This window comes from Nocardia sp. CA-129566 (assembly GCF_050956075.1).
In the GTDB taxonomy this organism is placed as follows: domain Bacteria; phylum Actinomycetota; class Actinomycetes; order Mycobacteriales; family Mycobacteriaceae; genus Nocardia.
Genome location: NZ_CP192085.1, coordinates 8,716,109 through 8,773,779, shown reverse-complemented (window position 1 = coordinate 8,773,779; position 57,671 = coordinate 8,716,109). Strand labels below are relative to the sequence as shown.

The following is a 57,671-nucleotide window of genomic DNA, read 5'->3' as shown; positions in this document are numbered from 1 at the left end:
CGCCAGCTGCGTCGCCGCGCCAACGCGCACGCGCTGCGGATCGACACCCCGAACGGCATCGCCGAATCCGGCTTCGTCACCATCGGCGGCATCGAGCAGTGGATCGAAATCCGCGGCGAGGACCTGGCCGACCCGGTGCTGCTGGAACTGCGCGGCGGCCCCGGCGCGACGAACACCTACTTCGCCAACCGAACCCGGACCTGGGAGCGGCATTTCACGATTGCGCGCTGGATATGCGCGGCGCGGGAAAGACTTTCGGACGCGATGCCCAGGGGGAGGTGAGCTCCGACCGGCTCTTCGCCGATGCGCTCGAGGTCACCCGGTGTGTGCGCGAGCGCCTGCACCAGGGCAGCCCGGCAATTCCTCGAGCTGCTGCTGCCCGGGTGCGGCCGGTGGTGACCCGAATGACCGTATCGGCCCAGGACCTTCGCGTCGGCAGGTCAGGCGACGTAGTGCGACAGAATGCTCTGCACCTCGTAGATGTCGACCTGGCGGTTGAACCGCTTCTGCACCGGTTCGTGCGTACCGGAGATCCAGATGCAGAGTTCGGCATCGAGGTCGAAGGTGCCAGCGGTTTCCACCGAGAAGTGCGTGATCGCCCGGTAGGGAATGCTGTGGTAGCTGACCTTGCGGCCGGTGACACCCTGCTTGTCGACCAGGATGAGACGGCGGTTGGTGAACAGAATCGCGTCGCGGACAAGCAGATACGCGGCATAGACCTGTTCGGCGTTGCCCATCAGCCTCGCATATTCCTCTTGCGCCCTGCCGGGATCGATCCGCCCGGCATTGCCCATCAGTCCATCGATCAGACCCATCGTCAGCACGTCCTTTGCGCGGTGGAGTCGGCTGGTGCGCCCCCTCTCATCAATGATCCACCCGACACCCACTGATACCCGTTAACGTGACGACTGATTTCGTGAACACCTCGGTAACTGCCCGGGCACTCCCGAGAATGAGCCGGGACGCGCGGCCGAAGTTACGACGTATCCAACGACCGGCAAAAGTTCCGGGGAGGCGGGAAAGCCATGGTTGGCGACAACCTAAGCTATTGCCCGTGCGCGTACTCGTCATCGGTTCCGGAGCCCGTGAACATGCCCTCGTCCTGGCCCTGCGCCGGGACCCTGCGGTGACCGCGCTGTTCGCCGCGCCGGGCAATGCCGGGATCGCCCAGCACGCGCAGGTCAGGCCGGTCGATCCCTGCTCGGCCGAGGCGGTGGTCGCCCTGGCCACCGAGCTGGACGCGGAGCTGGTGGTGATCGGACCCGAGGTGCCGCTGGTCCTCGGCGTCGCCGACGCGGTGCGGGCCGCGGGCATCGCCTGTTTCGGCCCGTCGGCCGCGGCCGCCCGCATCGAGGGTTCGAAGGCCTTCGCCAAGGACGTGATGACCGCCGCCGGGGTCCGCACCGCGCACAGTGAGATCGTGGACAATCCGGCCGAACTCGACGCCGCACTCGACCGCTTCGGTCCCACCTGGGTGGTCAAGGACGACGGGCTCGCCGCGGGCAAGGGTGTGGTGGTCACCGCCGACCGGCACGCGGCCCGCGATCACGGTGCCGAACTGCTCGAGCAGGGCCATCCGGTGCTGTTGGAATCCTTCCTGGACGGTCCGGAGGTGTCGCTGTTCTGCCTGGTGGACGGCGAAACGGTGGTGCCGCTGCTGCCCGCCCAGGATCACAAGCGCGTCGGTGACGGCGATACCGGGCCGAATACCGGCGGTATGGGCGCGTACACGCCGCTGCCGTGGTTGCCCGAGGCGACGGTCACCGCCATCGTCGAGGATGTCGTCAAGCCGGTCGCCGCGGAATTGGTGCGGCGGGGCTGTGGCTTCTCCGGTCTGCTCTATGCGGGTCTGGCGATCGGTGCGGCCGGACCCGCCGTCGTCGAATTCAATTGCCGCTTCGGCGATCCGGAGACCCAGGCCGTGCTCGCACTGCTGGAAAGTCCGCTCGGCGCATTGCTGAACGCCACTGCCACCGGCACCCTGGCCGAGGTCGCCGCACCGCGTTGGCGCGACGGTGCGGCCGTCACGGTTGTGATCGCCGCCGAGAACTACCCGGGTCGGCCCCGCGTCGGCGATGTGATCACCGGAGCGGGCGAGGGCACCGCCGACGACACGTCCGCGGTGCTGCACGCGGGCACCGCACTGCGCGAGGACGGCGCCCTGGTCTCGGCGGGCGGTCGAGTGCTCAGCATCGTCGGCACCGGCGCGGATCTGGCCGAGGCCCGCGCCAATGCCTACGACCGGATCGCCTCGATCAAACTGCCGGGCAGCCACTTCCGCACCGACATCGGCCTGGCCGCCGTCGAGGACCGGATCAGTGTTTGATTTGCCGCGCCTACGGCGCATGCGCTTCGACCACTCGGATGCGAGACGGGCCGCGAACGGTCGCTCGTAGGACTCGCTCCGTAGTCGTCGCATCGCGCTGTCTCTCTTGATCCAGTCGACGCTTTTCGGGCTCAGCTGAAGCTGAGACCGTGTGCTGCCAACCACTGCTGCGGGTCCACATGCTGCTCGTTGACGATGACCTCGAAATGCAGATGCGGACCCGTGGAATCGCCGCGGTTGCCCATGCGGGCGATCTGCATACCCGCAGGCACGCGTTCGCCGACGGATACGAAGAAGTCGTACATATGTCCGTAGACGGTGATGCTGCCGTCATCGTGGCGGATGCGCACCCAGAGCCCGAAGCCCTGCGCGGGGCCCGCATCGATGACGGTGCCACTGGCGACGGCGTAGATCGGGGTGCCGATCGGGCCCGCGATATCGATGCCGTTGTGGAAGGTGCCCCAGCGTGAACCGAAACCCGAGGTGAAGACGCCGCGCGTCGGCAGCACCATGCCGGTGAGACCGGGCAGCACCGAGCCCGCGGTGGCCGGCGCGCTGCCCGCCATCCACGGCTGGTACTCCCCGGAGACCGCCGCCGCGGCCTCGGCCTTGGCGCGGTCCAGGGTGGCGCGGGCCGCGGCCGCGACCACCTCCTGCTCGCGGATGCGTTCGCCATTGGCGATGGCGTTCAGATAGCGCTTCACCGACGGCGGCGTGGACTGCATCTGCTGCGGATAGGCGAAGGCGACGCGCTGCGCCTCATCCGGGCCTGGTGTGCGATCGGTGACGACCCGGGCGAACGAGGAATCGGCCGCGGCGAAGATGGCGGTGGCGGTGACCCCGGCGATCAGGATCCGATGTTTGCGCAGGAGTGCGCGATAGTCCGGCTCGGGCCGTGCCGCCCATAGCGCGCGCAGGTCCGGTGCCGGTTGTCGGCGTAGCCAGCGCAGACCTTCTTTGCATTCACCGAGGACCTCGCGTGCCCGTCCCGGCAGCGCGCGCAGTTCGCAATCGCGCCGTTCCCGCAGAGGGGCACGCCAATCGGGCGGTATGACACCGATGCCACCCACCCCTGGTATTCGATCCAGCCGCGCACGGCGCGCCTTGTCGAGCATTAGCGCTGACCATAACCCGCGCGACGCGGTCGGCACCTGCCGAACCGCGCGGCCGGTCGCATTTCTCCGCAATAGCACAAAACCCGAGGATCGGCGAACCGGCGAGATACGGGACCGTCTACCGTACGTCGGGTGTCCAGAGAATCTCGCCGGTCGACCATTCCACCTTTCTACGTGATGGATGTCTGGAAGGCTGCCGCGGAACGTGCCAGGACCCATGGCGACGTGCTGGTGCTGGCGGCCGGGCAGCCGTCCACGCCGGCGCCCGCCCCGGTGCTGCGCGCGACGAAGCTGGCGATCGAATCCGAATTGCTCGGTTACACAGAGACTTTCGGCATTCTCCCGCTGCGCGAGGCAATCGCCGAACACCACCGCGATACCTACGGATACGACGTCGAACCCGACGATGTCGTGGTGACGACCGGATCCTCCGGCGCGTTCACGCTGATCTTCCTGGCCGCATTCGACGCCGGGGATACCGTCGTGGTGGCCCGTCCGGGATATCCGGCCTACCGCAACACCTTGGCCGCGCTCGGCTGCCGCGTCATCGAACTCGATTGCGGTGCCGAAACCCGATTCCAGCCCACCGTGGCCATGCTCGAGGCGTTGCCGGAGCCGCCGGCGGGGCTGATCGTGGCCAGCCCGGCCAATCCGACCGGCACCATGATCGATCCGGATGAACTCGCCGCGCTGGCCCGCTGGTGCGATGCGCACAACACCCTGCTGATCTCCGATGAGATCTATCACGGCATCACCTACCAGGGCGTCAGCGTGGGGCGGACCTCATCGGCCTGGGAGACCTCGCGTACTTCGGTGGTCATCGGATCGGTCTCCAAATACTTCTCGATGACCGGCTGGCGCCTCGGCTGGATGCTGGCGCCGAGCGGATTGCGGCCCGCGCTGCAACGGCTCGCGTCCAATATGACCGTATGTCCGCCCGCGGTCTCGCAGTACGCGGCGCTGTACGCGTTCGGCGCCGAGGCCAAGGAAGAACTCGACGGCCATGTCCGCCGCTATGCCGTCAATCGGCAACTGCTGCTCGATGGCCTGCCGAGACTGGGCATCACCGACCTGGCTCCGGCCGACGGCGCCTTCTACGCCTACGCCGATATCGGCCATCTCACCGACGATTCGCGCACATGGTGTGCCGAGGTGCTCGACCACACCGGCGTCGCGCTGGCGCCCGGCGTCGACTTCGACACCGTGGCCGGACACCGGACCGTGCGCTTCTCCTTCGCCGGTGCCACCGCGGATATCGAGGCCGCACTCGTTCGGCTCGGTCACTATCTGCGTGGTTGATCACGCTGTCCGCCAACGAGTTTGCATAGTTGCTCACCTAGCAGGCGCAGATACGGTAGAACAACGATGCTGGGTTTTCACTCTCTGGTTTCCTCTCTCTGATTTCGCACGGATGAACTGATGACGACTGGCACGATGGCACGGTGATAACCGCGACGACCCCGAAGGGCGAACGGCGTCGCCAGGCTTTGGTAGCGGCCGCCGCAGAGTTGCTACTCGAAGGCGGATTCGATGCGGTGCGGCATCGCTCGGTCGCGACGCGCGCCGACCTTCCGCTGGCGTCGACGACGTACTACTTCGAATCGCTCGATGATCTGATCGCACGCGCGGTCGAGTTCAGCGGCAATGCGGAACTGGACGCGATGCGCCGCCGGGTCGGCGAGGTGAGTCATCGCCGCCGCGGTGCCGAGGCGACCGTCGATCTGGTGCTGGACCTACTGGTGGGGCCGGACGGCCACGACGAGGGCGTGCGCGGACAGCTGATCGCGCGCTACGAGCGTTCGGTGGCCTCGGCGCGGCACCCGGAACTGCGGGAAGTCCAGCTACGACTGAGGGCGCAACTCGACGAATTGCTCGCCGATGTGCTGCGCCGCTCCGATCGGGCGGTCCGCTCGGAGCAGTTGCGCAGGATGGTCGCGGTGGTCGACGGGGCCGTGGTCGCGGCGCTGAGCGAAATGGACCCGGAGCCAAGGCGAATGGCGCGCGGTGCGTTGCTGGAGGTCATCGATATCGTCGCGCCCGCGACGCCGCAGCAGGTCGACAGGTTCAGGTCACTAGACTAGCCAGACGTGAGACAGCGTAGCGAGCGAACCAAAGGCACAGCGCCCAGGCGCACGACGGAGCCGAGCGCCAGCGAGGCGCAGTCGTGAGCCTCGTCCCGAATGTTCTTGCTACCCGATACGCCAGCCCCGAGTTGGTGCATCTCTGGTCGCCCGAGCACAAGATCGTGCTCGAGCGGCGGCTGTGGCTGGAGGTGCTGCGGGCGCAGTCCGAACTCGGCATCGAGGTGCCCGCTGGCGTCATCGATGACTACGAGCGGGTCATCGACCAGGTGGATCTCGCCTCGATCGCCGAGCGCGAGCGGGTCACCCGCCACGATGTGAAGGCGCGCATCGAGGAATTCAACGCACTCGCCGGACATGAGCATGTGCACAAGGGCATGACCAGCCGCGACCTCACCGAGAATGTGGAGCAGCTGCAGATCCGGCTCTCACTCGACCATGTGCACGCGCACGGTGTCGCGGTCGCGGCCCGGTTGGCGCAGCGGGCCGCCGAATACCAGACGCTGGTGATGGCGGGCCGTTCGCACAATGTCGCCGCGCAGGCCACCACGCTCGGCAAGCGGTTCGCCTCCGCCGCCGACGAACTGCTGATCGCATTGACCCGGCTGCGCGAACTCATCGACCGCTACCCGCTGCGTGGCATCAAGGGCCCGATGGGCACCGCACAGGACATGCTCGACCTGCTCGGCGGCGATCCGGCCAAATTGGCGACGTTGGAGCAGCAGGTCGCGCGGCATCTCGGTTTCGCCAATGTGCTGACCAGCGTCGGCCAGGTGTATCCGCGCTCGCTCGACCACGACGTCCTCTCGGCGCTGGTGCAGGTCGGTGCGGGTCCGTCGTCGTTCGCGCACACCATCCGCCTGATGGCGGGCCATGAGCTGGTCACCGAGGGCTTCCAGCCCGGCCAGGTCGGCAGTTCGGCCATGCCGCACAAGATGAACACCCGCTCCTGCGAGCGTGTCAACGGTCTGCAGGTGGTGCTGCGCGGTTACGCGTCGATGGCCGCCGAATTGGCTGGCGCGCAATGGAATGAGGGCGATGTCTTCTGTTCGGTCGTGCGCCGCGTCGCGCTCCCGGACGCCTTCTTCGCCATCGACGGCATGATGGAAACCTTCCTCACCGTGCTCGCCGAATTCGGCGCCTACCCCGCCGTCGTCTCCCGCGAACTCGACCGCTACCTGCCGTTCCTGGCCACCACCCGGATGCTGATGGCCGCGGTCCGTGCTGGCGTCGGCCGCGAAACCGCCCATGAAGTCATCAAGGAACACGCGGTGGCCGTCGCGCTCGCCATGCGCGAACAGGGCCGCGAACCGGATCTGCTGGACCGTCTCGCCGCCGACTCCCGCTTCCCCCTGGACCGCGCGCAATTGGATGCCGCCCTGGCCGATAAGTCCGCCTTCATCGGCGCCGCCGAAGCGCAGGTCTCCGACGTGGTGGCGGCGGTGCACAAGCTGGTCGACCAGTACCCCGAAGCCGCCCGCTACACCCCGTCCCCGATCCTGTAGCCCCGAGAACGCTCGGCTGTTCGCAATTCAGGTTCACGCGGAATCCGGATTGTAGACGTCCCCCAAGGCTCCAGGCCTCGGCGCTGCCACCCGAGCGGTCCTGAGTGCTGGACCGCGGCTATCGGGCTGGCTGGGCGACCCTGGCGGGCGGTCCATCTGGAGAGCACGGGTGCCGAGCGGCGAGTGCCCGGGGCTGAGGTCTCGGCGCGGGATGGACGGCCCTTTTCTGGTCCGAGTGAGGGTGCTGGGGAGGGTTAGGGTTTCGGGCGTGAATCCGTACACGATCTTTGCCGACATCATTGCTGGGCGGGCGGAGGCCAGCAGGGTGTTCGAGGACGATGATGTGGTGGCGTTTATGGATATTCGGCCGATGACGCCCGGGCATTTGCTGGTGGTGCCGAAGGTGGCGGCGCGGAGTCTGGCGGAATTGGATCCGGCGGTCGGCGGGAAGCTGTTCCAAGTCGGGCAGAAATTGGCGGGGGCGCTGCGGGCCAGCGAGGTGGGCTGTGATGGAGTCAACTTCTTTCTGGCCGACGGGGTGAGCGCCGGTCAGGAAATATTCCATGTGCACCTGCATGTCATTCCGCGCACGTCCGGTGACGGGTTCGGGTTACGCGGGCGGCCGACCAGTCCGCGCCGTGCCGACCTGGATTATCTGGCGAGTTCGATCCGCGGCGCGCTCGATCGCTGAGCCGTCGCGCGGGCCTGCTGTGGCTGCCGGTGTTGGCGTGAAAGTTGTTACGTACCGGATAGTTTGCCGTGGAAACGCGGGGATTTCGAATGTCTTCCCCAACGTCGCGGCGTGAGTTACTTTGGTGGCCATTGTCATGCGGTGAGAGAGGTGGGGACATGCGGCTGACGAAGATAGCCGTTGCGGTGCTGGCCTTGGCGATTGCATCAGTGGGCCCCATGGTCGTCGATCCCGCGACGGCATCGGCGGCACGGGTCGATCGGATCGATGAGCTGAGCCCGACGCGCTCGGCGATCTCCATCGAATCGCCATCGATGGGACGGATCGTCCAGGTTCAGGTCCTGCACCCGGCGAACGGCGGCGCGCATCCGACTTTCTACCTGCTGGACGGTCTCGATCCGGGCATCAACCAGAGCACCTGGACCAATGCCACCGACGCCGAGGCATTCTTCGCGCGTAAGAACGTGAATGTCGTGCTGCCCGTCGGCGGCCAGGCCAGCTACTACACCGATTGGCAGCAGGACGATCCCAAATTCGGCCGCTACAAATGGGAGACGTTCCTGACCGAGGAACTCCCGCCGATCATCGATGCGCGCTACGGCAATGGCGTCAATGCCATCGGCGGACTTTCCATGGGCGGCAATGCCGCCTTCATCCTCGCCGTTCGCCATCCCGAAATGTACCGGGCGGTCGCGGGTTACAGCTCGTGCCCGGACACCACCCTCGCCACGGGGGCGGTGATGTTCTCCATCGCCAACCGCGGCGGCGATCCGTTGAATATGTGGGGCGCTCCCGGCAGCCCCGCCTGGGCCGAACACGATGCCGCGGCGCTCGCGGATCGCCTGCGCGGCAAGACGATCTACCTCTCCACCGGCACCGGCATCCCCGGCCCGCACGAGGCCGAGGTCAAACCCCAACTGGCCGAGAACATTTTCCTCGGCGGCCCCGTCGAGGTAGGCGTCAACACCTGCGTCATCGAATTCGAACAGCGCCTGCGCGCCCTGAACATCCCCGCCCAAATCGAATACAGCCCCACCGGAACCCACTCCTGGTCCTACTGGCAGGACACCCTCCACACCTCCTGGCCCACCATCGCCCCCGCCATCGGCGCCTGACCCCTCCCCGGATGTTCCGGGATGCGATGGTGGTGTCTCGGTTCAGGTTGGTTGCCGGATGCTCCTGGGGCGTGATGGTGGTGGCCCAGCTCATGCGATGGCCACCGGATGCTCCCGGGAAGCCATGGTGACAGCCCCAGCTCATGCGATGGCCACGGCAGGAGCCCCGGCCCCGGCGCACCAAAGCTAGCGTCCGCCCCGCCCCAGATGCCGCCTCCCCTGCCTCTTGGACGAGCGATCACCATGCGCTCATGCAGGTAAACGTCGAGTGAGTGCCTGCACCAGCGCATTCTCGTCTGATATGGGGGTTGGTGGGTGGGTTGTTCAGGTGCGGAGGGTGCGGATGATGGCGAATATGACGGCTAGTGCGGCCAGGGAGGCTGTGCCGAGGATGACGAGGCCTGCGGGGAGGCCGAAGAGTTCGATGTTTTCGGATCGGTGGATGGTTTGGTAGACCTGCGCGTCGGTGGTGTCGGGCTCGAAGGTGAAGTCGGAGTGGATGTCTGCGGGGCGGTCGATCGAAACTCGCAGTTCGGTCAGGTAGTCGTGGCCGTTGGCCGCCAGTTGGGTGAGTTGGGGATCGGTGGCGGTGACTCGGCCCGCGAAATCGACGGATAGCGTCTGGGTGGTGGCATCTGGGTCGGTGCGTCGCAGGCGGTGCTCGCCCAGTGCGTAAAGATGGACGTACTGTGCCTGTTTCGCGGCGCTCGACATGCGCATCGGGTAGACGAATCGGTCCGAATCGAAGGTCAGGCGGACCGGATCTATTGCGCCGTCCAGTGGTTTGGCGCTGGTGAGGCGCATCGCGACGAATGACCAACCCTCGCGCAGATATGGATCGAGGGTGCCGATCACTTCCGGACGCATTTCGTAGCCGTTGTTGCTCAGCCACTTTCGAATGCCGTCCAGATTGCCGCCGGACAGGGTCGTCGCCTCCAGCGGACCGAGCTGAACACGATCGAGGACGGTGAGGCCGCCGCCCGCGGCGCTCATCGCCCCCTCGCTGGCGCTGCCCCGGGACGACCGGGAGAACCACCCACGCTCCGTGACGATTCTGGGCGCGGTCAGATTCCGCAGTTCGGTGAAGGTCGCCGCATCGCCGCCCGCGACGGTGGCCGGTTTCGGTGTCGGCACGATCAGCGCCGCCTGGTCGGTGCCGGATTTCAGGGCAAGTCGCATGAGCACGGTCTCGCGGTGTCCGTCCCAGCCCACCAGCGCCGTCTCCTCGCCCACCGAGGCCGGGCGACCGGGCGGATTGGCCACCCCACCGCAGGCACAGGCGGAAGCCGGTGCGAGCGTACCGATTCCGGCCGTGGCGAAAAGAATCGCCGCCACGGCCAGCAGACGAACTGCGATTGCGGCAGGCATGGCCGCGAGCCTACTGGGGTTCGCGGCCGTGCAACCGCATTCTCGAGCGCGCGCCGATTCTCAGGCGGGCCCCGATTGTCGAGCGCGCCGCGATTCTTGGGCGCGCCGATTGTCGAGCACGGCCTGATTCTTGAGCACGGCCCGATTCTTGGGCGGGTGCCGATTGTCGAGGGGCCCCGTTTCTTGGGCGCGGGCCGATTGTCGAGCGGGCCCCGTTTCTTGGGCGGGTCCCGATTGTGAGCGGACCCGATTGTGAGCGGACCCGATTGTCGAGCGCGCCCGATTGTCGAGCGCGCCCGATTCTTGATCGCGCCCCGACTTATCCGGCGCGCCGCGCCGAGCTCGGTTCCCAACGGGGATAGTCGCTGTACCCCGCCGCATCGCGTCCGTACAGTAGTTCCTCGCGGATCGGAGCCAAGGGCAGATCGTGGGTAATCCGCTCGACCAGATCGGGATTGGAGATGAACGCCCGTCCGAACGACACCAGATCGGCGCGGCCGTCCCGCAGCACGGCCTCGGCGTCGACCGCGTTGGTCGGCTCGCGGTTCTCGCCGATATTCGCGATGAGCGTGCCGTGCCAGCGCTGCCGTAGATCGGCGATGGCCGGATAGTCGTCGTTATCGGTCAGATGCAGATAGGCCAGATCGCGGCGGTCCAATTCGGTCACCAGTGCGCGATACAGCGGTGCCGGATCGGCCTCGCGCATATTGAACTGTGGATTGCCCGGCGACAGGCGGATCCCGGTACGACGCGAGCCGACGGCAGCGACGACCGCGTCGGTGATGGCCAGCGGCACCCGCATGCGGTTCTCGATGGATCCGCCGAATTCATCGGTGCGCAGGTTGGTGTTATCGGCGAGGAATTGGTGCGGCAGATAGCTATTGGCGCCGTGGATCTCGACTCCGTCGAAGCCCGCCGCGATCGCATTGGCGGCAGCCGACGCGTAATGCCCTATGAGGGCGCCGATTTCGGCGCGGTCGAACGCACCGGGCGTGATCGGATCGGCCTTGGTGCCGTCGAGTAGATGCGGCCGATCGTCATCTACGACCGAGGACGGTCCGGCGGGCCAGGATCCGTCGACCCGCGCCAGCGGATGTCCCTTGCGTCCACCGTGCATGAGCTGGGCGATTATGCGCCCGCCCGCCGCGTGCACCGCCTCGGTGACCCGCCGCCAGGCGTCGACGTGCCGACCGGTCTGCAGCCCCGGCACCCAGGCCTCGCTCTGGCCGGTCGAATGCGGCCAGATGCCCTCGGTCACGATCAGTCCGGCGCTGGCCCGCTGCGCGTAGTAGTCGGCGACATCGGCGGTCGGCGAGCCGTCCGGATGTGAGCGCAACCGCGTCATCGGTGACATGACGATCCGATTGGGCAGGGTGAGAAAGTCATTGCGGTATTCGCTCAACAGCTGCATGGCCGTACGATAAAACCTGACATTGATGTGAGGTCAAGTAAGATCAAGACCGCAACTGCTGATTTCGGGAGCACACGGGTAACTCGTCGGGTACGTCCAGCAGCAGCTTCGTACTCGACCGCCGGCCCGCGTCGGAACTTTCGTTGCACTTACTTATCGGCAAAAGGTTCGGGGAGGCGGGACAGCAATGCGTATCGGTGAGCTGGCCGACCGGACCGGGGTGAGCGTCCGGTCGCTGCGGTACTACGAGACCAAGGGCATGCTCGGATCCGAGCGCACCGCCGGTGGCCAGCGTGAATATCCGGAATCGGCGATCGACCGCGTCATCCGGATCCAGCAGATGTTCGCCGCTGGCCTGGCCAGTGACACCATCGCCCAACTGCTGCCGTGCACCAATGACACCGACGGCACCCCGAACGCCACGGCCACCCCGTTCCTCGTCGACAAACTCATGCAAGAGCGCAGGCGGATCGGCCGGGCACTCGAAGATATGCACCGAGCCTGTGCGGTACTCGACGAGATCATCAGCTCGGCGGGCGGGGAGGTATCGGAACAGTAGGGTGGAGCGCATGGCTCTCGACAGTGGAACGATTACCAGCTCCGGCAATGGATCGGCGGTGGTGGCGGCCCCGATCGCCAAGACGGTGCCCACCGAGCGGGTGCATCACGGCGACGTCTTCATCGACGAGTACGAATGGCTCCGCGATAAGGAAAGTCCAGAGGTCATCGCCTACCTGGAGGCCGAGAACGCCTACACCGACGCACAGACCAGCCATCTCGGCGGGCTACGGGACAAGATCTTCGACGAGATCAAGGCGCGCACCCAGGAGACCGACCTGTCGGTGCCGACCCGGATGGGTGAGTTCTGGTACTACTCGCGCAGCTTCGAGGGCAAGCAATACGGTGTGCATTGCCGCTGTCCCATCGACGCCGCGGCCGAGGGGATCGACGCCTGGACTCCACCGCAACTCGAGGTCGATTCCGAGATCCCCGGGGAGCAGGTGCTGCTCGACAGCAATGAGCTCGCCGACGGCCACGACTTCTTCGCACTCGGCGCCTTCTCGGTCAGCCACAACGGCAATCTGCTCGCCTACTCCGTCGATACCAGCGGTGACGAGCGCTACCTGCTGCGATTCAAGGATCTGCGCACCGGCGAGGTGCTCGCAGACCAGATCGCCGGCACCGCGCCCGGCGCGACCTGGTCGCTGGACGGTACGCACGTCTTCTACCAGACGGTCGACGAATCCTGGCGGCCCGATACCGTGTGGCGGCACCGGTTGGGCTCCCCGGAGGCCGATGACGTCAAGGTCTTCCACGAGCCCGATGAGCGCTACTGGGTGAGTATCGGCGCGACCCGCTCGGAGAAGTACCTGATGATCTGGGTCGGCTCCAAGATCACCACCGAGGGTCGGGTGCTCGAATCCGATAATCCGGAGGGGGAATTCCGGGTCATCCTGCCGCGGCGCGAGGGTGTCGAATACTCCGCCGAACATGCCGTGGTCGGCGGCGAGGACCGATTTCTGATCCTGCACAACGATGTGGTGGACGGGGTGAAGGCGGAGAACTTCGTGCTCGCCGAGGCCCCGGTATCGGATCCGTCGAATATGACGCTGCTGATCGGACACCGCGACGATGTGCGGCTCGAGGATATCGACCCGTTCGCCAGCCATCTGGTGCTGAGCTACCGGCGCGAAGCCCTGACCCGCGTCGCCATTTGGCCGCTGACCGAATCCGGCTATGGCGAGCGGCGCGAACTCGAATTCGATCTGGAACTCTTCGCGGTCGGTTCCGGCTCCAACCCGGAGTGGGAGCAGCCGACCCTGCGCATCGGGCTCACCTCGTTCATCACGCCCATGCAGGTCTTCGACTATGTGCCGGCGACCGGTGAACTGCTGCTGCGCAAGGAGCAGCCGGTGCTCGGCGACTTCGATGCGAACGACTATGAGCAGCACCGGGTTTGGGCGATCGCGGCGGACGGCACCCGGATCCCGATCTCGCTGGTGCGCAGGAAGAACCTCCCCGAGGGGCCGAAACCGCTACTGCTGTACGGATATGGCTCCTACGAAGCCAGCATGGATCCGTCCTTCTCGGTATCGCGGCTGTCGCTGCTCGATCGCGGCATGGTCTTCGCGGTCGCGCATGTGCGCGGTGGCGGGGAAATGGGGCGGCTCTGGTACGAGCACGGCAAGACGCTCACCAAGAAGAACACCTTCACCGATTTCGTCTCCTGTGCAAGGCATCTCATCGAAACCGGCGCCACGTCGCCGGACCGGCTGGTCGCCGATGGTGGCAGTGCGGGCGGTCTGCTGATGGGTGCGGTGGCGAATCTGGCGCCCGAACTGTTCAAGGGCATTCTGGCCAATGTGCCCTTCGTCGACCCGCTCACCTCGATCCTGGACCCATCGCTGCCGCTGACTGTCATCGAATGGGACGAGTGGGGTAACCCATTGGCGGACAAGGACGTCTACGACTACATGAAGTCCTATGCCCCCTACGAGAACGTCGAGGCCAAGGACTATCCGGCGATTCTGGCCATTACCAGCATCAACGACACCCGCGTCCTCTACGTCGAACCCGCCAAGTGGGTCGCCAAACTGCGCGCGACCAAGACCGGCGACGCACCACTGCTGCTCAAGACCGAAATGAGTGCGGGCCACGGCGGCGTCAGCGGCCGCTATGAGAAGTGGAAGGAAGTCGCGTTCGAATACGCCTGGGTCCTCGACACCCTCGGCCTCGCGGACGCCTAGCGCAGATGCGCGGTCGGTACGCCCGGCCGCGCTACCCTGCGGTCTCGGGTGCCAATAGCTTGCCGAGCAGCGCCGTGAGCTGGCGCCGCTCGGCGGCGGTCAGCGCGGCGAACGTCTCATCGAGATAGGCCGGAATCGCCGCCTCCGCTCGGCGCAGCCGGTCGCGGCCCGCATCGGTGATGGTCACCGCGTAGGAGCGCCGGTCATGCGGATTGCGTTCGCGCTGTACATAACCCGACTTCTCCAGGTCATCGCAGACGCCGACCATGACACTGCGATCGATCCGCAGTTCCGCGCTGAGCGTCTGCTGTGAGCAGGCGCCGACGGCATCGAGCATCTTCAACACCAATTGCTGACCGACGCCCAGCCCCTGCGTCCCGGCATGGATTTCGGCGGCTCGGGACACGGCGGTCGAGGCGCGGCACAGTGCGATATCCGGCCGCTCGGCGGCGAGCTGGGGAAAGTAGGTCGGCTTGGTCTCGGTCGTCATGGTCCCTCGCTGTCGGTGGCGCCAGCCTAGCATCAATCGTCTGCTGCCCAATCGTTTGACAGCAGATGATTTGTGGCCATACGGTCTGATCGTCTGCTCACAGATGATTTCGGCCCGAGGAGTGCTCGATGACAACGCTGGATCTGACCCCGGATGAATTGCTGTCCACCACCCGTGCTGTGCGCAAACGCCTCGATTTCGACCGTCCGGTACCGCGCGAGCTGATCGAGGAGTGCATCGATCTCGCCACCCAGGCGCCGACCGGGCGCAATCGGCAGCGCTGGCATTTCATCGTTGTCACGGATGCGACCAAGCGTCGAGTGCTCGGCGATATCTTCCGTCGTGCCCTGACCGTCGGGATCGGGCAGCCGCTGACCGATGACGATGTGTGGCGCATGAACTATGCCCCGCGTTCGACCGAGCGGGTCTTCGACGGTTTGCGCCATCTCGCCGAGAACATCCATCGCGTACCGGTCATGGTGATTCCGGCCATCGAGGGCCGGACCGATCGCGCCTCGGTCGAGATCCAGTCGGGCGCTTGGGGTTCCATTCTGCCCGCGGTATGGAGCTTCATGCTCGCGGCCCGTGCCCGCGGACTCGGCACCACGTGGACGAGCGCGCAGGGGCCGCTGGAGCGCGAACTCGCCGCGGCATTGGGGATTCCTTACGACGAGGTGATGCTCGCGGCGTTCATCCCGCTGGGCTACACCCTCGGCACCGACTTCAAACCCGCTGTCCGGGTGCCGAGGGAGCGGGTATTGCACTGGGATCGCTGGTAGGTGACTCCGGCGATCCCAGTGCTGTGATCAGAGGCCGCGGGCGCGCATGTTGTCCAGGAACAGCTCGCGATCGCTGTCGCGGTATTGCTCGGTGCCCCGGTATGCGCCGTTCGCATCCATGATCGCCAGATAGGCGTCGGCGAGCTGGTCCGGCGTCGCGAGCGCGCACTTGGTTCACGAAACCCTGTGCTGCCGTGCACTTCTCGTCTTGGGTGAAGATCTGGGGGTCCCTCGGGTCGGGTAGCGCCGTGGCCGGTGCGATCAGGAGCAGTGGCACGGTCAGGGCGCTGAGCAGGGCTGCTGGCACGTCGGAGATCCTGGTGTGACGAGCGATGCTGGTTGTTGTCCGATGTGGCGGGGGTCACGCGACGCTGGTGTGACGGAGTGTTCGTCGGCGGGTCATCCGCCCTGCACGCCGAGTACATCTGCGGCTGGCACCGTAGGTGCATGAACGCTGAGCTGATCGTGTCGATCTCCGGGATCCGGGACACCACGCGGGACGCGGCAATCGAATTCGCGGCCGAGATGGATCGCCGCGACGTGCGCCTCTCGCTGCTGGTGGCGCCCCGGCTCAAGAACGGGTACCGGTTGGTCGAGGATGCGGCGACGCAGTCCTGGCTGCGCGGACGCCGGGCCCGCGGCGATGCGATCGTGCTGCACGGCTACGACCAGGCGGCCACCAAACGCCGCAGAGCCGAATTCGCCGCGCTGCCGCGGCACGAGGCGCGGCTGCGGCTCACCGCCGCGGACCGGGTGCTGGAACAGGTGGAACTGCGCACCCGGCTCTTCGCGGCCCCGCGCTGGGATGCCTCCGCCGGCGCGATCGAGGCACTGCCGGAGGTCGGCTTCCGGCTCGCGCTCGGCCTGACCTCGATCCTGGATCTCGAACGAAATGTCGCGCAGAAGGCGCGCGTCTACGGCATCGGCGAGGGTTTCCGCGCCGAGCCGTGGTGGTGTCGCGCCCTGGTGCTGGGTGCGGCCAGGACCGCGCGCCGCGGTGGTGTGCTGCGGCTGGCCGTTTCCGCCGCGCAACTGGGCCGCTCCGGTCCGCGTCAGGCCATGATCGACGCGGTCGATCTCGCGCTGTTCCACGGCGCGACCAGCGAGGTGTACCGCTGGGAGCCGTTCACCGCCGCCAGGGCGGCTTGATCGGCACAAGCCGTGTGGGGGTGCGGTCGGCACCGCCGCACGAGGGTCGCCGCCGCCCGTAATGGCGTGACCGGGCGGCGGCGCGCGGCCCCGCAGGTGCCGGGTCAGCGGCGCCCGAGTTCGGTCGTCGTGGTCACGACTTCGACTGTGTCGCAGTGGCTTCGGTGGTTCGTTCGGTCGGTACGGCCGGGGTGGCGTTGTGGGTGAATCCGCCTGCCTCGGCGCGGGTGAGCGAGGGCGTCAGCGGATGCTTCACCAATTGTTCGAGGCAGCGCACGATATCTGCGAGCAGCAGATCCGCCATGTCGTGGCTGAATCCGTGCCGGATCACCGCACGCATGACGGTCTCGTCCTCGCGGTCGGGGGACAGCGGGTACGCGGCGATCAGCCAGCCGCGGGTGCGGAGCCGATCGGAGAGGTCGTAGAGGTTGAAATCGGATTCGTTGCGCAGCTGCCACGACACCGCGGTGATGCCATGGTGCGGATTGCCGCCGTGGATGATCTCGAACGGCCCCAGCCGCGTCAGACCGTCGGACAGATACTGGGCGACGTGGTAGATCGCCGACTGCAGCCGGGTGTAGCCGGTGCGGCCGAGGCGGATGAAGAGGTAGTACTGCGTGACCACCTGCCCGCCGGGGCGGGAGAAGTTGAGGTTGAAGGTGGGCATGCTGCCGCCGAGGTAGTCCACATCGAAGATCAGTTCCCTGGGCAGATCGGTGGCCTCGCGCCAGATCGCCCAGCCGGAGCCGAGTGGGGCCAGGCCGGTCTTGTGGCCGGAGGCGTTGATCGACTTGACCCGCGGCAGGCGGAAATCCCAGATCAGCTCGGGTGCGGTGAACGGTGCGAGGAACCCGCCGCTGGCGGCGTCGACATGGATCGGAATGTCCAGGCCGCTGACCGCCTGTACCTGGTCGAGGGCCTTGCTGATCCCCGCGACATCCTCGAACAGTCCGGTGAAGGTCTGGCCGAAGGTCGGCACCACCATGATGGTCCGGTGGTCACAGTGCGCGGCCACATCGTCGGGATGCATGGTGAGCCGATCGTCGCGCAGCGGGATCTGGCGGATCTCCACATCGAAGTAGCGCGCGAATTTCTCCCAGCACACCTGCACCGGGCCGCAGACGAAATTCGGCGTGCCGGTGCCGCCGCGCTTGCGCCAGCGGAATTTCGCGGCCAGACCGCCGAGTATCGCGGCCTCACTGGATCCGGTGGTGGAGGTGCCGAGCGTGGTCGATGGATCGGGGGAGTGCCACAGATCGGCCACCATCCGCACGCAGCGCCGCTCCAGCTCCGCCGTCTGCGGGTACTCGTCCTTGTCGACGATGTTCTTGTCGAAGGATTCGGCCAACAACATGAGCGCCTTGGGATCGACCCAGGTGGTGCAGAACGTCGCCAGGTTCATCCGGGATACGCCGTCGAGCATGAGTTCGTCGTGCACGATCTCATAGGCGACGTCGGGATTTAGCTCGGGAGCCGGGAATCCGCTTTTGGGCGCGGTCCGGTCCAATGCTGGCATCGCGAATAGGTCTTCGGATTCCGGGTTAGCCGCCATCTCGCCTCCAGCGCACTCGCAGCAATTGTCGTAAAATAGCTGGCTTCAGTTCCGTGGCGTTCGAAACTGGCTGTGTCACTTACATGTTCATCGAGACCCTATTAATGCTGGCTATTTGAACGTCAGCATGTGGACTATCAGCATGTCACATAGCAAGTGCTGTCCGCTACGGAATCCCACATCGACGACCGGGGCGCCGAGACGCCGTTCGTCATCCAGGGAAATCCAACGTTTCTGCTCGGGCTCGGGCGCGGGGACACCGAGATCAGGAGCCGGTTTCGGGCAATATGCGCAATCCACCGGAGTTGACGCTCGACCATTGCGTCCGGCAGCGCTCGATTGCCATCTCCGGTGAGCAGTTGGTGGCGGCTGGTCTGCCCGTCACGCGGCCCGTCCGCGCGCGCGATTCCCAATTGCTGGCAATATTCGCGCACACCATCGCGTTGATGACGGCGCGCGGCACCCACGACGCGGCGCGGGAATGCGCGGATCCGATCGGGTCGGCGTGTAAGAGTGGTGTCGGCGGTGGCATTTCGGCCGACGTCCCGGATCGGTGCGGTGTTGCCCGGGGGCTGGCTCGCGGCCGCGGGCAATTCGGTTTCCGGTGCGGTTGCATGGAGAAATTCGCGCACACGAGCGGATTCTCGGTGTTCTGAACGGTTTTCGAGGACGACACGATCAGTGAGGCTGGCATGATTTCCGACGATCCCGGTACCGCCGACCTGCGCGCGCGGGTGGCCGCTCTGATGCCGCAGGCGAAAATAGATCTCACCCAACTGGTTTCGTTCAAATCGGTGGCCGATTCGCGGCAGTTCCCTGCCGAGGAATGTGACCGGACCGCGCAGTGGGTGGCCGACGTGTTCGCCGCGGCCGGACTGACAAAGGTGGGCCTGCACGAAACATCCGACGGTAGCAAGGCGGTCATCGCCTCACGTCCCGCGCCCGAAGGCGCGCCGACGGTATTGCTCTACTGCCACTACGACGTTCAGCCGCCGTTGGATGACGGTGCCTGGCGCACCCCGCCGTGGGAGCTGACCGAGAAGGACGGTCGCTGGTACGGGCGCGGCAGCGCGGACTGCAAGGGCAATATCGTGATGCACCTGACCGCACTGCGCGCGCTCGGTGCGGATCTGCCGCTCGGGGTGACGCTGGTCGCCGAGGGCTCGGAGGAACAGGGCACCGGCGGACTGGAACGATTCGTCGAGGCCAATCCGGATCTATTGCGTGCCGATGCGATCCTGGTCTGCGACAGTGGGAATTTCGCCGTCGGCGTGCCGACCTTCACCGAGACATTGCGCGGCAACGTCAATGTCATCGTCACCGTCGAAACGCTCGCAGGGCCGATGCACTCCGGCATGTTCGGCGGTCCCGCTCCCGATGCGCTCGCCGCCCTCGTCCACCTGCTCGCATCGCTGCACGACGAACACGGCAACACCACCGTTGCCGGTCTGCCCAATGATCAGCGCTGGCCGGGCGTGCAGTACCCGGAGCACCAATTCCGCACCGACGCCGGCGTACTCGGCGGCGTCGAACTCACCGGAGACGGCACCGTCGCCGATATGCTCTGGGCGCGTCCGTCGCTGACGGTCCTCGGCATCGATGCGCCGAAGGTGGTCGGCTCATCAGCGGCCGTTCAGGCCTGCGCACGTGCCCGCCTCAGCCTGCGCATTCCCCCGGGCACCGATCCGGACCAGGCGCTGAAGCTGCTGACCGCGCATCTGCGCGCACATACCCCGTGGCGGGCCCAGCTCACCGTGGAGACCGAAGCGACCGGCGCACCGTTCCGATCCGCGAGCGGCGGCCCCGCGCGCACCGCAATGGACGCCGCACTCACCGCCTCCTACCGCAGGGCGACAACCACCCAGGGCCAGGGCGGCTCGATCCCCCTGTGCAACGTCTTCGCCGACACCTACCCCAACGCGGAGATCATGCTCCTCGGCGTCGAAGAACCGAAATGCCTCATCCACGCCCCCAACGAAAGCGTCGACCCCACCGAAATCGAACACATGGCCCTGGCCGAGGCCCTCTTCCTCACCACCTACGCCGAACAGCGCCCCTGACCCCCGGGGACTGGTCACTCGATCACCATGCACTCGCGCAGGCACCTTCTCGACGTCTACCTGCGTGAGCGCATGGTGACCGGAGTCCGAATCGGGGGCTAGAAGTATTGGTGGGTTTCGGGGGAGATGACGGTGAAGTCTGTTCCGGCGGGGCGCATTTCGGATAGGCGGGTGAAGTAGATGCCCTGGGCGTCGGGGTGGATGATGCCGAAGTGGATGGGGAAGGCGGTGCGGGGGCTTACGGCGCGTAGGTAGTCGACGGCCTCGCTGATGCGCATCCATGGGGCGGAAGCCGGGATCGCGAGTACGCCGACCGGGACGGGTGGCACCCATAGGGAATCGCCGGGGTGGACGAGTTGTGCTGGATCGTCCGGGGTGCCGAGTTGGAAGACAGTGTTATCGATGACCGGGATTTCCGGGTGGATCACCGCATGCCTGCCACCGCCTCCGGTGATCTGGAGGTCACCGAGGGTGATCACATTGCCCGCGTGCACCGCCTCCCACGGTTCGTCGCGAAGCTGTGCGGTCTGTGGATCGCTGAACAGGCGCGCGTTCGGATTGTTGTCGAGCAACGCTCGGATCCGGTTCGGATCGATATGGTCGGGGTGCTGATGGGTCACCGCGATGGCATCGAGGCCGGTAATGCCCTCGAAGCCGTGCGAGAAGGTACCCGGATCGAACAGCACCTTCTTGCCGTGCAACTCGACGAGGACGCAGGAGTGGCCGAAGTGGGCTATGCGCATGGGGCCATGCTATTTGACGCGACCCCGACCGTAGCTCGGACAAGCTGGACAACTACGCTGCTCAGGTAACCCCAACACCACCTGAGGAGCAACGCGTGGCACGAGTCGTGGTCGAGGTGATGCCGAAGGCCGAGATCCTGGATCCGCAGGGGCAGGCCATCGCCGGTGCACTCCCGCGCCTGGGATTCGCCGGAGTGTCGGATGTGCGGCAGGGCAAGCGATTCGAACTCGATGTCGACGACAGTGTCAGCGACGCGGAGCTCGAACAGATCGCCGAGGCGCTGCTCGCCAACACGGTGATCGAGGACTGGAAGGTCGTGCGGGTTTCGGCATGAGCGAGCGTAGCGAGCGAATCATCAACACAGCCGCCCGTGCGGGCATGATGGAGCCGAGCGTCAGCGAGGCGCAGTCATGACCGCTCGCATCGGGGTCATTACTTTCCCTGGCACGCTCGATGATGTCGATGCCGCCAGGGCGGTCAAGCTGGCGGGCGCGGAGGCGGTCAGCCTCTGGCATGCCGATGCCGATCTGAAGCAGGTCGACGCGGTGGTCGTGCCCGGCGGCTTCTCCTATGGCGACTACCTGCGCGCCGGTGCCATCGCCCGGTTCGCGCCGGTGATGGGCGAGGTCGTCAAGGCCGCGGGCAAGGGCCTGCCGGTGCTGGGCATCTGCAATGGATTCCAGGTGCTGTGCGAAGCCGGTCTGCTGCCCGGCGCGCTGACTCGCAACGAGGGCCTGCACTTCGTCTGCCGCGATGAATGGCTGCGCGTCGAATCCGCGAATACCGTGTGGACCTCGCGTTTCGAGCCCGGCGCCCAGATCCTCATCCCGATCAAGAACGCCGAGGGGCGCTACCAGGCCTCCGAGCGGGTGCTCGACGAACTCGAGGGCGAGGGCCGGGTGGTATTCCGCTACGCCGGTGACAATCCGAACGGCTCGCAGCGCGCTATCGCGGGCATCGCCTCGGCCGACGGCCGGATCGTCGGTCTGATGCCGCATCCGGAGCACGCCACCGAGCCGCTCACCGGTCCGAGCGATGACGGCCTCGGTCTGTTCCTTTCGGTGCTCGATACCCTGGTCGCCGCCTCGTAGATCCGACGCGAGCCGCATGCCGGTGCGGCTTGTTCGCGTGGTGGTCCCCGTGTCAGGTGATCTGGGCGATGATGTCGAAATCGACGCCATCGGCCACCGCGATATAGCCGTGCTGCTGGGCCTGGTTCCCGAGGAATCTCCTGGTGCCACCGGGTGTTTCGAGCAGCACGCCCGCATCGAGCGCCGCGTGCACCGCTGGCACATGTAGTGATCCGACCGTCTCGCCGATCGCGCGCAGCGTGTGGATCGCCTCGTAGCTCATATTGCTGAAGCTGGTCAGCGCGGGCGCGAAGTCACCGTGCAGTCGGCGGTAGCGGGCCAGCCGGTCGCGTCCGTCGCTGGTGTGTGGGTCCACGAAGAAGCTCGACGCCACATAGAAGTTGTGATTGGCGTCGGGGCCGCCCGCCAGCAGCACGTTCTCGTCGGCGGCCGGGCTGATGCGCAGCAGCGTATCGGCGCGCCGGGTCGCGGCGAACTGCCTATTGAAGCGGGAGACGTCCGCGCCGACCATCAGAATGATGACGGCGTCGGTCTCGTCCAGCGCGGGATGGCGCAGGAAGTCGCCGAAATCCGGTGCGCCGAGCGGGACGAACCGCTCCAGCACGATGGCACTGGGATCGGGCAGACTGCGGCGCACCGCCTTTGCCGATTCGCGCGGCCAGATGTAGTCGTTGCCGATGATCGCCCAGCGGCGCACGCCGTATTCGCGCGCCAGCCAGTGCACCGCGGGCAGGGTCTGGCCCGCCGGATGTTCTCCGAGCATCAGCACCCCGGGGCGCTCATTGGTGAGGCCCTCGTGTCCGGTCGCGAAGAGATATGGCACCCGGCCGGCATTGGCGCGTGCCACCGCCAACCGCACCGCGGAGGTATGCCAGCCGGTGATCGCATGCACCATTCCGGTGGCGAGCAGCGCCGAAACCTCGTCGGCGACGGCACGCGGATTCCGTCCGCCGTCGATTTTCGTAGTACGAATTTCGCGGCCGAGAAATCCTGCGCCAGCGTTGATTTCATCGACGGCCAGGGAAACCGCGGCATCGCACGACGCGGCGACGATACCGCCCGGTCCCTGCATCGGAACTATGTTCAGTATCTCGACCGTGCCGTCTGGGCTCTCGCCGAACGCTGACATTCGGTACTCTTCTTCTGGTTCGAGCGAAATTCATGGCAGGCAGGAAATCAGGAAATAATGACGACCATTGTAAGCGGATATTCCACGCTGCATGGTGCGCTGCGTGCCGCGGAACGGCGTTGGCTGGGCCACCTCGACGCCGCCCTGTGTGCCAGGCAACTCACGGCCGATCAGTGGTCGATGCTGTCGAATCTGTCCACCGAGTTCGGGATCACCATGAGTGAGCTCGCGGCCAGGTCACAGCTACCGCCGTCCTCGGCGACCAGGCACGCCGATGCCCTCGCCGAACGCGGTCTGATCTTCCGGGTCGCGGCCGAGGACGACCGCCGCCGCATCCTGATCGGCCTCAGTCGGCTCGGTTCGGATCTGGTCGATTCGGTGCGGGCCGAAGAGGTGCGCGCCGAGCAGCAGTTGCGCTCGCGTATCGGTGCGCGCCGTTATGCCGAGCTGATGCGTTTACTCGAACTCGTTTCCGCCGAGTAGTTCTCGGACCAAGGCCAGCCTTAATCATCGGATGAATTAATCCGCCGAAACGTCCCGAGCGCTCGGTTCCGTATGTATGAACGAGCGGAATGGCGTTGCTTCGGTTGAGTTCCGGAATTATTCCGATGCGATCGACGACCCACCGGATGTAGGCCACATCGCGCTGCCCGATATTCGACCATGGAGTGATCTACGACGAGATCGCGTTGTCCTACACCGCGACAGTGATTCCCGGTGTGCAGACCGCGATCTTCGTCGGAGCGCACCGCCGCGGTGATCAAAGATCGTGCAGCGTTACGGGGTCCTTCCCGATGTCTGCTTAGGATCGCAGGCATGCCCGTTTCCGCTACCGCTGCCACGGCCGCCGGTTTGTGTGCCTTCATCGATGACTCGCCCTCGCCGTTCCATGTCTGTCGGACGGTCGCGCGGGAGTTGGAGGCGCATGGCTTCACCCCGCTCGCGGAATCGGAGCCGTGGCCATCGGACGGGCCGAGCCGGCACTACGTCGTGCGCGGCGGTTCGCTGGTCGCCTGGGCGACGGCTGATGCGTCGGGCGCGACGCCGTTCCGGGTGGTCGGCGCGCATACCGACAGCCCGAATCTGCGGGTGAAGCAGCATCCGGATCTGGTATCGGTCGGCTGGCAGCTGGTCGGGCTGGAACCGTATGGCGGCGCCTGGCTCAACTCGTGGCTGGACCGCGAACTCGGCATCTCGGGGCGGCTCAGCGTGCGCGACGGAAATGCGGTGCGCGACAGCCTGGTTCGCATCGATGAACCGATTCTGCGGGTGCCGCAGCTGGCGATCCACCTCTCCGAGGACCGTCGCGGCGTCACCCTGGACCCGCAGCGCCACGTCAACGCGATCTGGGGTATCGGCGCGCAGCCGCGCTCGTTCCTCGATTTCGTCGCCGAACGCGCGCAGGTCGATCCCGCCGACGTGCTCGGCTGGGAGCTGATGACCCATGACCTGGCGCCGAGCCGTTCGGTCGGTCGTGACGGCGATCTGGTGAGCGCACCGCGCCTGGACAATCAGGGCACCTGCTACGCGGGACTGCGCGCCTTCCTCGCCGCGATCGCCGAACCCGGTGCGGCCATTCCGGTGCTGGCGATGTTCGACCACGAGGAGGTCGGCAGCCAATCCGATCGGGGCGCGCAGTCCGATCTGCTGCCGACGGTGCTGGAGCGCATTGTGCTCTCGCGTGGCGGCGGCCGCGCCGAATATCTGGCCGCCCTGGCCGGATCCGTCTGTGCCTCCGGCGATATGGCGCATGCCACGCACCCCAACTACCCGGACCGGCACGAGCCCGCGCACCGCATCGAGGTCAATGGCGGCCCGGTGCTCAAGGTCAACCAGAACCTGCGCTACGCCACCGACGCGATCGGCGCCGGCGCATTCGCCTTGGCCTGCGCACAGGCGAATGTGCCGCTGCAGCGCTACGTGCACCGCGCCGATCTGCCGTGCGGTTCGACGATCGGTCCGATGACCGCGGCCCGCACCGGCATGCCGACCGTCGATGTCGGCGCACCCCAGTTGGCGATGCATTCGGCGCGGGAAATGATGGGCGCGGCCGATGTCGCGGCCTATGCCGCGGCGCTGGCCGCCTTCCTGACCCCCGCGCCGCTCGGCCGGTAGGTCATTCGGCTTGCCAGCTGCCGGAAGTCGTTCGGTGCGAGCACGGGCGAAACCGACAACGGCTGCTGACAGTGTTCGATGACCCGCGCCGATTGTTCGTACGGCGCGGGTGCCGCCGCTAGGCGTTGACCGTCTCCCGGCTGTCCGCGGTGCTCGGGTGGTATTTCGCGACCGCGATGACGAACACCACGAACGTCGCCCATACATAACTGCTGCCGATGATCTGCTGCCACCAGGCCCAGCCGAGTTCGAGGTCCTTCGAATGCGGCAGCAGCCATTGCGGGCCGATCAGGAACAGCAGAGTGAAGGCGGTGACGGTGCCGATGAACCAGCGATTGCGGGTGCCGCGGGCGATGGCGTCGGCGGCGACGAGCAGGGTGGGGGCGATCCAGACCCAGTGATGCGACCAGGAGACCGGCGAGACCAGCAGCACCGCGGCCGCGTTGACCATCAGCGCGGCCACCTGCTGGCCGGCGCGGATCAGCCGGTGCATCCACACCGCCGCGAGGGCAATCGCGATCAGCGACACCGTGATCCAGATCAGCGTTGCCAGCGAATCGGAGACGCCCAGGCGGAAGGCCATACCCTTGATGGACTGATTGCCCGCGAAGTAGGGCGGGCCGATGCGGCCGGTATCGAACAGCGTGTGGAACCAGTATTCGGCCGAATCACTGGGGAACAGCAGAAATCCGAGTCCGATCGCCGCGACCGCGGAGACGATCAGCGTGCCGGCCGCCTTCCAATCCCGGCGCAGCAGGAAGTAGAGCAGATATCCGGCCGGGATCAATTTCACCGACACCGCGATCCCGATCAGCATGCCGCGCGGCCAGATCGGTTTGCGGACAAGGCAATCCATGGTGATCGCGGCCATCAGCACCAGATTGATCTGACCGAAGCCGAAGGTCTGGCGCGTCGGTTCGAACATCTGCGCCACCGCGACCGCGCCGATGACCAGCGCCAGCACGGTGCGCCGCTCGAGCGTCGGGCGCAGGCGGGTGAGCGCCAGCCACAGCGTGATGCCGAGGCTGAGCACGGAGGTCGCGGTCACCAGCACCTCGGCCGGCACCAGCGGCATCAGCGCGAGCGGTGCGAAGAACAGGGCGGCCAGCGGGGGATAGGTGAACGGCAGTCCGATCCCTTCGACCGGGGGCATCGGACCGTACAACTCGCCGTCGTCGAGCCAGACGCGCGCGCCGTTGCGATAGACCTGCAGATCGATATAGCCGTTCCACCAGTGCACCAGCAGTGAGACGGTGGCCGAGATGACGAACAGGCCCACGGCGATCAGCAGCCAGCGCACCTGCGGGTTCGACATCGATAGACGCGGCGAGCCGGATTCGAGTCGGATGTTCGGCGTGGTGACGGGCTGCTCCGCCGGATCCGCAACCCCCGATCGATCGTTCACGGCCAAAGCGTAGCGGTCGCGACGTCGCGCAATGTGTGCCGACCCTAGGCATTCGCCCCGATCTACACCATGTTCCGCATCACATTCGGTGCCCGCGAATTCGGTTCGGGCGCGCGCAAAACCCGGCGTTCCGGGCAACGCGTCGATGCGACCGGCCGCCCACCGAGGGCCACAGCTAAACTTCAGGGCGAATCCCCAGCTTCGCGCTCCGGCCCGAAAGGACCCTGGTACTCCGTGACTCCGCAGGTCGACACCGTCAGCGCAGCCGCAGCGACTCCCGATGCCCCGCAGCCGTACAAGGAGCTCGGTCTCAAGGACGACGAGTACGCGCGGATCAAGGAAATCCTCGGCCGCCGGCCCACCGACGCCGAACTCGCCATGTACTCGGTGATGTGGAGCGAGCACTGCTCCTACAAGTCCTCGAAGGTGCATCTGCGCTACTTCGGCGAGACCACCACCGAGCAGATGAAATCCTCGATGCTGGCGGGCATCGGTGAGAACGCGGGCGTCGTCGACGTCGGCGACGGCTGGGCGGTCACCTTCAAGGTGGAAAGCCACAATCACCCCTCCTATGTGGAGCCGTATCAGGGCGCGGCCACCGGCGTCGGCGGCATCGTGCGCGACATCATGGCCATGGGCGCGCGGCCCATCGCGGTCATGGACCAGCTGCGCTTCGGTGCGGCGGACGCATCCGATACCCGGCGCGTCGTGGACGGCGTGGTGCGTGGTGTCGGCGGCTACGGGAACTCGCTCGGGCTGCCGAATGTGGGCGGCGAGACCGTTTTCGACGCCTCATATCAGGGCAACCCATTGGTTAACGCGCTGTGCGCGGGCGTGATGCGGGTCGAGGATCTGCATCTGGCCTTCGCCTCCGGCACGGGTAACAAGATCATCCTGTTCGGCGCGCGCACCGGTCTCGACGGCATCGGCGGTGTTTCGGTGCTGGCCTCGGACACCTTCTCCGGTGACGAATCCGGGACCGGCCGCAAGAAGCTGCCGAGTGTGCAGGTCGGCGACCCGTTCGCCGAGAAGGTGCTCATCGAGTGCTGTCTCGAGCTGTACGCGGCCAAGCTGGTGGTCGGCATCCAGGACCTCGGCGGTGCCGGATTGTCCTGCGCCACTTCCGAACTCGCCGCCGCCGGCGACGGCGGCATGCATATCGATCTGACCAAGGTGCCGCTGCGCGCCAAGGGGATGACCCCGGCCGAGGTGCTCTCCAGCGAATCGCAGGAGCGCATGTGCGCGGTCGTCACGCCGGAGAACGTGGACGCGTTCATGGCCGTCTGCCACAAGTGGGATGTGCTGGCCACGGTCATCGGTGAGGTCACCGATGGCGACCGGCTGGTGATCAGCTGGCACGGCGAGACCGTCGTCGATGTGCCGCCGCGCACCGTCGCGCACCAGGGCCCGGTCTACGAGCGCCCGGTACAGCGGCCGGACTTCCAGGACGCGCTGATCGCCGACACCCCGGACACCCTGCCCCGGCCGAAGACGGCGGAGGAATTGCGCGCCACCGTGCTGCAGATGATCGCCAGCCCGCAGCTGTGCAGCCGCAGGTGGATCACCGAGCAGTACGACCGCTATGTCCGCGGCAACACCGTGCTCGCCGAACACGCCGATGCCGGTGTCATCCGGATCGATGAGGAGACCGGCCGCGGTATCGCGCTGGCCACCGACGCGTCGGGCCGCTACACCAAGCTGGACCCGTACACCGGCGCACAGCTCGCGCTGGCCGAGGCCTACCGCAACGTGGCCACCACCGGTGCGACGCCGAAGGCCGTCACCAACTGCCTCAACTTCGGCTCCCCCGAGGATCCGGGCGTGATGTGGCAGTTCCAGCAGGCCGTGCGCGGTCTCGCGGACGGCTGTGTGGCCCTTGGCATTCCGGTCACCGGCGGCAATGTCAGCTTCTACAACCAGACCGGTCAGGACGCCATCCTGCCGACCCCGGTGGTCGGTGTGCTCGGCGTCATCGACGATGTGCACCGGCGCATTCCGACCGGCCTCGGCCTCGAGCCGGGCGAGACGCTGATCCTGCTCGGCGAGACCGCCGACGAATTCGGCGGCTCGATCTGGTCGCAGGTCGCCCACGACCACCTCGGCGGCGTGCCGCCCAAGGTCGACTTCGCCCGAGAACAGCTGCTGGCCGAGGTGCTGACCGCCGGATCGCGCGACGGCATGATCAGTGCGGCGCACGACCTTTCGGAGGGCGGCCTGATCCAGACCGTCGTCGAGGCCGCGCTCGCGGGTGAAACCGGCTGCCGCGTCCTGCTGCCCGAGGGTTCGGATCCGTTCGTGCAGCTGTTCTCCGAATCGGCGGGCCGGGTGCTCGTCGCGGTGCCGCGCTCGGAGGAGACTCGCTTCACCAAGATGTGCACCGCGCGCGAATTGCCGTGGGTGCGCATCGGTGTGGTCGATCAGGGTTCGGATTCCGTTGAGGTGCAGGGTCAGTTCTCGATCACCCTGGACGAATTGCGCGAGGCGCACGAGGGCACGCTGCCGAAGCTGTTCGGAGCCAGTGCCGTTTGAGCGCGCCGGAGGCTGGTGAGGTCTCGGTAGCCCTACGCGACGGCGTCGGCAGGATTGTCGGCGCCGTCGAGCGCTTTTTCCATCCGAATTATGTCGGGATCATCGTGGCAACGGTGTTCTTCGGCTGGTCGCTGACACCCTCGCTGCTGCCGCGCGATTGGCTATTCGAGGGGCTGGTCAGCGGTATCAACGCGGCCATCGGCTATGGCGTCGGCTCTCTGTTCGAGTGGGTGTACCGCAAGTGGATACGCAAGCCGTTGCGTCGCAAGCTCGCTCAGCTGCCCGCATCGGTGACGCGACAGTGGGCGCGTCGGCCGAAGTGGCTCTCGGGTGCGGTCAAGACCACGATCGTGCTGGCCTGTCTCGGCGTCGGGGTGTTTCTGCTGGTCGAGTCGGCCCGGTGGCAGCGCGAAATCACCGCGCTCATGGCCATGGAACCGATCACGACCTCCAGCTTTTTGCGCACCGGCGCGTTGAGCGCAGTGGTCGGTGCGATAGCCATCGGCGTGTTTCGCGCCCTGCGCAGGATCGTTCGTTCGATCGCGTTCGAGTTGATCCGGCGCGCCCACTTTCCGCGCCCGCTGGCCGTGCCGACCGGCGTGCTCATCGTGGTCGTCGCGGCGGTGCTGCTGTTCAACGGCGTACTCACCAAGGTCTTTTTCGATGTGGCGAATTCGGCGTTCAGCGTGCGCAACGGGAACACCTCGCCGAATGCCGTACAGCCGCAACTGCCCGAGCGTTCCGGCAGTCCGAACTCGTTGGCGGCCTGGGACACCCTCGGCTCCGAGGGCCGCTGGTTCGTCTCGTTCGTGCCGACCGCCGCGGCGATCAGCCAGGTCACCGGGAAGCCGGCGCGCGAACCGATTCGGGTCTACGCCGGTCTGGAGTCGGCCGACGGCCCGCAGGCGCAGGCCGAGTTGGTGGCGGCGGAATTGGAGCGCACCGGCGCATTCGAGCGCAAGGTGCTGGTGGTGGTGACGACGACGGGCACCGGCTGGGTCGATTCGACCAGTGCCGAATCCATCGAGCTGATGTACGGCGGCGATACCGCGATCGCCGCGACCCAGTATTCGTATCTGCCCAGTGTGCTGTCGTTCCTGTCGGATAAGGACAAGGCCACCCGGATGGGAAAGCTGGTCTTCGACAAGGTCTATGAGCACTGGTCGGCGCGGCCGGAAGGGGCGCGGCCCACATTGCTCGTCTACGGCGAGAGCCTGGGCTCACAGGGCTCCGAGGGCGCGTTCACCGGCCTGGCCGATATTCGCTCGCGCACCGATGGCGTGCTGTGGGTGGGACCGCCGAATTCCAACCGGCTGTGGAGCGAAGTCACCGCCCGCCGCGATCCCGGCACACCGGAGATCCTGCCGACCTATGCCGACGGACTGGTGGTGCGCTTCGCCGACGGTCGCGGGGACCTGTGGAAGCCTGGGGATACCTGGCTGCCGCCCCGGATCGCCTATCTGCAGCACGCCTCCGATCCGGTGATCTGGTGGTCGCCGGATCTGCTTTTCTCCGAACCGGATTGGCTGCGCGAGCCGCGCGGTCCCGATGTGTCCTCGCGGATGGCGTGGTATCCGATCGTCACGTTCTGGCAGGTCGCCGCGGATCTGCCCAATGCCCAGCGGGTCAGCGACGGACATGGGCACAACTACGGCGATCTGGTGCTCGACGGGTGGGCCGCGATCGCGCAACCTCCGGATTGGTCGGCCGATGTGGTGGACCGGATCCGGGATTATCTGGCGATCTCCGCGGCCCGCGAGCATCAATTGAAATAGCGTGGGTCGATGGGTGCTCGGCAGGCTACGCCCCTGGACGGGCCCGAACCCCGCGTCGCCGGGCTCGCCCAGGTGCGCCCTCAGCCGACGGATTTGAACGGATCGTGCTCCGCGATCAGTTTCTCCATCCGCGCCTCGTCCAGGCGGCGGCTGATGGTCGCCGCCTCCTGTTGGTCGCGAACCACCTTCGCCAGGGTGAAGGTGCTCGACACCAGGAACAGCACGGACATGCCGAGGAAGCCGCGCTGCGCGATATCCAATGGGAGATAGAAGATGCCGACGCCGGTCCCGAAGAAGCTGACACCGAACGCGATCGCGGCTTGCGCGAGAAAGGCCGAGGTGGTTTTCGGCTGGGCATTGGGAGTGCTCATGGGTACCGAGTCTGCTGAATCGTGGTAGCACGCAACCGCGTACATCTACTCGAGCGCTGTGGGTAGTTGCCGATTACGTCCACACGGGTCGACACGTGGTGTCGGCCGATCCGCGGGCGCTGCAATTGGACACAGCCCGCATACTGTTCCTGTGAAGATCGCTACGGACCCGTTGTCGCCCGTGCCCGATCCGGACCGCCACGATCTGGGCATCGCGCCGTCTCGCTGACCGATGCTCGACTCCGACACCCCCCTGACGAAGCTGCGTGCGCGCGGCATCGTGGTGGTGCGGCGCGCCGAGGACATCATCGATCTCAACTATGTCGGACTGGTCTTCGCGACGATCTTCTTCGCGCTGTCGGTGACACCGTCGCTGGTACCGCGCGACTGGCTGTTCCAAGGTCTGATCAGCGGTATCAATGCCGCGCTCGGTTACGGCCTCGGCTGTGTGCTGGAGTGGCTGTTGCGCCTGTGGGCCCGGCCGCGGCTGGCCGAACGGCTGCGCGGTCGGATCGCGCCGCCGCCGACCTGGGTGCGCTACGCGGTGAAGTCCGCCATCCTCTTCACCGCCGCCGTGACCGCGGCGTTCATGCTGGTGCAGTCGGCGCGCTGGCAGCGCGAGATCACCGCGCTGATGGGGATGGAGGGCACCACCACCCCGGCCTATCTGCGCACCGGATTGCTCAGCATCGCGGTCGGTGCGGGGGTGGTCGCGGCCTACCGGACGTTGCGCGAGATCATCCGGTTCCTGGCCCGCCAGCTCAACCGCTGGGTGCGGGTGCCGCGTGAGCTGGCGCCATCGGCCGGATTCCTGGTCCTGGTGATACTGACCGTCACCGTGTTCAACGGTGTGGCCTCGCGTGCCTTCTTCGCGGTGGCGAACTCGGCGTTCAGCGTGCAGAACGATCACACCTCGCCGAATGCGATCCAGCCGGTGCAGCCCGAGCGGTCGGGCAGTCCGGCATCGCTGGCGACCTGGGATTCGCTCGGTTTCGAGGGCCGCTGGTTCGTCTCGCACGGTCCCTCCGCCGCCAGGATCGCCTCGATCACCGGTAAGCCCGCGCGCGAGCCGATCCGGGCCTATGTGGGTCTGGAGTCGGCGCAGAGCGGCGATGCGCGGGCCGAACTCGCGGTCTCCGAACTGGAGCGCACGGGTGCGTTCGACCGGAAGGTGTTGGTGGTGGTCACCACCACCGGTACCGGCTGGGTGAATTCCATGGCGGCCGGTGCCATCGAGTACATGTACGGCGGCGATACCGCCATCGTGGCCTCACAGTATTCGTATCTGCCCAGTGTGCTGTCGTTTCTCGCCGACCGCGGCAAGGCGACGGATGCGGGTAAGCGGCTCTTCGACGCGGTGTACGAGCATTGGTCGGTGCGGCCGGAGCAGGCGCGGCCGAAATTGCTCGTCTATGGCGAGAGTCTCGGTTCGCAGGGCTCGGAGGCGGCCTTCGACGGACTCGCCGATCTGCGGTCGAAGATCGACGGTGCGCTGTGGGTCGGGCCGCCGAATTCGAATCGACTGTGGGAGCAGTTCGTTGCGCGCCGCGATCCCGGTTCCCGAGAGGTCGAGCCGCTCTACGCCGACGGTCTGGTGGTCCGATTCGCCTCCGATAGTGCCGATCTGGCGCGGCCATCGACCGAATGGCGCGCCCCGCGCATCGCCTATCTGCAACACGCGTCGGACCCGATCGTCTGGTGGTCCTCGGATCTGATCTTCTCCCAACCGGATTGGCTTTCCGAGCCACGCGGCTCCGATGTCTCCTCGCAGATGCGCTGGTGGCCGTTCGTCACCTTCTGGCAGGTGACCTGCGATCTGTCCAATGCGCAGGGTGTCACCGACGGGCACGGGCATCGGTACGGCAGCCTGGTGCTCGACGGCTGGATCGCCGTTGCCGCACCGCCGGATTGGACCGTGGAACTGTCCGACAAGATCCGGACACAGCTCGATGCCGCCGAGGATTACGAGCGCGAGACAAAATGACGTCATTCGGCCGTTTCGTGAAAACCATTGTTGCCGTGGGTATTCCGTTGGCGTGGAGCAATTGGGTGCTGCCGCGTCTGGACCTGGAGCTGCCCGGCCGCACGGCCGCCAATGCCGGATTCGCGACCGGCTACGCACTGATGTTCCGGGGCCGACCGAACTGGCTGTCCGCGCGCGGCCTCGGTTGTGGGCTCGCCGCGGCGGGCGTGGTCGCCGCCGGTTACGGTGCGGCCGTTGCCATTCCAGCGATTCGCGATCGCCTCGGCGGCTTCGTCGACCGCGCCCCGGACGTCCCGCTCGGTGAGTGGATCGCGGTACATATTCCGATCGGTACCGTCTACAGCGAGGAACTCGTCTTCCGTGCAACGTTGAATCGATTGTTGGACAACGATTTCGGACCATGCCGTGGTGCGTTGATCGGAGCGCTGACCTTCGGTCTCTGGCATATCCGGCCCGCCCGCGCCGCGGGCGACAGCGTTCCCGCATCGATTGCCGCGACCGCAGCCGGTGGTCTCGTGTTCGATCTGCTGCGCCGCCGCACCGACAGTGCCACCGCCCCCGCGCTGCTGCACTTCGCCGTGAACGCCGGTGGTGCACTCGCGCCGCACCTCGCTGCGGCTCGTTCGCCGAACAGTTGACCGGCTTCGGCCGCTGTCACGTAGCGGCTGGTCATAGGCGAGCGGCGGACCACGCTGCCTCGCGTCACACCGATTCGCTGTCGGCTGAGACGCGCTACCGCCCGGCGCAGCGGCGCTGTCGGAGCCCGGCAGTAGTCTCGGCATCGTGGCGGGACGAGCAACGGTGGATCCAGCGGAACTACGAGCGGCGGTCGCGGCGGTCAGTGCCTGGCTGCGCGACGATTCGACGCCAGCACCCACCAGGCCCGAACTCGCCGCCGCGGTCCGCACCACCGCCCGTACCCTGGCCGGCTCCGCACCCGGCCATTCCGTCGAGGTTCGCGTCCCACCGTTCGTCGCGGTGCAGTGCATCGAGGGACCGCGGCACACCAGGGGCACACCACCGAACGTCGTCGAAACCGATCCGCGCACCTGGCTGCTGCTCGCCACCGGCCTGCTCGACTTCGACGCCGCGGTGGCGGAGGGCACCGTCAACGCCTCCGGCAGCCGAGCCGCCGAAGTCGCCCATTGGCTCCCCATCGCCCACCCCGCCGCGGACCGACGATCGTGATCGGGTAGTCGCCAGAACCGTACCGCCCGTTATGAACTGGTGGTCGGAAGTTCAGGCCCTCGACAACCATGCGGACGAGGATTGGTTCGAGCGGACGCACAGCAAACCGTTCGGCTGAATGGGGGCCACCATGGACACCACGATCACCGATCACACCGACTATTCGCACAAGTACACGATGCGAATCAGCCGCTTGACGATCGACAAGCTCGGCATTCGGCTCTACGACCGCGTCTCCGCGGTGCTCGCCGAACTCATTGCCAACTCCTACGACGCCGATGCCACCAGGGTCGAGGTCGCGCTGCCGTGGGGCGTGACGCTCGCGGGCACCATCCACGCCGCCGACCACGAGCCGTATCGAATTGTGGTGCGCGACAACGGACATGGCATGACATCCGCGGAGATCAACGCCCACTATCTGATGGTCGGCTCGGATCGGCGAGTGCGCGTCGGCACCGATCTGTCGCGGCGGCTGGAACGGCCGGTCATGGGCCGCAAGGGCATCGGCAAACTCGCGCCGTTCGGCATCTGCCGCACCATCGAGGTGGTGTCGGTGGGCGGCACGGATGCCGAGCGCACCGAAAAGGGTTGGCCGGTAGCGAATATCGTGATGAACCTCGACGAAATGCTCTCCGATACCGAACGCGACTACCATCCGCGTCCCGGACCGCGGGACGGCACATTCAGCACCGAGCGGGGCACCACGGTCATCCTGCGCGACTTTCTGCGCAAGCGTGTCGGTTCCGGTCCCGAATTGAGTCGGCAACTGGCCGCGCGCTTCGGCTTGGAACGCGCCGACTGGCAGGTGCAGGTGCACAACAGCATTGCCGAGCGCGCCGCGCCGCAGAAGTTCGTGCTGCGTGATCTGCCCGTCGATGTCATGGAGGAGACCAGGATCGATGTCGCGAAGCGGCCGGTGTGGATCGGCGACCGCTTCCTGCCGGTGACCGGCTGGGCGGCCTACTCCAAACACCCCTATCGCGACGAGGCCATGGCCGGTGTCCGGATCTACGCGCGCGGCAAATTGGTCGCACAGACTCGCGACTTCGGCATTCCGGCCGGTTTCACCGGGGAATTCAAATTGCGTTCCTACCTGGTCGGCGCGGTGCATGTGAACTGGTTGGACGATGAGGAAGACCTGGTCCGCTCGGACCGCCAGGACATCATCTGGAATTCCGAACGCGGTGAGGCACTTTCGGCCTGGGGCCGCAATCTCGTGCGCGAACTCGGGCGGCTCGGGGAAGGTTCGGTCAAGCGCCGGGTGTGGGAGGAGTTCGTCGAGAAGTCCGGCATTCTGGCAACCCTGCAGTCGATCGCGCCGCAGGATCGGATGTTTCGCGAGTCGGTGATGGATGCCGCCCGGATCCTGGTGAACAACAAGGATCGTGCCGCGCTGGAGGATCCGGGCCATATCGACAGCATCGTGCGGCTCGCCCTCTCGCTCGGTCCGCAGCGCAGCCTGCTGGAAACGCTGAAGGAGGTTGCCGAGGACACCGATAACCGACTCGATGTCGTTGTCGCCCTGTTCGAGACCGCCCGGGTGGCCGAGGTGTATTCCCTCGGCCAGATCGCCTCCGAGCGGGTGGCGGTAGTGGATCGACTGCAAAGCCTCGTCGACGACCGCCGATCGCTGGAGCGCCCCTTTCAGGAGTTGATCGAACGGGCGCCCTGGCTGCTGGCACCCGAATGGACACCGCTGGGCATGAACGAATCGCTGAAGCGGGTCCGCGCCAGCTTCGAACGGTGGTACAAGCAGAAATTCGGCGCGGTCCTGGTCACCACCGCAATCGGCAGCGAGAAGCGGGAGCCGGATTTCGTACTACTGCACGATGCGGGCGAGCTGTGGATCGTCGAGATCAAGCGGATGGACTACCACCTCACCGATGAGGAGTACAACCGCGCGATCAACTACCTCTACGCGCTCGACACCTTCCTCGATGAAAATCCCCGCATCGGTGAGCAATTCCCGCGCCGTCGACTCACCTTCATTGTCGACCATATCGATAAGCTTCGGCCCGCCTCGCTGTCCTCGCTGCTCAGCGACCACCGCGTCGATCGCAGGACTTGGCGCGAATTACTCGACTCGACGCTGCGCGCGCACCGCGACTTTCTGGATCGCGTCTACGCCATGCGCCTGGGCGAACAATCCGAAGCCGAGGATGCGGGGGCGAGTGCTGGCTAGCGCGAACATCTCAGACAACCACGTGACTCGGTCGAGTGAGGCGGTTCAGTAGGGCGGCTTTGATGGCCGGGCGGGAGCCGAAGACCAAGGTGAAGGTGGCCTCGCGCAGCGAGCGTTCGGCGTGATTGCCGCGGGTGACGGCCGCGCTGCCGGTGGCGGTGACCAGGGCGGTGGCGGTGCGTACGGCGAGTTCGGAGGCGCGGGCGCGGGCCAGGTAGACATCCGACTGTCCGGTGAGCGCATCGTCGAGTTCGGTTCGGATGCGGGCGGATTCGGCGGCCAGCGCGGTGGTGTCGACGCCGAGGCGGGCGAGTTCGGCGAGGCAGCGGCGCACGACACCGAGGGCGAGCGCGCCATTGCGCCACGCGGCCAGGATGAAGGTGGCGTGGAAGTTGCGCAGCGGAATTCGGTTCTCCACAGCGGAATCGGGAATCAGCACACCGTCGAAGTTCAGCGAAACGGTTTTGCTCGCATCGGCGGCGATGAGGGGCAGCGGGGTGGCGTGCAATGCGGGTCCCGCTTCGGCGGGTACCAGCACGCTGACCAACGATCCCGCATCGTCCGCATCGCGCGCCATTACGCCGAGGACGTCCACCAGGCCCCACCCGGTGACAAAGGGTGCGGTGCCGTTGAGCAGATAGCCACCGTCGATGCGTCGGGCGATCAATCCCGGTTCATCGTTCGCGCCAGCGTAACTCACCCCCGAGCGCACCCGCCCGCGCCGCAGATCCTCGGTAAGTCGTTCCCGCAGTTCGAGATTCGGTGAGTTGGCGACCCGGCGGGCGACCCCGAGATGCTGCGCCCAGACGAAGGTGGTCGCCAGACATCCGGCGACCAGGATCTCGCCGGCGGTGGTGAAGGTGGCGATATCCATATCGTCTGCCATGGTCGCGCCGTAGAACCCGTATTCGGCGAGTAGGTCGAAATGTGTGGGCGGAATCTCACCGCTGCGGTCGACGGCGTCGGCCTGTGGTGCGAATACTTCATCGGCCAGATACTGCGCGTGTTCGATCCACGAATTCACAAACACCATCTTGGTGCATTCCGCACAGCGCGTCACACCGTCCACCGTCGGCCCCGGCCGAACCCGGCCTCAGCCGCGTGCCGTAGCGCGCCGATGCAAGCCCCGGTAGTCGTAGTACCGCGTAACGAGGGTGCCCAGCACCAGCCCGATCGCGAGCCCGATCACCGCCATCCACACCCCGCGCGAGAGCCCCGCCGAGAAGTTCGCATCGAAGTAGAGAATGGCGCGCACACCCACGAAGACCTGGTGCATCGGCTCGAATTTCGCCAGCCAGCCCAGATATCTGGGCGTCGCCTCGATCGGCACGGTGCCGCCGGAGGAGGGCAGGCCGAGGATGATGAACAGGATCAGATTGACCAGCAGTCCGGCCGATCCGAGCGCCGCCAATACCGACAGCCCGGTGATCCCGACCGCGATGATGGCCACCGCGCTATAGAGGAACAGGGTGAGTGGATGGTCGATCGGCATATCGAGCAATCGCGCCACACCAAGGAAAACCCCCGCGACGATATTCGCGGTGATCACCATCACACCCCATTTGATCAGCAGCGTATTGAAACGGGAGATCGGGGTGGCCGGAAAATGCACGTACCACGGGCCGTATTCGGTGGGCACGAAACCGAGCGCGGCATCGATCATGGTGTGGATGGTCATCGAACCGACCAGCCCGGCGAGCAGGAGCAGTAGCGCGTAGAAGAACGCGGTCAGCCCCTGTCCGGTGCCCGAGGGCAGCGGACGGAACGGCGTGATGACGATCTGCACCGGATCCGCGAGCACCAGCCGGGTCGCACCGGTCAACTCGGGCGCGGGCGCGCCGCCGGGCGGCGCTGTCAACTGCGCGCGGACCTGTTCGGTCAGCTGCTTGCCCACCTGTTCGTTCACCTGGGTCAGCGCCCTGGTGCCGATGGTGGTGACGATCTCGGTGACGAACGCGCCACTGCGCGGATTGGTCTGCAGGGTGAGCGTCGGGCGCTGGATATCACCGGGCACCACGCTGCCGACGCCGAGAATGCCGAGGCGCTTGCTGAAATCGCTTGGAATCAGGATGGTTCCGTACACCGCGCCCGACTGCATCTTCAGCTGGGCCTCGTTGATGCCGAGCACCTGCAGATCGACCTTGTCCGCCGGGATGCCCTGACGCAGCGCGTCGGTGATCTGGTTGCCGAAGTTGACCTGCTGCTGCTGACCCGGAGCGCCGATGGTGTCACCGACATCCTGATTCACCAGTGCGATCGGAAAGTCGTGCAGGTTCTTCTCCGGATCGACGACATAATCGAGATACATCGTGCCGAGCAGCGCCATGAACAGGGTCAGTACCGCGATCGGGGCCAGCCACATGCGCGCGGTGAAGCGCCGGTCCGACGCAGCGGTTCCCCTGCCGTCCGTAGTCGTCACGGCTGGCACGGTAGCACCGGGTAGGGCCGAGAAACGGCACCATCGCTCGGCGATTGCTGTACGGACGTGGTGGCGGTGACCGCCGCGCAGGATGCACCCGTAGAATGGCCATTGCGCACAGCCCGCCCGAACAGGGAGCAAACGGTGACCAACGCCGAAATGCCGGTCGAAACAACCCCCGATCAGGTCGAGAACGAACCACGCGAAGAGTGTGGTGTGTTCGGAGTCTGGGCGCCGAGCGAGGATGTGGCCAAGCTCACGTACTACGGCTTGTACGCGCTGCAACACCGCGGCCAGGAGGCCGCCGGCATCGCCGTCTCCGATGGCTCGCAAATTCTGGTCTTCAAGGATCTCGGTCTGGTCAGCCAGGTCTTCGACGAGCAGACCCTGGCCGCGATGCCGGGTCATATCGCCGTCGGCCACTGCCGCTACTCCACCACCGGCTCCACCACCTGGGAGAACGCGCAGCCGATCTTCCGCACCACCGCGGTCGGTTCCGGACTCGCGTTGGGCCACAACGGAAATCTGGTGAACACCGCCGAATTGAGCGCCCGCGCACGGGAACTCGGGCTGATCGGCATGCCGCCGGTCTCCGGCGGTCGGCCCGCGCCGATCACCGCGACCTCGGACTCCGATGTGATGACCGCGCTGCTGGCGCACGCCGCCGCGGATTCGAGCATCGAACAGGCCGCGATGAAGCTGCTGCCGACCCTGAAGGGCGCGTTCTGCCTGACCTTCATGGACGAGCACACGCTCTACGCCGCGCGGGATCCGCACGGCGTTCGCCCGCTGTGCCTCGGTCGGCTCGAGCGTGGCTGGGTCGTTGCCAGTGAGACCGCCGCGCTGGATATCGTCGGTGCGGCCTTCGTCCGGGAGATCGAGCCGGGCGAACTGCTGGCGATCGACGCCGACGGCGTGCGGTCCATGCGCTTCGCCAATCCCGAGCCCAAGGGCTGCGTCTTCGAATTCGTCTACCTGGCCCGTCCCGACAGCACCATTTCCGGTCGCTCGGTGCACGCCGCCCGCGTCGAGATCGGCCGTCGCCTGGCCAAGGAGCATCCGGTCGAGGCGGATCTGGTGATCCCGGTGCCGGAGTCGGGCACCCCTGCCGCGGTCGGATACGCCCAGGGCTCCGGTGTGCCGTACGGTCAGGGCCTGATGAAGAACGCCTATGTCGGGCGCACCTTCATCCAGCCGAGTCAGACCATCCGTCAGCTGGGCATTCGGCTCAAGCTGAATCCGCTGCGCGAGGTGATCCGCGGTAAGCGGCTCATCGTGGTCGACGATTCGATCGTGCGCGGCAATACCCAGCGCGCGTTGATCCGGATGCTGCGGGAGGCGGGCGCGGTGGAAATCCACGTGCGCATCGCCTCGCCGCCGGTGAAGTGGCCGTGCTTCTACGGCATCGACTTCGCCTCGCGCGCGGAGCTGATCGCCAATGGCGCGGGCGCCGATGACAGTTACGAGGACATGGTGGAGGCGGTGCGCCGCTCCATCGGCGCGGACACCCTCGGCTATATCTCCACCGAGGGCATGATCGCCGCCACCGAGCAGCCGCGCTCGCGGCTGTGCAGCGCCTGTTTCGACGGCAATTACCCGATTCCGCTGCCCACCGAGGCGGCCATCGGCAAGAACGTACTCGAGGGCATGCTCACCGGACAGTCGGAGGCAATGCTGCTGAGCGAGAACGCGAATGCGAGCGCGCTGAGCCGTCCCTGACGAAGAAGAACGATCCGAACCCCTCGGCGGCAGCCGGGGGGTTCGATCTTGTTCGGGGTCTCGTGCCTTATCTGTCCGCCGGAGTGCCATGGCCTCCTCGAGACGCCACAACGCCGGTTTCGGTGGGAACCTGGTCATTCGTCCGGTGATCCGGCCTTGCCTGCGCACCTTGCGCAACGGCCGCTGACACCTCAGTGATTTTTTCTTTGAAAACGCAACATCCCAGAAATGGATCCTGGGTACGGTGCCCGACATATCGGAAGTTCACCGCGCCGTCCGCGGTCCTGTGATCCAGAACACGCGGCGTGGCGCGCTCGAGAAGTGGGGCCTGATGTTGGTTTCAAGGAAGCCTGGGCGAAGGGTTCGGACCCGACGAATTGCGGCGGTCGGGATGGCGGCATTGGCCGTATCGGCGATCGCCGGATGCGGTTCGGGACGCACCGGCGGTGGTGGCGACGGAGCCGGACTGGTGGCGGGCACCACCGACAAGATCTTCTCGCTCGATCCCGCGGCGGCCTACGACAACGGCTCGCTGCTGGTCGAAACCCAGATCTATTCGTATCTGCTGAATTTCGCGCCCGGCGATGCCACCCCGAAGCCCGACGCCGCGGAGAAGTGCGAGTTCAGCTCGCCGACGGTGTACACCTGCAAGCTGAAGTCGGGGCTGAAGTTCGCCAATGGGAACCCGCTGACCGCCAAGAGCGTCAAGTTCTCCTTCGATCGCATGCTCGGCATTAATGACCCCAACGGTCCCGCCTCGCTGCTGGGCAATCTCGAGAAGACCGAGATCGTCGACGACCTGACGGTGAACTTCACATTGAAGGTCGCCAACGACCAGACCTTCCCCGCGATTCTGCCGACCCAGGCCGGTCCGATCGTGGACGAGAAGGTTTTCCCGGCCAATAAGGTGCTGCCGGACGAGGATGTGGTGAAGACCAAGGGCTACTCGGGCCCGTACACCATCGCCAGCTACGACAAGAACAAGCTGGTCGAGTACAAGGCGTACCCGGACTACAAGGGCATCCTCGGCACGCCGAAGACCTCGCAGGTCTCCACCAAGTACTACGCGACCTCGGACAATATGAAGCTCGATCTGCAGAGCGGGGCACTCGATGTCGCCTACCGTTCCTTCACGCCGACCGATGTCGAATCGCTGCGCAAGGACAGCAAGGTCAAGGTGTCGGACGGTCCCGGCGGTGAGCTGCGCTATATCGTCTTCAATCTGAACACCATGCCGGGCGGAACTCCGGAGCAGAAGTTGGCGGTGCGCAAGGCCATCGCCTCGTCGATCGACCGACCCGCGCTGGCCGAGGGTGTCTACAAGAACACCTACCAGCCCGCGTATGGCTTTGTGCCGCAAGGCATGCCGGGTGCGGCCGAGCCGCTGAAGGATCTCTACGGCGCCAAGCCCAATAAGGATGCGGCGGCGAAATTCCTCTCCGGCGCTGGCGTCGCGACGCCGGTGGAACTGAATCTGCAGTACAACCCCGATCACTACGGTTCGAGCAGCTCCGAGGAGTACGCGGCGATCAAATCGCAGCTGGAGTCGACCGGGCTGTTCAAGGTGAATCTGCAATCCACCGAATGGGTCACCTACCAGAAGGAACGGGCCCGTGACGGTTACCCGCTCTATCACTTCGGCTGGTTCCCGGACTACCCGGACGCCGACGACTACCTGACCCCGTTCTTCGCGCCGAACAACTTCCTGCAGTCGCACTTCGAGGAGCCGAAGATCACCTCGCAGCTCACCGCGGAGACGACCGAGCAGGACAAGTCCAAGCGCATCAAGCTGATCGAGGACGTGCAGAAGGATCTCGCGCAGAACTATCTGCCGACCCTGCCGCTGCTGTCCGGTAAGCAGATCGCGGTATCGAATCCGAGCGTCCAGGGTGTGACCGACACACTCGACGCGTCCTTCAAGTTCCGGTACACGGTGCTGAGCAAGTGAAGTCTGGCGAAGCCGGGCCCGAAACTGTTGCCACCGCGGATAAGCGGGCATCGGATCGGGTCCGGCGCTTCGGGCTGCCATGGGTCGGGAAGTTCGGCGGGGATTCCCGACAGCTGGCGTTATTGCGGTATTTGGTGATTCGACTGTTCTTGATCCTGCCGACGGCGTGGATCCTGGTCACTGTCGTGTTCTTCCTGATGCGGGTGATCGGTGATCCGATCAGCGCCGCGATGGGCGGACGGATGACCCAGGAACAGATCGAAGTGCGCAAGGAAGCGGCCGGTTTGAACCGGCCGATCCTGACCCAGTACTGGGAGTACATCTCCGGGCTGATGCACGGGGATTTCGGGCACTCCCAGGACAATCGGCAGATCAGCGAGGTGGTGACAACCTACGGCGCGGCGACCCTGGAGCTGGTGTTCTGGGCGCTGCTGGTCGCCTTCGCGGTCGGTGTTCCGCTCGGCAGATACGCTGCGACACACCGTGATTCGACGGCCGATGCCGGACTGCGACTGTTCGCCATCCTGGCCTACGCGGCGCCGGTCTTCTTCGTCGGCCTGCTGCTCAAGCTGATCTTCGCGGTGAAGTTGGAGTGGCTGCCGGTCGCGGGCCGGGCCAGCACATCGGTGGAACTGCAACTGCAGCATGTCTCGCCGAAGACCAACATCATGGTGGTCGACGCAATCCTCTACGGGGACAGCAGTTATCTGATCGATGTGCTGAAGCACGCGATATTGCCCGCGGTGGCGCTCGGTCTATTGACCGCGGGTATTTTCCTGCGGTTGGTGCGCGTCAATCTGATCCAGACGCTGCGCAGCGAATTCGTCGATGCCGCACGGGCGCGCGGACTTTCGTCGCGGGTGGTGACGGGGCGACATGCCGTGCGCAACGCGATGATTCCGATCATCACGGTGATGGGCATGTATATCGCGACGCTGCTCGGCGGTGCAGTGCTCACCGAGACCACCTTCGAATGGAAGGGGCTCGGCTATCAGCTCGCGGAATATCTGCATCAGCGTGATTTCATCGCGGTGCAGGGAATTGTCGCATTCCTGGCGCTGGCCGTCGCGGTCATCAGCTTCGTGGTGGATGTCATTGTCGCGCTGATCGACCCGAGAGTGAGGTTCTGATGACCGCTCCGGAATTGGCGAACGAACCACTGGTGGTGCCGCCGGTACCGCCGACCAGGCGCAGGCGGATCCCCGGATTGCGGCTGTTCACCATGACCGCCGGATTGCAGCGGGTGACGCTGATGGTCGGACTCGGTCTGGTCGCGCTGTTCGTATTCGTGGCGATCTTCGCACCACTGATCGCACCGTACGGCCTCGCCCAGAACTCCTCGGACGGTGTCGCTTTCGTCGCTCAGCAGCCGCCGTCGGGTCAGCACTGGTTCGGTACATCGGTGCGCAGCGAGGATGTGTTGTCCCGGGTGATCTTCGGTGCCCGCACCGCGCTTTTGGTGATCGCGATCTCGCTGGTGATGTCATTGGTCGTCGGGGTGCCGCTCGGATTGGTGTCCGGGTATGTCGGACGCGCCCTCGACCGGGTGCTCGTATTGTTCATGGACGCCATCTACGCGTTCCCGACCCTGCTGCTCGCGATCGTGGTGTCCATCGTGGTCGCGGGCGGACAGTCGAGCAGCTTCGGCGGCGTGCTGTCGGCGTCGGTCGCCATTACGGCGATCTATGTGCCGCAGTATTTTCGGGTGGTTCGCAATGCGACGGTCGCGGTGAAGACCGAACCGTATGTGGACGCGGCCAGGGTCACCGGTGCGTCCACCACTCGAATCATGTTCCGGCACATCCTCGCCAATGTCACCCAGTCGCTGCCGGTCATCGTCACCCTCAATGCGGGCGATGCGATCCTGACCTTGGCCGCGCTCGGCTTCCTCGGCTTCGGCATCGAGCCGACCCAGGCCGCCGAATGGGGCTACGACCTCAATAAGGCGCTCTCCGATGTCTCCAACGGCATCTGGTGGACCGGCATCTTCCCGGGTACCGCCATCGTGCTGGTCGTACTCGGTCTGACGCTGGTCGGCGAGAGCCTCAACGAGGTGCTCAATCCGTTGCTGCGCACCCGCCGGGCGCTGAGCCCGGGCACCGTCGCCAGCGACAGCCTCGGCGTCGGTGCCGGCGATTCCGTCACCGTCGTCGAAAAAGATGTTCCCGCAGCGGAACTCACCGCCGCCGAACTCGATCTCGTTGGCGAGGCCGAGCAGGGCGGCACAACCGATGCAGACCGGGAAGGACCAGCACGATGACGGAAGTGGTAGCCGAGCAGCGTCCGGCGCTGTCCATCGAATCGCTGTCGGTCACCTTCGCCACCGACGCCGGACCCGTCTACGCGGTCAGCGATGTCTCCTACGAGGTCTTCCCCGGCGAGGTGCTGGCCATTGTCGGCGAATCCGGCTCGGGAAAATCGGTGAGTTCGCGCACCGCGATCGGGCTGCTGCCGAATACCGCACGGGTCGAGGGGCTGGTCACCCTCGGTGCGGACAAGGTCACCTCGATGAGCGAGCGACAGCTCACCGCCCTGCGCGGCGGCGCCATCTCGATGATCTTCCAGGAGCCGGGTCGCGCACTCGATCCGCTGTTCACGGTCGGCTTCCAGATCGCCGAGGCACTGCGGGCGCACAGCGATATGAGCCGCAAGGCCGCCAAGGCCCGCGCGATCGAACTGCTGCGCATGGTCGGACTGCCGGATCCGGAACATCGGGTGGACTACTACCCGCATCAGCTCTCCGGCGGTCAGAAACAGCGCGTGATGATCGCGATCGCCATCTCGTGTGAGCCGAAGGTGATCATCGCCGATGAACCGACCACCGCACTCGATGTCACCGTGCAGGCCGAAATCCTGGAATTGCTACGCGATCTGCGCGATCGCATCGGCAGCGCGATCGTATTGATCACCCACAACATGGGTGTGGTCGCCGATATCGCCGACCGGGTGGTGGTGATGCACGACGGCAAGGTGGTCGAGCAGGCACCGGTGGACGAGCTGTTCGCGGCGCCGAAGCAGGAGTACACCCGCAAACTGCTCGCGGCCGTCCCGCATCTGGGCACCGGGCAGTTGGAACACGGCGCCAAGGAAGTCGGCGCCAAGGAAGTCGGCACCGCCGAGCCGGTGCTCGAGGTGTGCGATCTGGTTGTGCAATTCCCCGGACCGTTCGGCCGCCCACCGTTCCGCGCGGTGGACAATGTCAGCCTGTCCATTCGGCCCGGTGAAACCCTCGGCCTGGTCGGCGAATCCGGCTCGGGCAAGTCGACCATCGGCCGCTGCGTCGCCGCACTGCAGCGCCCGACCTCCGGGGTCGTCAAGGTGCGCGGCCAGAACATCGCGGAGCTGTCGCAACGGCAGCTGCGGCCGATCCGCCGCCGCTTCGGCTTCGTCTTCCAGGACCCGGCCAGCTCGCTGAATCCGCGGCTCACCGTGGGCGACTGCGTCGCGGAACCGCTCATCGTGCACAAGGCGGGCAGTGCCGAGGAGATCCGGGCCCGGGTACGTCACCTGCTCGATGACGTGCAGCTGCCAGCGGGCACCGAACGCCGCTATCCGCACGAACTCTCCGGCGGCCAGCGCCAGCGCGCCAGTCTGGCCAGGGCGTTGGTGCTCGATCCGGACCTGCTGGTCGCCGACGAACCGACCAGCGCGCTGGACGTCTCGGTGCAGGCGGCGGTGCTGGAGCTGTTCGGCACCTTGCAGCAGGAGTGCGGCTGGGCCTGTCTGTTCATCAGCCACGATCTGGCCGTCGTCGATCAGCTGGCCGACCGGATCGTGGTGCTGCGCGACGGCGCGGTGGTCGAGCAGGGTGATCGTGATCGCATTCTGCGCCATCCGGAGCAGGAGTACACCCAACGCCTGGTCGCCGCGGTGCCGGTGCCCGATCCGGTGGAGCAGCGGCGGCGTCGCGCCGAGAGTGCGGCACTGTTCGCCACCGAGCCGATGGAATGATCGCCATCTACCAGGCGGGCGGTGGACAATATGAAGGTGCCTACGGCCGAGTCCGTTATCGGACTCCGGTAGCGTGAGCTGGCATCTATCCGCCGATTCGGTTTGGAGCTTTCCCCGAAAATGACTGAACAGACCCCCAGTGGTGCCGGTGCCTCCTACGCCGCGTCCGGTGTGGACATCGAGGCAGGTGACCGCGCAGTCGAGTTGTTCGGACCATTGGCGAAGAGGGCCAGCCGACCCGAGGTCCAGGGTGGGCTCGGCGGATTCGCCGGACTGTTCGCGCTGAAGGGTGGCTACCGCGAGCCGTTGCTCGCGGCCTCCACCGACGGGGTCGGCACCAAGATCGCGGTCGCGCAGGCGATGGACAAGCACGATACGGTCGGCCTCGACCTGGTCGCGATGGTCGTGGACGATCTGGTGGTCTGCGGTGCCGAACCGCTGTTCCTGCAGGACTACATCGCCATCGGCAAGGTCGTCCCGGAGAAGGTGGCCGAGCTGGTCTCCGGCATCGCCGAGGGCTGTGTCCGGGCGGGCTGCGCGCTGCTCGGCGGCGAGACCGCCGAACATCCCGGCCTGATGGATCCCGACGACTACGACCTGTCGGCGACCGGTGTCGGCGTTGTCGAAGCCGATTCGGTGCTCGGTCCGGACCGGGTGCGCCCCGGCGATGTGGTGATCGCCATGGGCTCCTCGGGCCTGCACTCCAACGGCTACAGCCTGGCCCGCAAGGTGCTGCTCGATATCGACCGGATGTCGCTGACCGGGCATGTCGAGGAATTCGGCCGCACCCTCGGTGAGGAACTGCTCGAGCCGACCAAGATCTACGCCAAGGACTGCCTCGCGCTGATCGCCGAAACCGATGTGCGCACCTTCGCCCACGTCACCGGTGGCGGCCTGGCCGCGAACCTGGGCAGGGTGCTGCCCGCGGGTATGGTCGCCGAACTGGACCGCGGCACCTGGAACCCGGCGCCGGTGTTCAAGATGATCGCCCAGCGCGGTCGGGTCGAGCGGGCCGAGATGGAGAAGACGTTCAATATGGGCGTCGGCATGGTCGCCGTCGTGGCACCCGAGGATGTCGACCGCGCTCTCGCCGTGCTGACCGCGCGGCATATCGCCTGCTGGACCCTGGGCACGGTCAAGAAGGCCAAGGACGCCGACGCGGTGCGCGCCGTGCTGGTGGGTGAGCACCCGCGCTTCTGAGAAGTCCCTTGTCCCACAACAGAACACACATCAGCGTCCCGCATCGTTCGATGCGGGACGCTGATGTTATTGCAAGCCCCGAGTGGCTAGTCCGGTAACGCGATGTCAAAGCCTGAAGGGGGAGGCCCGTCGGCCTCCCCCTTCAGACGTTTGAATTCGAGTCAGCGGCGCCAGTCGTTGTAGTCGTCGTCCTCGTCCCAACGGGTTGAGGACTCGTCCGCGTCGTGCTCATCGGACAGCACACCACCACTCCGCTGGGAGGTGGGGCTACCCGAAAGCTCGCGCTGAAGGCTCGCGAAGTCAGTCGGCGCTGAGCTGTACTTCAGCTCGCGTGCGACTTTGGTCTGCTTTGCCTTAGCCCGGCCACGGCCCATGGCTGACCCCCTCGCGTCACTGCGGGGCGGCCTGGGGTTTGTTGGCGGCCCCGTTCGAATTAATACTCTTCCTGACAGACACTTTAGCGTGTGTCCGGCGGTCGCGCTTCCAGGAGTGGGGGAAGAACTCCCGAAGTGGTGCCGTTTGCCTGGTTGTCGCCGCCGCGCCGACCCCTCAGAGCACCCCGGGGATCGCTCGAATGACCCCGACTCTGGCACCGCCGCCGAGCACCGGCGGGGCCGCGAGTTCGGCGTGCGCATCGGACCACTCGACTCCCATGCGATGCAAAATGGCCAGCGTCAGGGGGATTCGCGCACGATCGTGACCGTCGGCGATCTTGTACGCGAACGCCGTTCCATCCGGTAGCGCGCCCGCGTGTACACCGTCCGCGCCGATCTTGCAGACCAGTCCGGGGGTCGCCCGCATGGTCAGCAGATCGGGTGCGTTGGTGCCGGAAATCACTCGTGGATGTGCGCGGATCGCATCGGCGACCCGGCGCTGCGGCGACCCGGGGTCGGCAGTCGCCATGTTCGCGTAGGCGCGGGCCAGATTCACCAGCGAGACCGGGATGATCGGCAGTCCGCAGCCGTCGATGCCGAGGTCGGTTTCGGGTTCACCGGTGAGGTCGGTGATGGTGGCGATCACCGATTGCTGCAGCGGATGCGCCTGGTCCAGGTAGCCCTCGGTGGGCCAGCCATTGATGGCGCAGGTGGCGAGCATGGCCGCGTGCTTGCCGGAGCAGTTCATGTACACCCGGCGTGGTTCGGCGGATTCGTACAGCGCCGCGGCCCGCGCGCGTTCCTCCTGCGGCAGATCCGGCGGGCATTCGAGGGCCTTCTCGTCGAAGCCGAACCGGTCCAGCAGACGCTGGACCAGCGCGATGTGATCCGGTTCGCCGTAGTGCGAAGCGGTCGCGATGGCCAGTTCCGCATCGTCGAGCGGTTCGAAACCGTTGCGCAGCAGGGTGATCGCCTGCATGGGCTTATTGGTGGAGCGCGGGAAAATCGGGACGTGCACCTCGCCGAGGGCGAGGGTCGGTTCGCCGTCGGTGCCCAGGATCACCACCGACCCGCTGTGCACGCATTCGCGGAAGCCCGAGCGGACGACCTCGACGAGTTCGACGGTCATAGCTCGGCTCCTGTGGTCGCGGCCGCCTCGCGCTGCTCGCGCGCGTCATCGACCCGCTGTTCGCGGCCGCTTGCGGCATGGACCTGCTGTTCGCGGGCGCTTGCGGCATGGACCTGCTGTTCGCGGGCGCTTGCGGCATGGACCTGCTGTTCGCGGGCGCTTGCGGCATGGACCCGCTCTTCGCGGGCACGGCGGGCATTCGCGTGGCGGCGGCCGTGGCGTTCGATCTGCATCCGCACATCATCGGAGATGGTCGGCTCGTCGGCGAGCAGGATCGCGAGCAGATCCGGATCGTCGCCGGTGAACAGATCGCGCACGGTGATGCCGTGTTCGGGAGTGTGCACGATGCGCACCTCGTCGCCGGCGCCGATCGTGCCCTCGGTGAGCACGCGCAGGTAGGCGCCGGTATCGCTCTGCAGCGTGAAGCGCTTGACCCAGTGGGCCACACCCGACCACTGCTGGAAGGTGGCGCAGGGCACGCGGGGTGCGCTCACCTCGAGCAGCGTATCGCCGATCGCCCAGTGCGCGCCGATCACCGCATCGCTGACGGCGAGGCCGGATATGCGCAGGTTCTCGCCGAACCAGCCCGCGGGCAAGTCGCGGCCCAACTCCGCGCCCCAGCGTCGGGCGTCCTCCTCGGCATAGGCGTAGACGGCCTGGTGCACACCGCCGTGATGCTTGGTGTCGCACACGTGGTCGCCGTCGAGGCCGAGCGCGCGCACGGCGACGCGGCCGGGGACCGGCCGCTTATCGATCGCGGTGCGGCCCACCTTGCCCGGCGCATCGAGTTCCGCGTGTACGACGCAGACCGCCAGCACTCGGGCGGAGTCGTCGGGCTGCATCAGCGGCCACGCAGCCGGTCGACCGCGAGGCGACCCGGTTGGGGTTCGTCGTCGGCGGGTACCGAATCCGGATCGATGGCGGCGGCGGTCGGCCCTGCGGTCAGCTGGGTGTCCGCGGGGATGGTGCGTTTGACCAAAGCGAGTGCGATGGGCCCGAATTCGTAGTGGTCGACGACGGTGCCGAGCCGGCCGACGGCGCGCCCGCCCGCGGTGACATCGGTGCCGGTGGTCGGGCGTTCGTCGGCGGAACCGTCCAGGTGCAGCAGCACCAGGTGGCGCGGTGGCTTGCCGAGATTGTGTACCCGGGCCACCGTTTCCTGACCGCGGTAGCACCCCTTGTCCAGGTGCACCGCCCCGTGCTCGTCTATGCCGCCGATCCAGTTGGCCTCGTGCGGGATGGTGCGTTCGTCGGTGTCCAGGCCGATCCTGGGTCGCAGCGCCGCGACGCGCAGCGCCTCGAAGGCCCACATGCCGGCCGGTTCGGCGCCAGCGGCGGTGAGACGGGCCCAGCGGTCGGCGAGTTGGTCGCGCGGGATCACCAGATCGAAGGAGTCCGCGCTCGGCCACGGCATCCGGCGCAGGAAGCCGCCGTCCGGCAGCGGCACCGCCTGGTAGGTGTCGGGTAGGGCGGCGATGCCGAGGGTTTCGGTCAGCTCACCCGCGCGGGGGCCGAGCAGGCTCAGCACCGCGTGGTCGGCGGCCTCGACCGGTTTCGCATCGGCCCAGAAGACCATCTTCGCCAGGAATTCCAGCAGCGCCGGTCCGCGCTCGGCCTCGGTATCGATCCACACCGTGCCGTCCAGGTCGGTGAGCACGAAGTGGTGCAGTATCCGACCGTTGAGATCGAGGTCGAGACTTTCGGCCGAGCGGCCATCGCCGAGGTTCGCGATGTGCTGGCTGGTGATGGTGTGCAGCCAGCTCAGCCGTTCGGCGCCGGTGATCTTCAGTACGAACCGATGCGACCGGTCGACAACGGCGACCCGCTGTGCGGCGGCGCGCTGCTCGGTGAAGGGATCCCCGTAATGCCATGCGACGGCGGCATCCGGTGAACCGGCCGCTCCCGCGACGGCGCCCGGGACAGCGAGGATGGGACTGGGTGCGACGACCACGGACACGTTCACCACTCTAGGCGCGAACCAAAGGTGGTGGCGTGGGCGGGTGTTGCGCGAGGGTCGCAAACCGCATTGGTACCCAACCGTGTCATGGGGGCTTACAGAACTCGTTCATGACCTAGGCGCGGTCATCGAACACCGCCTACGCTCGACCCATGGTGGATCGAGTTCTTGTAACACTCGACGGCGCCGTCCAAGATCCGGACGCGCCGTTGTTGTTTGCCGACGACATCGGCGTACTGCGCGGCGACGGCGTCTTCGAGTCGATTTTGGTTCGGGGCGGAAACGCGTGTGCGATCGAATTTCATTTGGGCCGACTGCGGCGTTCGGCGCAGGCGCTCGATCTACCCGAGCCCGAGCTGGGGAAATGGCGGGACGCGATCGAGACGGCGACGAAGGAGTGGGGGACCGAGCGCGAGGGCCTGCTGCGGTTGGTGCTCACCAGGGGCCGCGACACCGAGCAGTCGCCCCGGTCGAGCGTCACCTCGGGTGATCTCGCGGCCGCGGTGCCGGTGCCGACTTCCTATGTACTCGTGCTCCCGGTTCCGGAGCGGGTGCAGAAGGCGCGCACCGAGGGGGTCGCCGTGGTTTCGCTATCGCGCGGCATCTCGGTGGACCTGGCGCAGGCCGCGCCATGGCAGCTACTCGGTGCGAAGACGCTCTCCTATGCCACCAATATGGCGGCGCTGCGGTTCGCCCAGCGCATGGGCGCCGATGACGTGATCTTCACCAGCACGGAGAACCGGGTGCTGGAGGGGCCACGCTCGACGGTCGTCATCGCCAGGGACAACCACCTGATCACGCCGCCCGCGAAGAACGGCGTGCTGCCCGGGGTCACCCAGCGCGCGCTGTTCGCCGAGGCCGAGAAGGCCGGGTGGAAGTGCACCTATGACTCGCTGTTCACCGCCGATCTGCTGACCTGCGACAGCATTTGGCTGATGTCGAGCATTACGCTCGCGGCCCGGGTGAATTCGCTGGACGGACTGCGCATGATGGCGCCGGACAATGCGGCCGAGATCATCGAGTTGGTGGACCGAGCAGTGGAGCGGGCCGGGGCCATCGGCGATTGGTGAGTTCGGCGGGCGGTGATCTTCGTCCTACTACGACACGTAGGAGCACTTGGCGAGCTGGGAAAACGGGCCGTTGAGGGCGGTAAGCCGCGGTGTGTTGTGGCATAAGTCCGCTTGATCGGCCCTTTTCCGGGCGTAGTCTTTACTACGTCATGTCGTAGATCGGCAGGAGGTCGGTTTTGAGCGTCCTGGACTTATCACGGTGGCAGTTCGGCATCACGACCGTCTATCACTTCATCTTCGTGCCGTTGACGATCGGTCTGGCCCCGCTCGTGGCGGGTATGCAGACCGCTTGGGTGATCACCGGTAAGGACTATTGGTACCGGCTGACCAAATTCTTCGGGAAGCTGTTCCTGATCAACTTCGCGCTCGGTGTCGCCACCGGCATCGTGCAGGAGTTCCAGTTCGGCATGAACTGGAGTGAATACTCCCGTTTCGTCGGCGACGTTTTCGGCGCACCGCTCGCACTCGAGGCGCTCGTCGCGTTCTTCCTGGAGTCGACCTTCCTCGGTCTGTGGATCTTCGGTTGGACCCGGTTGCCCAAAATGCTGCACCTGGCCACGATTTGGCTCGTCGCGATCGGCGTCAACGCCTCCGCGTACTTCATCGTCGCGGCCAATTCGTTCATGCAGCATCCGGTCGGCGCCAAATACAATCCGGAGCGCGGCCGGGCCGAACTCACCAGCATCTGGGAAGTACTCACCAATAACACGACGCTGGCGGCATTTCCGCATGTGATCGCCGGAGCCTTTCTCACCTCGGGCACTTTTGTCGTCGGCATCTGCGGTTGGTGGATGGTGCGCAATGCGCGCAGCGGTGACGAGACGAAAATCGCCGAGGCGCGCACGATGTGGCGTTCCGGCGGGCGCGCCGGGCTATGGGTGATCGTGGTCGCCGGTGTCGCACTGTTCTATACCGGCGATGTGCAGGGCAAGCTGATGTTCGAACAGCAGCCGATGAAGATGGCCTCGGCGGAATCGCTGTGCAATACCGCGACCGATCCGGATTTCTCGGTACTGACCATCGGGACCCACAACAACTGCGACAGCGTGACGCATGTGCTCGAGGTGCCCTATGTGTTGCCGTATCTGGCCAAGGGCAAGTTCAGCGGAGTCACGCTGGACGGCGTCACCGATCTGCAGCAGGCGTACAACGCGAAATTCGGTCCGGGCGACTACCGGCCCAATCTGTTCGTCACCTACTGGTCCTTCCGCGCCATGATCGGCCTGTCGGCGGGGGCGATCCTGCTCTGGCTGGTCGGCCTGTGGCTGACCCGCGGCGGTCGGATCACCGATAAGCGCTGGTACTCGTGGCTGTGCCTGCTCGCCATCCCGACCCCGTTCCTGGCCAATAGCGCGGGCTGGGTCTTCACCGAAATGGGCAGGCAGCCTTGGGTTGTCGCGCCCAATCCGGCCGGTGACCAACGGCTGCGGCTGATGGTGCAACAGGGCGTCTCCGACCACGTCTCGGGCACGGTGATCGCCTCGCTGGTGGTCTTCACCCTGCTCTATGGCGCGCTCGCGGTGGTGTGGTTCTACCTGATGCGGCGCTACACCATCGCCGGACCCGAAGCGCCAGCGGCGATTCGGCCGGGCGGGCCGGACGATACCGGTGCTCCGGCGGGCCGTGATCGTGCCGAAGAACCTGCCGTCGAACAGCTTTCGTTCGCGTACTAGGAGCCGACGATGAATCTGCAACAGTTCTGGTTTCTGCTGATCGGCGTCCTGTTCACCGGCTATTTCGTGCTGGAGGGCTTCGACTTCGGGGTCGGCATGCTGATGCCGATCCTCGGCAAGGGCAGCGATACCCGAAGGCGGGTGGTGCTCAATACGATCGGGCCGGTGTGGGACGGCAATGAGGTGTGGTTGCTGACCGCGGGCGGCGCGATGTTCGCGGCCTTTCCGGAGTGGTACGCGAGCCTGTTCTCCGGCTTCTACATCGCGCTGCTGCTGGTGCTCGTCGCACTGATCGTGCGGGTCTGCGCCATCGAATACCGCAGCAAGATCGATGACGCGCGCTGGCGGGCCTGGTGCGATGCCGCGATCGGAATCGGCTCCTGGATACCGGCTTTGGCGTGGGGCTGGGTTTTCGCCAATGTGGTGCGCGGAGTACCGCTGAACGAGAAGAAGCAGATCGCCGGTTCGGTATGGGATCTGCTCGGGCCGTACGCGCTGCTCGGCGGGCTCGCGACCGGATTGCTGTTCGCGCTGCACGGTGCGGTCTTCCTGGTGCTGAAGACCGGCGGCGAGGTGCGTGACGATGCCGCGAAGACGGTGCGATTGCTGCTGGCGCCGACCGCCGTCGTGGTCGGGGTATTCGGTGTGTGGACGCAGCTGGCCTACGGCACCGGATGGACCTGGATTCCGTTGGCGCTGGCCGTGCTCGGACTGGTGCTCGCGGGTGCGGCAAGCTTCGCCGAGCGTGATGGATGGGCCTTCGTCGGCACCGCGGTCACCACCGCGGCGGCCACCGTGCTGCTGTTCGGGTCGCTGTATCCGAATGTGCTGCCCTCCACCATCAGCGACGTGTTCAACCTGACCATCGACAATGCCTCGTCGACGCCGTACACGCTGAAGGTGATGAGCTGGGCGGCCGTGGTCGTCACGCCGGTGGTGCTCGGCTACCAGGGTTGGACGTATTGGGTATTCCGCAAACGGCTCACGGTCGAGCAGATTCCGGCGTCGATCGGCCTGCCACTGGAAACCGGTAAGGACTGACCATGGCCCGCCCACCAGTCGATCCCCGACTGTGGAAGTACGCGCGCTCGGCCCGGCGCTACCTGGTGCTGAGTGTGGCACTGTCGCTGGTGATCACGGGCTCGATCGTGGCTACCGCGGTCGCGGTGGCGCGGGTGCTGGCCGGGGTCATCACCGATCCCGGTCGGCGGTCCCTGGGCGCGTGGACCTTCGAGTTGATCGTGCTCGCGGTCGCCATCGGCTGTCGAGTGCTGGCCACCTGGGTGCAGTCCCGGCTCGCGCATCGCGCGGGGGCCACCGTGGTGGCGGAACTGGAGACCGCAGTGCTGGCCGCCGGTGCCCGCCTGGCACCGCGCGAACTCGAAACTCGCCGAACCGAACTCGCGGTGGTGGTGAGCACCGGACTGACGGGGCTGCGGGCGTATCTCACCGGATATCTGCCCGCCCTGCTACTCGCCTGCCTGGTACCGCCGATCGTGCTGGTGGTCATCGCATTCCACGATCCGATCTCCGGTGTCATCGCGGTGGTCACCCTGCCGCTGATTCCGATCTTCATGATTCTCATCGGCCTGCTCACCCAGGGGCGCGCCGAAGCCACCCTTGCCGCGACCACCCGGCTGTCGGATCAATTGCTCGACCTGTTCGCCGGTATGCCGACGCTGCGTGCGCTCGGCCGGGAAGGGGGCGTCGATGCCGCCGCGACGAACGGTTCGCGGACGCGTTCGATGCAACCTCGGGTGCGTGCGCTCGGCGATGCGTTGCGGCAGCGCACCATGCGCGCGCTGCGGATCGCGTTCCTGTCATCGATGGTGCTCGAGCTGCTCGCCACACTGAGCGTCGCACTGATCGCGGTCTCCATCGGCCTGCGGCTGGTATACGGCGAGATGAGTCTCTACGCCGGGCTGGTGGCGTTGATCCTGGCTCCGGAGGTGTATCTGCCGCTGCGGATGGTCGGTGAGCGTTTTCATGCGGCGCAGGACGGAATGGCCGCCGCGGACAAGGCCTTTGCGGTCTTGGAGCCGGAATCCGCCGCCGTCGCGCACGACTCGTCCCGACCCGGTGCTGACGAGCTGACCGAGTCCGTCGGTGCCGGTGACGCATGTGCCGTGCGGGCAGGCCGATCCACCCGCGACGCTGAATCCGTCGAAAGTTCGCGTAGTGCGGGAATTCTCGGCGAAGGTGCCGCGCCGTTGTGTCCTGACGGTGGGTTCGTCGGTTCCAGCGGTCCCACTACATCCACTGACGATGATGCTGCTTGCGGGTTCGCGGGGATTGTCGAGATACGCGATCTCGCGGTGCGCGCCAGAGACGGTTTCGCGCCGGCTGGGCTCACCACGATGCTGCCTCCGACGGCAATGACCGTGCTGACCGGTCCGAACGGGAGTGGGAAATCGACGGCGCTGCAGGCGATCCTGGGGTTGATCGCCCCGGACCAGGGATCGGTGACGGTGGACGGCACCGATGTGCGCGAGCTGGATCAGCGACTCTGGTGGTCCAGGGTGGCGTGGCTGCCCCAGCGTCCGGTCCTGGTGCCGGGCACACTGCGCGAGAACCTCGAACTGCTCGGGGCGCGCACGCCCGAGCACACCGCCAAGGGTGCGTCCCGGGTCATCGATGAACTCGAAGCCGCCTGTATCGCAACCGGATTCGACGCGGTCCTGGACGAGCTCCCGCAGGGCTGGGACACGGTGGTCGGCGCGGGCGGTGTCGGCCTATCACTGGGCCAGCGCCAACGCCTCGCCCTCACCAGGGTGCTCGCCGCCGACCGTCCCGTCCTGCTCCTGGACGAACCGACCGCGCATCTCGACCCCGCCAGTGAAGCCGCGGTCCTCACCGCCCTCCAGCAACGGGCCCGCGCGGGTGCCACCGTTATCGTCGTCGGCCACCGTCCGTCCGTGCTCGCCGCCGCCGACCACATCGTCCGCGTGCAGGCGCGAACCATTGCAGCGCAGGCGGTACCGCGATGAGCCGCCGGGCGTCGAACGCGATGTGGTGGCGAACGTCGAGAGATCGCGGCCATGAGGTGACGCGGCGCGCCGGCCGGGGAGACCGCGGCTGGTCTGTCGAGGGGGTTGACCGATGAGTATCGGAATGGGTGGCGAGGCAAGTGCGCCGATGCCGAGCGAATCTGTGCGCCGCACGGTCGTCGCGGATCTGCGCCGCATGTGGGCTCTGCTCGATGTGTCCCCGTGGCGGATCGCGGTGGCCATCGGTTGGGGTGTGCTCGCGCTGGGCAGCGGACTCGGATTGGCGGCACTGGCGGCGTGGTTGATCGCGCGTGCTTGGCAGATGCCCCCGGTCCTCGATCT

At 66.4% G+C, this 57,671-nt stretch carries 49 protein-coding genes and 1 pseudogene (2 of these 50 running past the window's edge); 34 read left to right on the top strand and 16 right to left on the bottom strand.

Annotated elements, in window-relative coordinates:
• Positions 1-282: the 3' portion of a hypothetical protein gene (locus ACQP0C_RS38975; RefSeq protein WP_433728443.1), read on the top strand. It extends 75 nt beyond the left edge of the window; 282 of the gene's 357 nt are visible here — the last part of the coding sequence; its start codon lies beyond the left edge, outside the window; the stop codon is at positions 280-282.
• A 158-nt stretch (positions 283-440) separates the two neighbouring features.
• Here the strand turns inward: ACQP0C_RS38975 and ACQP0C_RS38970 are convergent, their stop codons facing one another.
• Positions 441-815 carry a PH domain-containing protein gene (locus tag ACQP0C_RS38970; protein WP_354959645.1) on the bottom strand — a complete coding sequence of 125 codons (375 nt, stop codon included), beginning with the start codon at positions 813-815 and terminating at the stop codon, positions 441-443.
• 239 nt (positions 816-1,054) lie between these two features.
• On the opposite strand from ACQP0C_RS38970, the gene purD reads away from it, so the two are divergent.
• Positions 1,055-2,326, top strand: a complete 1,272-nt coding sequence (gene purD, locus ACQP0C_RS38965) for a phosphoribosylamine--glycine ligase (protein WP_433728441.1) — start codon at positions 1,055-1,057, stop codon at positions 2,324-2,326.
• Between the two features lie 131 nt (positions 2,327-2,457).
• Here the strand turns inward: purD and ACQP0C_RS38960 are convergent, their stop codons facing one another.
• Positions 2,458-3,441: a M23 family metallopeptidase gene (locus ACQP0C_RS38960; protein WP_433728438.1), complete on the bottom strand. Its 984-nt coding sequence runs from the start codon at positions 3,439-3,441 to the stop codon at positions 2,458-2,460.
• A 132-nt stretch (positions 3,442-3,573) separates the two neighbouring features.
• Between ACQP0C_RS38960 and ACQP0C_RS38955 the strand changes: the two genes are divergently transcribed.
• From ACQP0C_RS38955 to ACQP0C_RS38935, 5 genes are all read left to right on the top strand, one after another.
• Complete coding sequence (locus ACQP0C_RS38955) at positions 3,574-4,740, top strand: pyridoxal phosphate-dependent aminotransferase (protein WP_433728436.1); 1,167 nt, start codon at positions 3,574-3,576, stop codon at positions 4,738-4,740.
• 143 nt (positions 4,741-4,883) lie between these two features.
• Entirely contained in the window at positions 4,884-5,522 is a 639-nt protein-coding gene (locus ACQP0C_RS38950) for a TetR/AcrR family transcriptional regulator (protein WP_433728433.1), read from the top strand.
• 83 nt (positions 5,523-5,605) lie between these two features.
• Positions 5,606-7,027: an adenylosuccinate lyase gene (purB, locus tag ACQP0C_RS38945; RefSeq protein ID WP_433728430.1), complete on the top strand. Its 1,422-nt coding sequence runs from the start codon at positions 5,606-5,608 to the stop codon at positions 7,025-7,027.
• 268 nt (positions 7,028-7,295) lie between these two features.
• Complete coding sequence (locus ACQP0C_RS38940; RefSeq protein ID WP_433728428.1) at positions 7,296-7,718, top strand: HIT family protein; 423 nt, start codon at positions 7,296-7,298, stop codon at positions 7,716-7,718.
• 158 nt (positions 7,719-7,876) lie between these two features.
• Positions 7,877-8,833, top strand: a complete 957-nt coding sequence (locus tag ACQP0C_RS38935) for an alpha/beta hydrolase (protein WP_433728426.1) — start codon at positions 7,877-7,879, stop codon at positions 8,831-8,833.
• A gap of 324 nt (positions 8,834-9,157) precedes the next feature.
• Here ACQP0C_RS38935 and ACQP0C_RS38930 read toward each other — a convergent pair whose 3' ends face one another.
• On the bottom strand, positions 9,158-10,201 hold the full coding sequence (locus tag ACQP0C_RS38930) for a DUF2330 domain-containing protein (RefSeq protein ID WP_433728424.1): 1,044 nt from the start codon (positions 10,199-10,201) through the stop codon (positions 9,158-9,160).
• Between the two features lie 319 nt (positions 10,202-10,520).
• The gene (locus tag ACQP0C_RS38925) at positions 10,521-11,612 is read right to left on the bottom strand and encodes an alkene reductase (RefSeq protein WP_433728422.1); all 1,092 of its coding nucleotides are present in this window, start codon (positions 11,610-11,612) and stop codon (positions 10,521-10,523) included.
• A gap of 187 nt (positions 11,613-11,799) precedes the next feature.
• On the opposite strand from ACQP0C_RS38925, the gene ACQP0C_RS38920 reads away from it, so the two are divergent.
• Together ACQP0C_RS38920 and ACQP0C_RS38915 are read left to right on the top strand one after the other, a co-directional pair.
• Positions 11,800-12,171 carry a MerR family transcriptional regulator gene (locus ACQP0C_RS38920; protein ID WP_433728420.1) on the top strand — a complete coding sequence of 124 codons (372 nt, stop codon included), beginning with the start codon at positions 11,800-11,802 and terminating at the stop codon, positions 12,169-12,171.
• 10 nt (positions 12,172-12,181) lie between these two features.
• A complete protein-coding gene (locus ACQP0C_RS38915; RefSeq protein WP_433728418.1) occupies positions 12,182-14,359 on the top strand; it encodes a S9 family peptidase in 2,178 nt (725 codons plus the stop codon).
• Between the two features lie 31 nt (positions 14,360-14,390).
• Here ACQP0C_RS38915 and ACQP0C_RS38910 read toward each other — a convergent pair whose 3' ends face one another.
• Positions 14,391-14,849: a MarR family winged helix-turn-helix transcriptional regulator gene (locus ACQP0C_RS38910; RefSeq protein WP_433728416.1), complete on the bottom strand. Its 459-nt coding sequence runs from the start codon at positions 14,847-14,849 to the stop codon at positions 14,391-14,393.
• A 128-nt stretch (positions 14,850-14,977) separates the two neighbouring features.
• Here ACQP0C_RS38910 and ACQP0C_RS38905 point away from each other — a divergent pair, with 128 nt between their 5' ends.
• Together ACQP0C_RS38905 and ACQP0C_RS38900 are read left to right on the top strand one after the other, a co-directional pair.
• Complete coding sequence (locus ACQP0C_RS38905) at positions 14,978-15,628, top strand: nitroreductase family protein (protein WP_433728414.1); 651 nt, start codon at positions 14,978-14,980, stop codon at positions 15,626-15,628.
• Positions 15,629-16,075: 447 nt separating this feature from the next.
• Positions 16,076-16,777: a DUF2334 domain-containing protein gene (locus ACQP0C_RS38900; RefSeq protein ID WP_433728412.1), complete on the top strand. Its 702-nt coding sequence runs from the start codon at positions 16,076-16,078 to the stop codon at positions 16,775-16,777.
• 133 nt (positions 16,778-16,910) lie between these two features.
• Here ACQP0C_RS38900 and ACQP0C_RS38895 read toward each other — a convergent pair whose 3' ends face one another.
• On the bottom strand, positions 16,911-18,329 hold the full coding sequence (locus ACQP0C_RS38895; protein ID WP_433728410.1) for a glutamate decarboxylase: 1,419 nt from the start codon (positions 18,327-18,329) through the stop codon (positions 16,911-16,913).
• A 287-nt stretch (positions 18,330-18,616) separates the two neighbouring features.
• Between ACQP0C_RS38895 and ACQP0C_RS38890 the strand changes: the two genes are divergently transcribed.
• Together ACQP0C_RS38890 and ACQP0C_RS38885 are read left to right on the top strand one after the other, a co-directional pair.
• On the top strand, positions 18,617-18,985 hold the full coding sequence (locus tag ACQP0C_RS38890) for a glutaminase (RefSeq protein ID WP_433728408.1): 369 nt from the start codon (positions 18,617-18,619) through the stop codon (positions 18,983-18,985).
• A 36-nt stretch (positions 18,986-19,021) separates the two neighbouring features.
• Positions 19,022-20,389: a dipeptidase gene (locus tag ACQP0C_RS38885; protein ID WP_433728406.1), complete on the top strand. Its 1,368-nt coding sequence runs from the start codon at positions 19,022-19,024 to the stop codon at positions 20,387-20,389.
• A 98-nt stretch (positions 20,390-20,487) separates the two neighbouring features.
• Here the strand turns inward: ACQP0C_RS38885 and ACQP0C_RS38880 are convergent, their stop codons facing one another.
• Complete coding sequence (locus ACQP0C_RS38880) at positions 20,488-21,132, bottom strand: MBL fold metallo-hydrolase (RefSeq protein ID WP_433681258.1); 645 nt, start codon at positions 21,130-21,132, stop codon at positions 20,488-20,490.
• A gap of 95 nt (positions 21,133-21,227) precedes the next feature.
• Between ACQP0C_RS38880 and purS the strand changes: the two genes are divergently transcribed.
• The gene (gene purS, locus ACQP0C_RS38875; protein WP_040686358.1) at positions 21,228-21,467 is read left to right on the top strand and encodes a phosphoribosylformylglycinamidine synthase subunit PurS; all 240 of its coding nucleotides are present in this window, start codon (positions 21,228-21,230) and stop codon (positions 21,465-21,467) included.
• A 76-nt stretch (positions 21,468-21,543) separates the two neighbouring features.
• Complete coding sequence (purQ, locus tag ACQP0C_RS38870; RefSeq protein WP_433728404.1) at positions 21,544-22,224, top strand: phosphoribosylformylglycinamidine synthase subunit PurQ; 681 nt, start codon at positions 21,544-21,546, stop codon at positions 22,222-22,224.
• A gap of 52 nt (positions 22,225-22,276) precedes the next feature.
• Here purQ and ACQP0C_RS38865 read toward each other — a convergent pair whose 3' ends face one another.
• Entirely contained in the window at positions 22,277-23,353 is a 1,077-nt protein-coding gene (locus tag ACQP0C_RS38865; RefSeq protein WP_433728402.1) for a substrate-binding domain-containing protein, read from the bottom strand.
• A 57-nt stretch (positions 23,354-23,410) separates the two neighbouring features.
• Here ACQP0C_RS38865 and ACQP0C_RS38860 point away from each other — a divergent pair, with 57 nt between their 5' ends.
• Positions 23,411-23,836: a MarR family winged helix-turn-helix transcriptional regulator gene (locus ACQP0C_RS38860; RefSeq protein WP_433728399.1), complete on the top strand. Its 426-nt coding sequence runs from the start codon at positions 23,411-23,413 to the stop codon at positions 23,834-23,836.
• A 333-nt stretch (positions 23,837-24,169) separates the two neighbouring features.
• Complete coding sequence (locus ACQP0C_RS38855; RefSeq protein ID WP_433728397.1) at positions 24,170-25,468, top strand: M18 family aminopeptidase; 1,299 nt, start codon at positions 24,170-24,172, stop codon at positions 25,466-25,468.
• A 118-nt stretch (positions 25,469-25,586) separates the two neighbouring features.
• Here the strand turns inward: ACQP0C_RS38855 and ACQP0C_RS38850 are convergent, their stop codons facing one another.
• The gene (locus ACQP0C_RS38850; protein ID WP_433728395.1) at positions 25,587-26,873 is read right to left on the bottom strand and encodes a glycosyltransferase 87 family protein; all 1,287 of its coding nucleotides are present in this window, start codon (positions 26,871-26,873) and stop codon (positions 25,587-25,589) included.
• 234 nt (positions 26,874-27,107) lie between these two features.
• Between ACQP0C_RS38850 and purL the strand changes: the two genes are divergently transcribed.
• Positions 27,108-29,402, top strand: a complete 2,295-nt coding sequence (gene purL / locus ACQP0C_RS38845) for a phosphoribosylformylglycinamidine synthase subunit PurL (protein WP_433728393.1) — start codon at positions 27,108-27,110, stop codon at positions 29,400-29,402.
• Complete coding sequence (locus tag ACQP0C_RS38840; protein ID WP_433728391.1) at positions 29,399-31,177, top strand: alpha/beta hydrolase; 1,779 nt, start codon at positions 29,399-29,401, stop codon at positions 31,175-31,177. Before purL ends, ACQP0C_RS38840 begins: the two co-directional genes overlap by 4 nt.
• An 80-nt stretch (positions 31,178-31,257) precedes the next feature.
• Here ACQP0C_RS38840 and ACQP0C_RS38835 read toward each other — a convergent pair whose 3' ends face one another.
• Positions 31,258-31,548, bottom strand: coding sequence for a YiaA/YiaB family inner membrane protein (locus ACQP0C_RS38835; RefSeq protein ID WP_433728389.1), 291 nt, complete (start codon positions 31,546-31,548; stop codon positions 31,258-31,260).
• 232 nt (positions 31,549-31,780) lie between these two features.
• Here ACQP0C_RS38835 and ACQP0C_RS38830 point away from each other — a divergent pair, with 232 nt between their 5' ends.
• The 4 genes from ACQP0C_RS38830 (at position 31,781) to ACQP0C_RS38815 (ending at position 36,902) form a co-directional block, all read left to right on the top strand.
• Positions 31,781-33,532, top strand: a complete 1,752-nt coding sequence (locus ACQP0C_RS38830) for an alpha/beta hydrolase (protein WP_433728387.1) — start codon at positions 31,781-31,783, stop codon at positions 33,530-33,532.
• Positions 33,533-33,567: 35 nt separating this feature from the next.
• Positions 33,568-34,170 (top strand): lysostaphin resistance A-like protein, encoded by a 603-nt coding sequence (locus tag ACQP0C_RS38825; protein WP_433728385.1) that lies wholly within the window; start codon positions 33,568-33,570, stop codon positions 34,168-34,170.
• A 145-nt stretch (positions 34,171-34,315) separates the two neighbouring features.
• Complete coding sequence (locus ACQP0C_RS38820) at positions 34,316-34,720, top strand: sterol carrier family protein (RefSeq protein WP_433728383.1); 405 nt, start codon at positions 34,316-34,318, stop codon at positions 34,718-34,720.
• A gap of 130 nt (positions 34,721-34,850) precedes the next feature.
• The gene (locus ACQP0C_RS38815) at positions 34,851-36,902 is read left to right on the top strand and encodes an ATP-binding protein (RefSeq protein ID WP_433728381.1); all 2,052 of its coding nucleotides are present in this window, start codon (positions 34,851-34,853) and stop codon (positions 36,900-36,902) included.
• Between the two features lie 10 nt (positions 36,903-36,912).
• Here the strand turns inward: ACQP0C_RS38815 and ACQP0C_RS38810 are convergent, their stop codons facing one another.
• Both ACQP0C_RS38810 and ACQP0C_RS38805 read right to left on the bottom strand, forming a co-directional pair.
• Positions 36,913-37,926, bottom strand: a complete 1,014-nt coding sequence (locus tag ACQP0C_RS38810; protein ID WP_433728379.1) for an acyl-CoA dehydrogenase family protein — start codon at positions 37,924-37,926, stop codon at positions 36,913-36,915.
• Between the two features lie 69 nt (positions 37,927-37,995).
• On the bottom strand, positions 37,996-39,264 hold the full coding sequence (locus ACQP0C_RS38805; protein WP_433734780.1) for an ABC transporter permease: 1,269 nt from the start codon (positions 39,262-39,264) through the stop codon (positions 37,996-37,998).
• 216 nt (positions 39,265-39,480) lie between these two features.
• Here ACQP0C_RS38805 and purF point away from each other — a divergent pair, with 216 nt between their 5' ends.
• The 6 genes from purF to purM all read left to right on the top strand — a co-directional run bounded on the left by purF (position 39,481) and on the right by purM (position 48,139).
• The gene (purF, locus tag ACQP0C_RS38800; protein WP_433734779.1) at positions 39,481-41,040 is read left to right on the top strand and encodes an amidophosphoribosyltransferase; all 1,560 of its coding nucleotides are present in this window, start codon (positions 39,481-39,483) and stop codon (positions 41,038-41,040) included.
• 391 nt (positions 41,041-41,431) lie between these two features.
• Positions 41,432-42,988, top strand: coding sequence for an ABC transporter substrate-binding protein (locus ACQP0C_RS38795; RefSeq protein WP_433728377.1), 1,557 nt, complete (start codon positions 41,432-41,434; stop codon positions 42,986-42,988).
• Positions 42,989-43,101: 113 nt separating this feature from the next.
• Positions 43,102-44,118 (top strand): ABC transporter permease, encoded by a 1,017-nt coding sequence (locus ACQP0C_RS38790; protein ID WP_433734778.1) that lies wholly within the window; start codon positions 43,102-43,104, stop codon positions 44,116-44,118.
• Positions 44,118-45,248, top strand: a complete 1,131-nt coding sequence (locus ACQP0C_RS38785; RefSeq protein ID WP_433728375.1) for an ABC transporter permease — start codon at positions 44,118-44,120, stop codon at positions 45,246-45,248. The genes ACQP0C_RS38790 and ACQP0C_RS38785 overlap by 1 nt, the downstream gene beginning before the upstream one ends.
• Positions 45,245-46,939: an ABC transporter ATP-binding protein gene (locus ACQP0C_RS38780; RefSeq protein WP_433728373.1), complete on the top strand. Its 1,695-nt coding sequence runs from the start codon at positions 45,245-45,247 to the stop codon at positions 46,937-46,939. Before ACQP0C_RS38785 ends, ACQP0C_RS38780 begins: the two co-directional genes overlap by 4 nt.
• Before the next feature lie 120 nt (positions 46,940-47,059).
• Positions 47,060-48,139, top strand: a complete 1,080-nt coding sequence (gene purM / locus ACQP0C_RS38775; protein ID WP_433728371.1) for a phosphoribosylformylglycinamidine cyclo-ligase — start codon at positions 47,060-47,062, stop codon at positions 48,137-48,139.
• A gap of 161 nt (positions 48,140-48,300) precedes the next feature.
• Here the strand turns inward: purM and ACQP0C_RS38770 are convergent, their stop codons facing one another.
• From ACQP0C_RS38770 to ACQP0C_RS38755, 4 genes and pseudogenes are all read right to left on the bottom strand, one after another.
• Positions 48,301-48,513: a DUF3073 domain-containing protein gene (locus tag ACQP0C_RS38770; protein ID WP_420770527.1), complete on the bottom strand. Its 213-nt coding sequence runs from the start codon at positions 48,511-48,513 to the stop codon at positions 48,301-48,303.
• 175 nt (positions 48,514-48,688) lie between these two features.
• Complete coding sequence (locus tag ACQP0C_RS38765; protein ID WP_433728369.1) at positions 48,689-49,642, bottom strand: asparaginase; 954 nt, start codon at positions 49,640-49,642, stop codon at positions 48,689-48,691.
• Positions 49,643-49,815: 173 nt separating this feature from the next.
• Positions 49,816-50,484 (bottom strand): annotated as a pseudogene (locus ACQP0C_RS38760) (MOSC domain-containing protein); the annotation flags it as partial.
• Positions 50,484-51,599, bottom strand: coding sequence for a YgfZ/GcvT domain-containing protein (locus tag ACQP0C_RS38755; RefSeq protein ID WP_433728367.1), 1,116 nt, complete (start codon positions 51,597-51,599; stop codon positions 50,484-50,486). The gene ACQP0C_RS38755 and the pseudogene ACQP0C_RS38760, both read right to left, overlap by 1 nt.
• 152 nt (positions 51,600-51,751) lie before the next feature.
• On the opposite strand from ACQP0C_RS38755, the gene ACQP0C_RS38750 reads away from it, so the two are divergent.
• From ACQP0C_RS38750 to ACQP0C_RS38730, 5 genes are all read left to right on the top strand, one after another.
• Positions 51,752-52,669, top strand: a complete 918-nt coding sequence (locus tag ACQP0C_RS38750; protein ID WP_433728364.1) for an aminodeoxychorismate lyase — start codon at positions 51,752-51,754, stop codon at positions 52,667-52,669.
• A gap of 176 nt (positions 52,670-52,845) precedes the next feature.
• Complete coding sequence (locus ACQP0C_RS38745) at positions 52,846-54,342, top strand: cytochrome ubiquinol oxidase subunit I (protein ID WP_433728362.1); 1,497 nt, start codon at positions 52,846-52,848, stop codon at positions 54,340-54,342.
• Positions 54,343-54,351: 9 nt separating this feature from the next.
• Positions 54,352-55,383, top strand: coding sequence for a cytochrome d ubiquinol oxidase subunit II (cydB, locus tag ACQP0C_RS38740; protein WP_433728360.1), 1,032 nt, complete (start codon positions 54,352-54,354; stop codon positions 55,381-55,383).
• 2 nt (positions 55,384-55,385) lie between these two features.
• Positions 55,386-57,329, top strand: coding sequence for a thiol reductant ABC exporter subunit CydD (cydD, locus tag ACQP0C_RS38735; protein ID WP_433728358.1), 1,944 nt, complete (start codon positions 55,386-55,388; stop codon positions 57,327-57,329).
• A 148-nt stretch (positions 57,330-57,477) separates the two neighbouring features.
• On the top strand, positions 57,478-57,671 hold the 5' portion of the coding sequence (locus ACQP0C_RS38730; protein WP_433734777.1) for an ATP-binding cassette domain-containing protein. 1,675 nt of this gene lie beyond the right edge of the window; the window shows 194 of its 1,869 coding nt (coding positions 1-194); the start codon lies at positions 57,478-57,480; its stop codon lies beyond the right edge, outside the window.

Coding starts and splice junctions, on each gene's coding strand:
- ACQP0C_RS38915 (WP_433728418.1), top strand. CDS start 12,182: ATGGCTCTCGACAGTGGAACGATTACCAGCTCCGGCAATGGATCGGCG.
- ACQP0C_RS38780 (WP_433728373.1), top strand. CDS start 45,245: ATGACGGAAGTGGTAGCCGAGCAGCGTCCGGCGCTGTCCATCGAATCG.
- ACQP0C_RS38905 (WP_433728414.1), top strand. CDS start 14,978: ATGACAACGCTGGATCTGACCCCGGATGAATTGCTGTCCACCACCCGT.
- ACQP0C_RS38960 (WP_433728438.1), bottom strand. CDS start 3,441: ATGCTCGACAAGGCGCGCCGTGCGCGGCTGGATCGAATACCAGGGGTG.
- ACQP0C_RS38795 (WP_433728377.1), top strand. CDS start 41,432: ATGGCGGCATTGGCCGTATCGGCGATCGCCGGATGCGGTTCGGGACGC.
- ACQP0C_RS38930 (WP_433728424.1), bottom strand. CDS start 10,201: ATGCCTGCCGCAATCGCAGTTCGTCTGCTGGCCGTGGCGGCGATTCTT.
- ACQP0C_RS38750 (WP_433728364.1), top strand. CDS start 51,752: ATGGTGGATCGAGTTCTTGTAACACTCGACGGCGCCGTCCAAGATCCG.
- ACQP0C_RS38815 (WP_433728381.1), top strand. CDS start 34,851: ATGGACACCACGATCACCGATCACACCGACTATTCGCACAAGTACACG.
- ACQP0C_RS38770 (WP_420770527.1), bottom strand. CDS start 48,513: ATGGGCCGTGGCCGGGCTAAGGCAAAGCAGACCAAAGTCGCACGCGAG.
- ACQP0C_RS38890 (WP_433728408.1), top strand. CDS start 18,617: ATGCGCAATCCACCGGAGTTGACGCTCGACCATTGCGTCCGGCAGCGC.
- cydD (WP_433728358.1), top strand. CDS start 55,386: ATGGCCCGCCCACCAGTCGATCCCCGACTGTGGAAGTACGCGCGCTCG.
- ACQP0C_RS38855 (WP_433728397.1), top strand. CDS start 24,170: ATGCCCGTTTCCGCTACCGCTGCCACGGCCGCCGGTTTGTGTGCCTTC.
- purQ (WP_433728404.1), top strand. CDS start 21,544: ATGACCGCTCGCATCGGGGTCATTACTTTCCCTGGCACGCTCGATGAT.
- ACQP0C_RS38925 (WP_433728422.1), bottom strand. CDS start 11,612: ATGCAGCTGTTGAGCGAATACCGCAATGACTTTCTCACCCTGCCCAAT.
- ACQP0C_RS38895 (WP_433728410.1), bottom strand. CDS start 18,329: ATGGCGGCTAACCCGGAATCCGAAGACCTATTCGCGATGCCAGCATTG.
- ACQP0C_RS38860 (WP_433728399.1), top strand. CDS start 23,411: ATGACGACCATTGTAAGCGGATATTCCACGCTGCATGGTGCGCTGCGT.
- ACQP0C_RS38865 (WP_433728402.1), bottom strand. CDS start 23,353: ATGTCAGCGTTCGGCGAGAGCCCAGACGGCACGGTCGAGATACTGAAC.
- cydB (WP_433728360.1), top strand. CDS start 54,352: ATGAATCTGCAACAGTTCTGGTTTCTGCTGATCGGCGTCCTGTTCACC.
- purF (WP_433734779.1), top strand. CDS start 39,481: ATGCCGGTCGAAACAACCCCCGATCAGGTCGAGAACGAACCACGCGAA.
- ACQP0C_RS38805 (WP_433734780.1), bottom strand. CDS start 39,264: ATGTGGCTGGCCCCGATCGCGGTACTGACCCTGTTCATGGCGCTGCTC.
- ACQP0C_RS38970 (WP_354959645.1), bottom strand. CDS start 815: ATGGGTCTGATCGATGGACTGATGGGCAATGCCGGGCGGATCGATCCC.
- ACQP0C_RS38910 (WP_433728416.1), bottom strand. CDS start 14,849: ATGACGACCGAGACCAAGCCGACCTACTTTCCCCAGCTCGCCGCCGAG.
- ACQP0C_RS38830 (WP_433728387.1), top strand. CDS start 31,781: ATGCTCGACTCCGACACCCCCCTGACGAAGCTGCGTGCGCGCGGCATC.
- ACQP0C_RS38785 (WP_433728375.1), top strand. CDS start 44,118: ATGACCGCTCCGGAATTGGCGAACGAACCACTGGTGGTGCCGCCGGTA.
- ACQP0C_RS38900 (WP_433728412.1), top strand. CDS start 16,076: ATGAACGCTGAGCTGATCGTGTCGATCTCCGGGATCCGGGACACCACG.
- ACQP0C_RS38920 (WP_433728420.1), top strand. CDS start 11,800: ATGCGTATCGGTGAGCTGGCCGACCGGACCGGGGTGAGCGTCCGGTCG.
- ACQP0C_RS38935 (WP_433728426.1), top strand. CDS start 7,877: ATGCGGCTGACGAAGATAGCCGTTGCGGTGCTGGCCTTGGCGATTGCA.
- purM (WP_433728371.1), top strand. CDS start 47,060: ATGACTGAACAGACCCCCAGTGGTGCCGGTGCCTCCTACGCCGCGTCC.
- ACQP0C_RS38885 (WP_433728406.1), top strand. CDS start 19,022: ATGATTTCCGACGATCCCGGTACCGCCGACCTGCGCGCGCGGGTGGCC.
- ACQP0C_RS38880 (WP_433681258.1), bottom strand. CDS start 21,132: ATGCGCATAGCCCACTTCGGCCACTCCTGCGTCCTCGTCGAGTTGCAC.
- ACQP0C_RS38835 (WP_433728389.1), bottom strand. CDS start 31,548: ATGAGCACTCCCAATGCCCAGCCGAAAACCACCTCGGCCTTTCTCGCG.
- ACQP0C_RS38765 (WP_433728369.1), bottom strand. CDS start 49,642: ATGACCGTCGAACTCGTCGAGGTCGTCCGCTCGGGCTTCCGCGAATGC.